Annotated in this window: 53 protein-coding genes, 1 tRNA gene, 1 other RNA gene and 1 pseudogene (2 of these 56 only partly in view); 32 read left to right on the forward strand and 24 right to left on the reverse strand. The window is 40.0% G+C overall.

The window, feature by feature from the left end; translation table 11 throughout:
• The 3 genes from HCN54_RS09420 to HCN54_RS09430 form a co-directional block, all read left to right on the forward strand.
• Window positions 1-62, forward strand: the 3' portion of a protein-coding gene (locus HCN54_RS09420) for a M28 family metallopeptidase (RefSeq protein WP_167597574.1). Its footprint begins 985 nt before the window's first position; only the last 62 of its 1,047 coding nucleotides appear in the window; its start codon lies off the left edge, out of view; it ends in the stop codon at window positions 60-62.
• Window positions 63-155: 93 nt separating this feature from the next.
• Window positions 156-764, forward strand: coding sequence for a GNAT family N-acetyltransferase (locus HCN54_RS09425; protein ID WP_167597575.1), 609 nt, complete (start codon window positions 156-158; stop codon window positions 762-764).
• Entirely contained in the window at window positions 761-1,300 is a 540-nt protein-coding gene (locus HCN54_RS09430) for a DUF1697 domain-containing protein (protein ID WP_167597576.1), read from the forward strand. The genes HCN54_RS09425 and HCN54_RS09430 overlap by 4 nt, the downstream gene beginning before the upstream one ends.
• A 59-nt stretch (window positions 1,301-1,359) precedes the next feature.
• On the opposite strand, the gene HCN54_RS09435 is transcribed toward HCN54_RS09430, so the two are convergent.
• The 3 genes from HCN54_RS09435 to HCN54_RS09445 form a co-directional block, all read right to left on the reverse strand.
• Window positions 1,360-1,435, reverse strand: a tRNA-His gene (locus HCN54_RS09435).
• Window positions 1,436-1,522: 87 nt separating this feature from the next.
• Entirely contained in the window at window positions 1,523-2,239 is a 717-nt protein-coding gene (gene bshB1 / locus HCN54_RS09440) for a bacillithiol biosynthesis deacetylase BshB1 (RefSeq protein ID WP_167597577.1), read from the reverse strand.
• A 56-nt stretch (window positions 2,240-2,295) separates the two neighbouring features.
• A complete protein-coding gene (locus HCN54_RS09445) occupies window positions 2,296-3,471 on the reverse strand; it encodes a trans-sulfuration enzyme family protein (protein ID WP_167597578.1) in 1,176 nt (391 codons plus the stop codon).
• 130 nt (window positions 3,472-3,601) lie between these two features.
• Here HCN54_RS09445 and HCN54_RS09450 point away from each other — a divergent pair, with 130 nt between their 5' ends.
• Together HCN54_RS09450 and HCN54_RS09455 are read left to right on the forward strand one after the other, a co-directional pair.
• The gene (locus HCN54_RS09450; RefSeq protein ID WP_167597579.1) at window positions 3,602-4,063 is read left to right on the forward strand and encodes a GNAT family N-acetyltransferase; all 462 of its coding nucleotides are present in this window, start codon (window positions 3,602-3,604) and stop codon (window positions 4,061-4,063) included.
• 72 nt (window positions 4,064-4,135) lie between these two features.
• Window positions 4,136-4,936 (forward strand): MBL fold metallo-hydrolase, encoded by an 801-nt coding sequence (locus tag HCN54_RS09455; protein ID WP_167597580.1) that lies wholly within the window; start codon window positions 4,136-4,138, stop codon window positions 4,934-4,936.
• An 88-nt stretch (window positions 4,937-5,024) separates the two neighbouring features.
• Here the strand turns inward: HCN54_RS09455 and HCN54_RS09460 are convergent, their stop codons facing one another.
• A complete protein-coding gene (locus HCN54_RS09460) occupies window positions 5,025-5,543 on the reverse strand; it encodes a peroxiredoxin-like family protein (protein WP_167597581.1) in 519 nt (172 codons plus the stop codon).
• A 10-nt stretch (window positions 5,544-5,553) separates the two neighbouring features.
• Entirely contained in the window at window positions 5,554-6,135 is a 582-nt protein-coding gene (locus tag HCN54_RS09465; RefSeq protein ID WP_167597582.1) for an NAD(P)H-dependent oxidoreductase, read from the reverse strand.
• 105 nt (window positions 6,136-6,240) lie between these two features.
• Between HCN54_RS09465 and HCN54_RS09470 the strand changes: the two genes are divergently transcribed.
• The 5 genes from HCN54_RS09470 to HCN54_RS09490 all read left to right on the forward strand — a co-directional run bounded on the left by HCN54_RS09470 (window position 6,241) and on the right by HCN54_RS09490 (window position 10,902).
• Window positions 6,241-6,627 (forward strand): winged helix-turn-helix transcriptional regulator, encoded by a 387-nt coding sequence (locus HCN54_RS09470; protein WP_167597583.1) that lies wholly within the window; start codon window positions 6,241-6,243, stop codon window positions 6,625-6,627.
• Window positions 6,628-6,815: 188 nt separating this feature from the next.
• The gene (locus HCN54_RS09475) at window positions 6,816-7,940 is read left to right on the forward strand and encodes a lactonase family protein (protein ID WP_167597584.1); all 1,125 of its coding nucleotides are present in this window, start codon (window positions 6,816-6,818) and stop codon (window positions 7,938-7,940) included.
• Window positions 7,941-8,228: 288 nt separating this feature from the next.
• Window positions 8,229-9,113 (forward strand): LysR family transcriptional regulator, encoded by an 885-nt coding sequence (locus HCN54_RS09480; RefSeq protein ID WP_167597585.1) that lies wholly within the window; start codon window positions 8,229-8,231, stop codon window positions 9,111-9,113.
• A 70-nt stretch (window positions 9,114-9,183) separates the two neighbouring features.
• Window positions 9,184-10,104 carry a YeiH family protein gene (locus tag HCN54_RS09485; protein ID WP_167597586.1) on the forward strand — a complete coding sequence of 307 codons (921 nt, stop codon included), beginning with the start codon at window positions 9,184-9,186 and terminating at the stop codon, window positions 10,102-10,104.
• Between the two features lie 156 nt (window positions 10,105-10,260).
• On the forward strand, window positions 10,261-10,902 hold the full coding sequence (locus HCN54_RS09490) for a hypothetical protein (protein WP_167597587.1): 642 nt from the start codon (window positions 10,261-10,263) through the stop codon (window positions 10,900-10,902).
• 3 nt (window positions 10,903-10,905) lie between these two features.
• Here the strand turns inward: HCN54_RS09490 and HCN54_RS09495 are convergent, their stop codons facing one another.
• From HCN54_RS09495 to HCN54_RS09505, 3 genes are all read right to left on the reverse strand, one after another.
• On the reverse strand, window positions 10,906-12,540 hold the full coding sequence (locus HCN54_RS09495) for an amidohydrolase (RefSeq protein WP_167597588.1): 1,635 nt from the start codon (window positions 12,538-12,540) through the stop codon (window positions 10,906-10,908).
• 100 nt (window positions 12,541-12,640) lie between these two features.
• A complete protein-coding gene (locus tag HCN54_RS09500) occupies window positions 12,641-14,389 on the reverse strand; it encodes a TonB-dependent receptor (RefSeq protein ID WP_240924844.1) in 1,749 nt (582 codons plus the stop codon).
• A gap of 43 nt (window positions 14,390-14,432) precedes the next feature.
• Complete coding sequence (locus HCN54_RS09505) at window positions 14,433-17,453, reverse strand: tetratricopeptide repeat protein (protein ID WP_167597589.1); 3,021 nt, start codon at window positions 17,451-17,453, stop codon at window positions 14,433-14,435.
• 233 nt (window positions 17,454-17,686) lie between these two features.
• Here HCN54_RS09505 and HCN54_RS09510 point away from each other — a divergent pair, with 233 nt between their 5' ends.
• From HCN54_RS09510 to HCN54_RS09525, 4 genes are read left to right on the forward strand one after another with little or no spacing between them, the layout of a single operon-like run.
• Window positions 17,687-18,370, forward strand: a complete 684-nt coding sequence (locus tag HCN54_RS09510) for a cell division ATP-binding protein FtsE (protein WP_072979934.1) — start codon at window positions 17,687-17,689, stop codon at window positions 18,368-18,370.
• Window positions 18,371-18,375: 5 nt separating this feature from the next.
• A complete protein-coding gene (locus HCN54_RS09515; RefSeq protein WP_167597590.1) occupies window positions 18,376-18,987 on the forward strand; it encodes a hypothetical protein in 612 nt (203 codons plus the stop codon).
• Window positions 18,988-19,009: 22 nt separating this feature from the next.
• Window positions 19,010-19,891: a glycosyltransferase gene (locus HCN54_RS09520; RefSeq protein WP_410503584.1), complete on the forward strand. Its 882-nt coding sequence runs from the start codon at window positions 19,010-19,012 to the stop codon at window positions 19,889-19,891.
• Entirely contained in the window at window positions 19,878-20,807 is a 930-nt protein-coding gene (locus tag HCN54_RS09525) for a glycosyltransferase family 2 protein (RefSeq protein WP_167597592.1), read from the forward strand. Before HCN54_RS09520 ends, HCN54_RS09525 begins: the two co-directional genes overlap by 14 nt.
• On the opposite strand, the gene HCN54_RS09530 is transcribed toward HCN54_RS09525, so the two are convergent.
• A complete protein-coding gene (locus HCN54_RS09530; RefSeq protein WP_167597593.1) occupies window positions 20,797-21,189 on the reverse strand; it encodes a sugar 3,4-ketoisomerase in 393 nt (130 codons plus the stop codon). The genes HCN54_RS09525 and HCN54_RS09530 overlap by 11 nt on opposite strands.
• Entirely contained in the window at window positions 21,179-22,279 is a 1,101-nt protein-coding gene (locus HCN54_RS09535; protein WP_410503585.1) for a glycosyltransferase, read from the reverse strand. Before HCN54_RS09535 ends, HCN54_RS09530 begins: the two co-directional genes overlap by 11 nt.
• 37 nt (window positions 22,280-22,316) lie before the next feature.
• Between HCN54_RS09535 and HCN54_RS09540 the strand changes: the two genes are divergently transcribed.
• Window positions 22,317-23,513, forward strand: coding sequence for a glycosyltransferase (locus tag HCN54_RS09540; RefSeq protein ID WP_167597595.1), 1,197 nt, complete (start codon window positions 22,317-22,319; stop codon window positions 23,511-23,513).
• Here the strand turns inward: HCN54_RS09540 and HCN54_RS09545 are convergent.
• The 6 genes from HCN54_RS09545 to typA form a co-directional block, all read right to left on the reverse strand.
• Complete coding sequence (locus HCN54_RS09545; RefSeq protein ID WP_167597596.1) at window positions 23,437-24,393, reverse strand: acyltransferase family protein; 957 nt, start codon at window positions 24,391-24,393, stop codon at window positions 23,437-23,439. The two genes, HCN54_RS09540 and HCN54_RS09545, sit on opposite strands and share 77 nt — an antisense overlap.
• A 44-nt stretch (window positions 24,394-24,437) precedes the next feature.
• Window positions 24,438-25,730: an O-antigen translocase gene (locus tag HCN54_RS09550; protein ID WP_167597597.1), complete on the reverse strand. Its 1,293-nt coding sequence runs from the start codon at window positions 25,728-25,730 to the stop codon at window positions 24,438-24,440.
• Window positions 25,723-26,823 carry a DegT/DnrJ/EryC1/StrS family aminotransferase gene (locus HCN54_RS09555; protein ID WP_167597598.1) on the reverse strand — a complete coding sequence of 367 codons (1,101 nt, stop codon included), beginning with the start codon at window positions 26,821-26,823 and terminating at the stop codon, window positions 25,723-25,725. Before HCN54_RS09555 ends, HCN54_RS09550 begins: the two co-directional genes overlap by 8 nt.
• Window positions 26,820-27,821 (reverse strand): GNAT family N-acetyltransferase, encoded by a 1,002-nt coding sequence (locus HCN54_RS09560; RefSeq protein WP_167597599.1) that lies wholly within the window; start codon window positions 27,819-27,821, stop codon window positions 26,820-26,822. The genes HCN54_RS09555 and HCN54_RS09560 overlap by 4 nt, the downstream gene beginning before the upstream one ends.
• A 97-nt stretch (window positions 27,822-27,918) precedes the next feature.
• Window positions 27,919-28,260, reverse strand: coding sequence for a hypothetical protein (locus HCN54_RS09565; protein ID WP_167597600.1), 342 nt, complete (start codon window positions 28,258-28,260; stop codon window positions 27,919-27,921).
• Between the two features lie 132 nt (window positions 28,261-28,392).
• Window positions 28,393-30,189 (reverse strand): translational GTPase TypA, encoded by a 1,797-nt coding sequence (gene typA / locus HCN54_RS09570; RefSeq protein WP_167597601.1) that lies wholly within the window; start codon window positions 30,187-30,189, stop codon window positions 28,393-28,395.
• A gap of 279 nt (window positions 30,190-30,468) precedes the next feature.
• Here typA and kdsA point away from each other — a divergent pair, with 279 nt between their 5' ends.
• Window positions 30,469-31,284 (forward strand): 3-deoxy-8-phosphooctulonate synthase, encoded by an 816-nt coding sequence (gene kdsA, locus HCN54_RS09575; RefSeq protein WP_167597602.1) that lies wholly within the window; start codon window positions 30,469-30,471, stop codon window positions 31,282-31,284.
• A 208-nt stretch (window positions 31,285-31,492) separates the two neighbouring features.
• Window positions 31,493-33,397 (forward strand): TlpA family protein disulfide reductase, encoded by a 1,905-nt coding sequence (locus tag HCN54_RS09580; RefSeq protein ID WP_167597603.1) that lies wholly within the window; start codon window positions 31,493-31,495, stop codon window positions 33,395-33,397.
• A 106-nt stretch (window positions 33,398-33,503) separates the two neighbouring features.
• On the opposite strand, the gene HCN54_RS09585 is transcribed toward HCN54_RS09580, so the two are convergent.
• Complete coding sequence (locus HCN54_RS09585; RefSeq protein ID WP_167597604.1) at window positions 33,504-34,661, reverse strand: DUF1624 domain-containing protein; 1,158 nt, start codon at window positions 34,659-34,661, stop codon at window positions 33,504-33,506.
• Window positions 34,662-34,773: 112 nt separating this feature from the next.
• Window positions 34,774-35,118, reverse strand: coding sequence for a DUF1801 domain-containing protein (locus HCN54_RS09590; protein WP_167597605.1), 345 nt, complete (start codon window positions 35,116-35,118; stop codon window positions 34,774-34,776).
• Window positions 35,119-35,263: 145 nt separating this feature from the next.
• Here HCN54_RS09590 and HCN54_RS09595 point away from each other — a divergent pair, with 145 nt between their 5' ends.
• From HCN54_RS09595 to HCN54_RS09635, 9 genes are all read left to right on the forward strand, one after another.
• Complete coding sequence (locus tag HCN54_RS09595) at window positions 35,264-36,400, forward strand: hypothetical protein (protein ID WP_240924847.1); 1,137 nt, start codon at window positions 35,264-35,266, stop codon at window positions 36,398-36,400.
• 12 nt (window positions 36,401-36,412) lie between these two features.
• Window positions 36,413-38,023 (forward strand): BCCT family transporter, encoded by a 1,611-nt coding sequence (locus HCN54_RS09600; protein ID WP_072979966.1) that lies wholly within the window; start codon window positions 36,413-36,415, stop codon window positions 38,021-38,023.
• 2 nt (window positions 38,024-38,025) lie between these two features.
• Window positions 38,026-38,883 carry a universal stress protein gene (locus tag HCN54_RS09605; protein WP_167597606.1) on the forward strand — a complete coding sequence of 286 codons (858 nt, stop codon included), beginning with the start codon at window positions 38,026-38,028 and terminating at the stop codon, window positions 38,881-38,883.
• Between the two features lie 127 nt (window positions 38,884-39,010).
• Window positions 39,011-39,649 carry a hypothetical protein gene (locus HCN54_RS09610; protein ID WP_167597607.1) on the forward strand — a complete coding sequence of 213 codons (639 nt, stop codon included), beginning with the start codon at window positions 39,011-39,013 and terminating at the stop codon, window positions 39,647-39,649.
• 57 nt (window positions 39,650-39,706) lie between these two features.
• A complete protein-coding gene (locus tag HCN54_RS09615) occupies window positions 39,707-40,000 on the forward strand; it encodes a winged helix-turn-helix domain-containing protein (RefSeq protein WP_167597608.1) in 294 nt (97 codons plus the stop codon).
• 53 nt (window positions 40,001-40,053) lie between these two features.
• Entirely contained in the window at window positions 40,054-41,430 is a 1,377-nt protein-coding gene (gene creD / locus HCN54_RS09620) for a cell envelope integrity protein CreD (protein ID WP_167597609.1), read from the forward strand.
• A gap of 66 nt (window positions 41,431-41,496) precedes the next feature.
• The gene (locus HCN54_RS09625; RefSeq protein ID WP_167597610.1) at window positions 41,497-42,318 is read left to right on the forward strand and encodes a DoxX family protein; all 822 of its coding nucleotides are present in this window, start codon (window positions 41,497-41,499) and stop codon (window positions 42,316-42,318) included.
• Between the two features lie 9 nt (window positions 42,319-42,327).
• Window positions 42,328-43,005 (forward strand): DUF1361 domain-containing protein, encoded by a 678-nt coding sequence (locus HCN54_RS09630; protein ID WP_167597611.1) that lies wholly within the window; start codon window positions 42,328-42,330, stop codon window positions 43,003-43,005.
• A gap of 3 nt (window positions 43,006-43,008) precedes the next feature.
• Complete coding sequence (locus tag HCN54_RS09635; RefSeq protein ID WP_167597612.1) at window positions 43,009-43,395, forward strand: DUF2809 domain-containing protein; 387 nt, start codon at window positions 43,009-43,011, stop codon at window positions 43,393-43,395.
• Here the strand turns inward: HCN54_RS09635 and HCN54_RS09640 are convergent.
• The gene (locus HCN54_RS09640) at window positions 43,374-44,588 is read right to left on the reverse strand and encodes an NAD(P)-dependent oxidoreductase (RefSeq protein ID WP_167597613.1); all 1,215 of its coding nucleotides are present in this window, start codon (window positions 44,586-44,588) and stop codon (window positions 43,374-43,376) included. The two genes, HCN54_RS09635 and HCN54_RS09640, sit on opposite strands and share 22 nt — an antisense overlap.
• 148 nt (window positions 44,589-44,736) lie before the next feature.
• On the opposite strand from HCN54_RS09640, the gene HCN54_RS09645 reads away from it, so the two are divergent.
• The 3 genes and pseudogenes from HCN54_RS09645 to HCN54_RS17620 form a co-directional block, all read left to right on the forward strand.
• Window positions 44,737-45,564: a GIN domain-containing protein gene (locus HCN54_RS09645; RefSeq protein WP_167597614.1), complete on the forward strand. Its 828-nt coding sequence runs from the start codon at window positions 44,737-44,739 to the stop codon at window positions 45,562-45,564.
• A 39-nt stretch (window positions 45,565-45,603) separates the two neighbouring features.
• Window positions 45,604-46,004: a transfer-messenger RNA gene (ssrA, locus tag HCN54_RS09650) on the forward strand.
• Window positions 46,005-46,421: 417 nt separating this feature from the next.
• Window positions 46,422-46,529: pseudogene (locus HCN54_RS17620) on the forward strand (fructose-bisphosphatase class I); the annotation flags it as partial.
• 88 nt (window positions 46,530-46,617) lie between these two features.
• Here HCN54_RS17620 and HCN54_RS09655 read toward each other — a convergent pair.
• The 3 genes from HCN54_RS09655 to HCN54_RS09665 all read right to left on the reverse strand — a co-directional run bounded on the left by HCN54_RS09655 (window position 46,618) and on the right by HCN54_RS09665 (window position 49,355).
• Window positions 46,618-47,184, reverse strand: a complete 567-nt coding sequence (locus HCN54_RS09655; RefSeq protein ID WP_167597615.1) for a carboxymuconolactone decarboxylase family protein — start codon at window positions 47,182-47,184, stop codon at window positions 46,618-46,620.
• Window positions 47,185-47,242: 58 nt separating this feature from the next.
• On the reverse strand, window positions 47,243-47,806 hold the full coding sequence (locus HCN54_RS09660) for a TetR/AcrR family transcriptional regulator (RefSeq protein ID WP_167597616.1): 564 nt from the start codon (window positions 47,804-47,806) through the stop codon (window positions 47,243-47,245).
• A 184-nt stretch (window positions 47,807-47,990) separates the two neighbouring features.
• Entirely contained in the window at window positions 47,991-49,355 is a 1,365-nt protein-coding gene (locus HCN54_RS09665; protein WP_167597617.1) for a Gfo/Idh/MocA family oxidoreductase, read from the reverse strand.
• Between the two features lie 100 nt (window positions 49,356-49,455).
• Between HCN54_RS09665 and HCN54_RS09670 the strand changes: the two genes are divergently transcribed.
• Window positions 49,456-50,460 carry an amidohydrolase family protein gene (locus tag HCN54_RS09670; RefSeq protein ID WP_167597618.1) on the forward strand — a complete coding sequence of 335 codons (1,005 nt, stop codon included), beginning with the start codon at window positions 49,456-49,458 and terminating at the stop codon, window positions 50,458-50,460.
• Window positions 50,461-51,757: 1,297 nt separating this feature from the next.
• On the opposite strand, the gene HCN54_RS17625 is transcribed toward HCN54_RS09670, so the two are convergent.
• Entirely contained in the window at window positions 51,758-51,886 is a 129-nt protein-coding gene (locus tag HCN54_RS17625; protein ID WP_167597619.1) for a LacI family DNA-binding transcriptional regulator, read from the reverse strand.
• Between the two features lie 458 nt (window positions 51,887-52,344).
• Between HCN54_RS17625 and HCN54_RS09680 the strand changes: the two genes are divergently transcribed.
• Window positions 52,345-54,126, forward strand: a complete 1,782-nt coding sequence (locus HCN54_RS09680) for an alpha-L-fucosidase (protein WP_167597620.1) — start codon at window positions 52,345-52,347, stop codon at window positions 54,124-54,126.
• Between the two features lie 6 nt (window positions 54,127-54,132).
• Window positions 54,133-55,464, forward strand: coding sequence for a BNR repeat-containing protein (locus HCN54_RS09685; protein WP_167597621.1), 1,332 nt, complete (start codon window positions 54,133-54,135; stop codon window positions 55,462-55,464).
• A gap of 746 nt (window positions 55,465-56,210) precedes the next feature.
• Here the strand turns inward: HCN54_RS09685 and HCN54_RS09690 are convergent.
• Window positions 56,211-57,671 carry the 3' portion of a RagB/SusD family nutrient uptake outer membrane protein gene (locus tag HCN54_RS09690; RefSeq protein WP_205881680.1) on the reverse strand. The gene runs 246 nt beyond the window's last position, so the window shows 1,461 of its 1,707 coding nt (coding positions 247-1,707); the start codon falls outside the window, past its right edge; its stop codon occupies window positions 56,211-56,213.

Consider the following 57,671-nt stretch of genomic DNA (forward strand, 5'->3'; position numbering starts at 1 on the left):
TCTTAACCGCTTGGGAACTGGCCAATCGCGAAGATCGCATCATCGTTGATAAAGCACCATAATTACAAAGCACTCCTAGATACAAAAGCCTCTTTTTAGAGGCTTTTTTTATGCTTATGAAGTAGTTTTATAACACAAATCAAAACCCACAGGTTATGCAAAAATGGATTGCCCATCCGTTAGAATTAGAAGATGCCACAGTTAAACTTGTACCATTGAAACGTGAGCATCGCGATGGCTTGCTCGCCGCAGCATCTGACGGAAGTTTATGGGAGTTGTGGTACACTTCGGTGCCTTCTGCTGAAACCATAGATGCGTATATCGCCACTGCGCTTGAACAACAAAAAAAAGGGGAAGAATATCCTTTTAGCGTTATTGATGCGCAAAGCGGAAAAATCATAGGATGTACACGGTTCTACGGGATGCAACCGCAGCATAAACGACTGGAAATTGGTTACACCTGGTATGCAAAAAGTCTTCAGCGCACCGGTGTGAATACCGCCTGCAAACGCTTATTACTTGCTTATGCCTTTGAACAACTTAACTGTATCGCTGTTCAAATAGTAACTGACTGGTTTAATCTTAGATCGCGCACAGCCATCGCCAGACTGGGCGCAAAACAGGATGGTGTGTTGCGCAATCACCGCATTAATGCAGATGGAAGCTACAGAGACACAGTTGTGTTTTCTATAACTAATTCAGAATGGCACGGCGTCAAGAAAAATTTAGACTACAAAATGCTTACCTATAATTCAGGCTTATGAGCTCAACAAAAATTGCATTATTACGCGGAATAAACGTAGGCGGTAACCGAAAAGTCCCAATGGCCAAGCTACGCCAATTGATGACAGATCTGGGTTTTGAGCAGGTTAAAACCTATATTCAAAGCGGAAATATCATTTTTGAAGCTGATTTAGAAGATACTGCGAAACTTGCCCTAAGAATACAAAATGGAATTTTAGAACGTTTTGGTTTTGAAGTTCCTGTGATTTGCTTGACAGCAGAAACGCTTCAACACGCTGTAAAGAATAATCCGTTTGTTACCGAAGCTACTCCCCTATCACAGTTACATCTTAGCTTTTTAAATAAAGAACCTGAGAAATCGCTTGCCGAAGCCTTACAAGAAATTGATCTTTCTCCAGATCAATACCATCTCCAAAATACATTTATTTATTTAAACATTCCCGGGAAATACCATAAGACCAAACTCTCAAACGCTCTGTTTGAGAAAAAACTTAAAGTCAGCGCCACCACTCGGAACTGGAAAACGGTAATGAAGTTGATTACGCTTTCAGAATAGCAGTGTAAGGAGAGTATAAACGAAAAGATCCCCACATTGCTGTGAGGATCTTTACTTTCGGGTGGAAGATCGGTCTCGAACCGACGACCTCCTGAACCACAATCAGGCGCTCTAACCAACTGAGCTACAACCACCATTTAAATGCATATTTCGCTAGCGATTTATGCGGGTGCAAATGTAATGCAAATCCGCATTATGAGCAATACATTTATTTAAAAAATTTTAGATCAAATCAAAAATTGAATCTACAGCAGGATAGCGTTCCACAGTAAAACCTTCGGCATAGTCAGTCCCAATAAGTCTGCCCAAGTCTTGCGCTCTGTACTTTACACTATCTTGAAAGTTCTTGCTTGATATAGGCGTATTATTATCTGGATTATTAGGATCATAAAATTGGGATGCATACGCAAGAACAGATTTCATCTTAACATCCATAAAGCCGCTGATGTCTACCACAACATCAGGTTGCAAGTTTTTCCATTGAATATAATGATACACGTGTTTAGGCCTCCAAGCTTCCTGAGCTTTACCATCTAGACGGGTTTCAATCTTTTTCAAACCACTTAAAAAGCAGGCGTCGCTCGCTAATTTGCTCCCTTTACCGTGATCAATATGCCGATCATCAATGGCATTACACAGCACAATCTCCGGACGGTATTTACGTATGATCTCAATAATGCGCAGCTGCGATTCTTTATCATTTATAAAGAAACCATCAGCTAAAGCAATGTTTTCGCGTACGCTTAAACCTAAGATCTTAGCTGCCGCTGCAGCTTCCTGATCTCGTATTTCTGCCGAACCTCGTGTGCCCAATTCGCCTCGTGTAAGATCTAGAATTCCTGTTTTCTTTCCGCGACTGGCCTCTTTTGCAAGAACACCACTGCACGACAGTTCTACATCGTCAGGATGCGCGCCAATGGCAAGTATATCTAATTTCAATTGTGTTGCTTTTAATAATGATCCCTAATCTGTCGATGCGCTGCAGCGAACCTAACTTATATGCTAAAATCCAAACTATCTTTCACCACTTTCTCCAAAGCCTGCTTAAGGTCTGCGATAAGATCTTCTTTTTCTTCAATCCCCACCGAAAAACGTAATAAACCATCTGCGATACCTTGATTTTCGCGCTCTTCAGCACTTAACAAGGCGTGCGAAGTTTGCGTAGGCGAGAGAATGGTCGACTCTACTCCCGCTAAACTCATGGAAGGTTTGATCAGTTTTAATTCTTTCATAAACGCAGGAGCATCCAACTCATCTGAAAGTTCAAAAGAAAGCATTCCGCCATAGCCTCGCATTTGTTTTTTTGCCAACTCGTGATCAGGATGTGTTTTTAATCCGGGATAATAAACCGCTTTCACGTGTCCGTTTTGATCAAGCCATTTGGCCAGTTTCTTCGCATTCTTATTCTGCTGCTTTACGCGGAGTACTAAGGTTTTTAAGCTACGCTCTAACATCCATACCGAAAAATCGCTTAAGCTTCCACCCAGGTTTTTAGCTTTATTCCAGATCTTATCCATATGCACTTCTGAACAAGCGACCGCACCGGCAAGAATATCGCTATGTCCGCCCATATACTTTGTTGCGCTATGAATCATGATATCGATCCCAAAATCTGCCGGATTCTGATTTACCGGCGAGGCAAACGTATTATCTATCATCGTAACGATTCCCTTAGCCTTGGCCATGTCTGCAACCATTTGCATGTCTGTGATAGTCATCAAGGGGTTTGATGGCGTTTCAATATAAATCACCTTAGTGTTATCTTGAATAGCGGCCTCAAAATCGGCCTGCTCGAGACCCGAAGTGAAAGTGTACTCGATTCCCATTTTAGAGAATTCTTCTTCCACGAGGTTAAACGTTCCGCCGTAAAGCGTTTTTTGCAACACAATATGATCACCAGCATTTAAAAAAGCAAGCAATGTGGTACTTACTGCCGCCATCCCGCTGCCAAAGATCATTCCTGCTTCTGTGCTTTCTAATGCAGCAATTTTTTTGCCTAACATCTCTTGGTTAGGGGTATTGAAATAACGCGGATAACGTTTAACTGCAACATCTTCATATGCATACGATGTAGACATATAAATTGGAGAGATCGCTCCTTTAAACTGAGTATCTTCAACCTCACCCACGTGAGTGCAAATGGTATTTAAACCTAATTTTCGATCGGCCATAATAGGATTATTTTGTCTGATTCGAATTTACAAAAAGCCTATTGAACAATTGGAGGTGTGGGCTTGAATTCGTTCTAAAAATGCAGTCAGCATGTGCTTCTGTAGTACCTTTGCGCTCCTAAATTATCCTATGAAACTAATTTTTGATACTTACCAGCTTAACTATGCCCAAGCTTTTAAACAGCTTAATTTACATTGGTTGGAGCAGTTTTTTGTGGTAGAACCACACGACGACGAGGTTTTGAGTGATCCCGATCGCTTTATAATTCAACCCGGTGGAGAAATTCTTGTTGCGCTTCAAAATCAAAAAGTGGTTGGGGTGGTTGCCCTTATGCCCGATGAACACGGCATTTTTGAGATGACTAAAATGGCGGTAGATGCCAACCTGCGCGGGCAAAAAATAGGACAGCAATTGTTGCGCTATACGCTTGACTTTGCACAACAAAAAGGCTTAGATCGACTTCTGTTATATTCTAACCGAAAACTAGAAAATGCGATCTATCTCTATCGTAAATTTGGTTTTGAAGAAATTCCGCTAGAGCATCCCAATCCCTACGCCCGTGCCGACATTAAAATGGAGATCCGGTTTTAAAGTTTATAAATTCTTTAATACAAATTCAGCTTGATTCTTTTTTCCTTTAGGTAGAAACCTATAATACCTATTATGAAAAATCTAGTTTTAGTTGCATTAGCAATAACCACACTATACAGTTGTAAGAATCAAAATAAAGCAGAAGATGAGTCTTCTTTAGCTTCAGAAGAAGCCGCGATGACCACTGAAGCAACCACCGAAGCTGAGTTTAATATAACACCTATTGAACATGCCACTGCTATTTTTGATTTTGGCGAAGACGTGTTTTACATTGATCCTGTGGGTGGTGCCAAAGCTTTTGAAAACAAGCCAAAACCTCAAGTGATCCTGATCACTGATATTCACGGCGATCACCTTAACGAAGAAACCTTAACCGCTGTTGCTGATAGTAGCACGACTATTTTTGCACCACAAGCAGTAGTTGATCAATTAAAAGGTGCGATCAAAGAGCAAGTGACTGTGATCGCTAATGACGAAACACAAACTTGGGATGGCTACACGCTTACCGCGATCCCAATGTATAATCTTAGAGAGGAAGCCAAGCAATTTCATACCAAAGGCCGCGGAAATGGTTATCTTATTGAAAAAGATGGAATGCGCGTCTATTTTTCAGGGGATACTGAAGACATCCCAGAAATGCGCAATTTGAAAAATATTGACAAAGCTTTTATTTGTATGAATCTTCCGTACACGATGCCGGTCACTAGCGCCGCTGATGCGGTCATAGATTTTAAACCCAAAGAAGCTTACCCGTATCATTTTAGAGGTCAAAATGGTTTGAGCGATGTAGATCAATTTAAAGGTATTGTAGATTCTGCTGATGTGGGCACAGAAGTGATCATTTTAGATTGGTATCCCAACGGGGCCGAGTAAATCCTAAAAAAATAAAAATCCCAATGCAACACGTTGGGATTTTTTTCTGCCATTTTTATCGATTTTCCTTTATCAACACACTTGAGAATTAAAGCATTTCACCTCTTGCAGGATAGCCTGACTGAACGATATAATCTACCGCTTTTACAAAAGACGGCAAATATGGTCTTCCCCAAGGATTACTGTTTATAGCTGAATAATAAACTTGATTATTATTGTCAATTAAAAACAATCCCGGTTCACTAAATTCACTTGGCTCACCAGCTTTTACACCAGCACTTAAATACAAAGCCCAATCTCTTGCTGATTTTTCAGATAAACCATAGCCCAAAGTAAGATTAGACAATTCCCACTTTTGACGAGAAAGTCTAGCTCTCTTTTCGGTATCCATACTTACTGCTACTACATTCACGCCTCTTTGTTCAAATTCGGGTAACAACTCTTGTAGTTGTTGTAAGTAATTTTTACACAATGGACAATGTAAGCCTCGGTAAAAAACAACTAAAGTAAAATTATCCGGACTTTGGTCTGCTAAATGCCATTGATTTCCATCTAATAATGGAAGTTTTAAATCTGGTGCTGTATGCTTTGGTGTTGGTCTGTTCATTGTCAAAGTTTTAAAAGTTTGCTTTTAAATGATTTTCAAATCGAATGAAATCATTCTCTATTTCTGGATTTTTCATTACATCATATGCCATAAATGTTGGTAATGGTTCAAAACCAAACCACTTAAAATTGAGATGCATTGGCTTTAAAAGTTCATCTTCGCTTATTCCATTAAAAAATGTTTCCTCTGGATTGTTAAAAGCTTCTTTTGGTGCATTAGCGGTTACTGACATCATGTACTTTCCGTTTAACTTTCCACCCAATCCATAATTCTTCTTGGGGGCTTCTTTACTTCTGCCATCACCAGCAGACATTTCGCCCATCATACCCATCGAAAATACTTCATCAATGTATTTTTTAAACGACCAACTTACACCCATCCAGTTTAATGGTGTTTGAAAAAAGACCACATCTGCCCATTTGAACTTTTCAATTTCTTCATTGACATCATAATTGTCTTCCATCGTAGTTTTCTTGATATTGTAACCATTGCTCTTAAAGTAGCTTTCCGCTTTTTCAGTTAAAGTTGCGTTTAATTTCCCTTCAGAAAATGGATATTTCTGATGACCATTGATGATAAAAATATTTTTCATTTTGAAATTTTAATTACATTTGTTTCACAAAGAAACTATTATTGGTTCATATTTGAAACTAACGTGTTTGAATTTGGATAAATAGTGGTAACTAAAAAGTAACTAATGGCAAGAAAATATATAGATAACCCAAATGCTTGTTCCCTTGTGCATACGATGAACGTAATTGGCAACAAATGGAAACCGATTATTTTATACTTATTATCAAATGGTTCTATGCGATTTGGAATGCTGAATACGCTAATACCTACAATCTCAAAAAAGGTGCTGACTAATCAGCTGAAAGAATTAGAAACCGATGGATTACTTTTGAGACAATCTTTTGCAGAAACTCCACCAAGAGTTGAATATTCATTAACCGAAAAAGCACTTGGACTTTTACCTGTTTTAAGAATGTTAAGTGATTGGGCAAATGAAGCTTATCCCGAAATGGATTTTGAACAATGTAGAATCATAGAGAATGGAAGAAAGCCCGCTTATAAAAATATATAGACGGAAAAGTTTTTAGTTCCAACTATCGAGTAAACGACCTCATTTAACGCCATGCGCTTAATATCTTTTTGACAAAGCCAAAAAAATTGTAATACCAAACACGTGTTATTTGCAGGTTAATATGAATTTGCCCTGTAAAAACAGTACTTTTAAATGCAATTACGCACGTACTAAAAGCACTATTTTTTATGAAAGCAGCACTGTTGGGACTGAGTTTGTGTACCCTTCTTTCTTGTAAAAACACCGAAAAGAAATCTGAAACTGATATGACTGATACCGCCGCTTCCCCGCGCACAACCTTTTATCTAGGCACTTATACTGATGGTGAAAGTCAAGGGATTTACAAAGCCGGTATAGAAGACGACGGCACCTTCACAAAACCTGTACTGGTCACAGCGACTTCTAATCCATCTTTTTTGGCTTTAAGTGCTACGAAGCATACGCTGCTTGCTGTAAATGAAGACGACCCCGGAATGATCACTTCGTTCGAGGTTAAAAATGACAGCTTAGTTCAATTATCGCAAACCGAAACAGGCGGTGCGCACCCTTGTTTTGTAACGCTTAATGAGAATAATGATGTTCTGGTAGCCAATTATAGTGGCGGGAACTTGGGCTTATTAAAACTGAATGAAAAAGACGGCAGCCTTTCTGCGCTTTTAGATGTAGAACAACATGAAGGTCAAGGAACCACCGATCGTCAAGAAGGTCCACATGCACATTCTGTATGGTTTTTACCTGAAGAAAGCGGAATTGTTTCGGCTGATTTAGGAACCAATCAATTATGGTTTTCTAAGATCAATACTGAAACTCAAAAACTAGAACCCGCAGAAAATCAGAAGCTAGACTTCCCGGAAGGTGCGGGCCCAAGACATTTGGTTTTTCATCCTTCCAACGGATTTATCTATGTCTTGAACGAACTAGACAACACCATTGCACAGGTTGGTAAGGATAACGGTCAATACAGCGTTTTAGCAGTTACTTCAATATTACCCGAGGGATTTTCCGAATACAGCAAAGCAGCAGATATTCACATCAGCGATGATGGTAGGTTTATTTATGCTTCAAATCGCGGACACGACAGTATCGCTATTTTGGAAGTTGATGATCAAGGGGCGCTCTCATTAATCGCTAACGAGCCTACCAAAGGAAAAGATCCTAGAAACTTTCAGATTACACCAGATCAAAATTTTGTGATCGTGGCGAATCAAAACAGCAATAACTTGGTATCCTATACCAGAGATCCTGAAACTGGATTATTAACGTATGCTTCTGAAATTGCTGCTCCTAAACCTGTGTGTATTTTGTTTGATTAGATCTATTTTTTATCTTATCTGAAACAAAATTTTACAACCATGAATCGTTTTACGGTTATATTTCTAAGCTTACTTGCATCTTTTATCTGCTACATAGGAATTTGGTATACGCTACAATGGTTATTTCCAAGTTTTGAGGGCGCAGTTAAAGCTGCAACGTGCGCGGTAATCACTGTATTCTTAACGCCGCGAATTCATAAAATAGATTCCCAAACAGGTAAAAAACAAACGTTGATCTCTTGGATGCTTGTTGGAAAAAGTTGGGTCGTTTAGCAATCTGAAAAAAATATGCGTACAAAACTTCAGATTTTTAAAGTGGTGGCAAAGCATTTGAGTTTTACAAAGGCCGCCGAACAGCTTTATCTCTCGCAACCGGCAGTTTCTAAAGCGATCAAAAGTCTTGAAGAAGAATTTAAGACCACACTTTTTGTCCGCAAACGTAATGCCATTGAGCTTACCGCAGAAGGCAAAGCATTTCTCATTCATACGCAAAAGATCCTGAGCATTTATGCGGAAATGGACGAGCAATTCACGCATAAAAACGAAGCCTTTCCTGAGACCATTGATATGGGGGTGAGCACCACCTTGTCTGACTATGTGATTCCGCAAGTGATCGCTCAATACAACTTAAGATTTCCCAAAACAAAGTTTAGTATTCGAGCTGCTAATACTGAATATATTGAGAAGCTTATTTTAGAAGAAGAAATTCATTTTGGCATAACCGAAGGCAATACCAACAACAACAAATTATCGTACACCAAATTTTTAAAAGACGAGATCGTGTTGGTGACCAATGCCACAAATACCAGCATTAAAGAAAATGCGATCGCATTGAAAAAATTAAAAGATTTACCGTTGGTCTCACGCGAATCAGGCTCAGGAACACGGGAGGTTATTGATTCGTTCTTACAGCAACACCAGATCAAGTCTATTGATCGAAATATTTTGTTTAACAGCACAGAAGCCATCAAGAACTTTTTATATCATTCTGAACACTTTGCGCTACTCTCTATTCATTCAGTCGCAGACGATTTAAAGAATAACCGTCTCAAAATCATAGATATTAAAAACTTCAGTATCGAGCGCTGGTTCTACTTTGTACGCCGCACGGGTTATCTTTCTAAAAATATAGATTATCTGGAGCGCTTCATTCAAAAAAGAAATAACTTTTAGTTATCTATAAGAACAAATAAGATTCCTCAAAGGCATTTCAGTCAACGTATTTTTGTATCAAATTATTGATATGAAAAGTCGTTATTCTAAGCTTATATTCTTCGCACTGATCCTACTAGCACTAAGCGGGGCCTTTACAAGTCCATTAGCTTTAATTGCTGGTTTTCTATTCAATTTATTTTTCACAACACCCTACCGGCAACAGCAGCATCAGGCTATAAATTACTTGCTCAAATTTGCAGTGATCGGGCTGGGCTTTGGTATGTTTATTTCTGAAACCATCGCCACCGGAAGCAAAGGTTTCAGTCTAACGTTGAGTACCATCGTTCTTACGGTCTTTCTGGGATTTATATTGACCAAGTACCTAAAAATAGATTTGCGTCTGGGCCATTTGATCACCTCAGGAACGGCTATCTGCGGCGGAAGCGCAATCGCCGCGATCAGTCCCGCGATCAAAGCCAATGCAAAAACCATAAGCGTTTCACTGGCGATAGTTTTTATGCTGAATGCTATTGCGTTATTTATCTTCCCGGTGTTAGGGCACGCATTTCATTTAAGTCAAGAGCAATTTGGTATCTGGTGCGCAGTGGCGATACACGACACGAGTTCTGTAGTTGGCGCAGCATTGCAATATGGCGAAGAGGCGCTCAAAATTGCAACCACCGTAAAACTTACCCGTACGTTGTGGATCATCCCAATGGCGGTGTTCTCTATGTTTTATTTTAAGACGAAAAACGAACGCGTACGCGTACCGTATTTTATCATTTTTTTCGTACTAGCCATTTTAGCGCACAGCTATCACCTCCTACCTGAACTTTGGGCCGAAGGATTAGTATTGCTGTCCAAACGATTATTGCTTGTATCGCTTCTCTTAATAGGTATCAACATATCGTTGAAAGATTTTAAAACCATCGGACTCAAACCTGTGGCGTTAGCTTTAGTGCTATGGATCTTTATTGCTACGTTTTCACTGTTGTTTATTCTGTACTGAAGTAGTATTTTTTTTCAGTATAATAAAATTCCGCAGGAAGCTTTTTTAGTTTTTAATCCGGATTATTGAGTAAATCACATTAGGAACGCAACCATTTAAGCAACTGAACATCATATAAATAAGCGCAAATTTTGATATGATTGAAAATATCTACTTATGAATAAAATCTACAATTATCTATTCCTGTTTATTCTTTTGATAAGCTTAGGATGCAGTAAAGACGAAGCTATAAGCGTTGATCTGTCTCAGTTTGAATCGATCACTGAGCGTTTTCCCTATGCCGATCTTACTACAAATATTGCTTACGATTACTATGAGCTGTTGTACTCTTTTGATGTCCCCGGAAATGAAGAGCTCATCGTTTCTGAGGGAAGTCTTTGTGTGAATGCGTCAAATACTGATGCGTGTATTGAATCCTTCAACACGCTCGAAACTCCGTTTGGTTTCGCCGGAAGCTGTCTGCCCTCCTATTGCTTTTTATACATTAAACTTCAGCAAGGCGATAACAACACTATCCTAAATACGCCGGAACAATTATTGACATTTCTAGGCACGATAGACACCCGTTCTGAGGCAATACTTTGGGCTAACGCTAACGGTTATTTTCACAGTTTAGACATTAAAGAAATAGGAGCTATAAAGGCAACTGATGATCACTTTGAACTTTTAGTTTCTGAACTTGTAAGTGGCTGTCTTCCCTACCAAAGTGACCAAGTTCATTTGCGTATTGATGCAGATGGTAAAATTACTGAGTTAGACAGAGTTGTTTACTCCTACTCTAAAAATAGCTGCATCTAATACTTATTTTACTTGCTTACCTCCTAACCAAGTCTGATTCACTTCCAAATCAGGAATAGCGTCTTCTTCGATGGTCATGATATCTTGATCCATCACGATGAAATCTGCAAATTTACCGGCTTCAATGCTACCTTTTTCGTTTTCTTCAAAATTAGAATAAGCAGCCCAAATTGTCATACCGCGCAGGGTTTCTTCACGCGAAAGCGCATCTTTTTTCTGAAATCCGTCTTGCGGATAATGCTCTAGATCCTTTCGGGCTACAGCGGCATAAAACGTGTAAAATGGATTTACCTGCTCTACGGGAAAGTCGGTACCTAAGGCGATCATTCCGGCTTCGTCAAGCAGTTTTTTATAGGCGTATGCTCCTTTCATTCTGCGCTCTCCTAAACGGTCTTTTGCCCAATACATATCACTGGTTGCGTGGGTAGGTTGTACAGACGGCAGAATATTATCATCAAAATAATTAAAATCATCAGGTGAAATAACTTGCGCGTGTTCTACCTTCCAGCGGCGATCAGATTGACCTTCTAAAGCTTCGGTATAAGCGTTTAAGATTACTGTATTTGCAGAATCTCCAATCGCGTGTGTATTCATCTGGAAATCTGTTGCGGCAAGCTTTTTTGCTAAGGCTTTGATATCTTCTACCGGAGTAACCATCGCTCCATAGTGATCGTGGCGGTCAGAATACGGCGCGCGTAACGCGGCACCACGCGAACCTAAAGCACCATCACCATACACCTTTACCGAGCGGACATTGAGCTTTTCGGTTTTTAAAATTCCGTTTTCTATAAAGTAATCCACATCTTCCGGACTGTTACTGATCATCACATACATACGCATACTCAAGGCATCGGCTTGCTGAAGACTATCGATCAACATAATTGTGGCACGATCAAGTCCTGCATCATTCACCGTGGTCAAACCATAATCAAAGCAATAACGTTGCGCATCTTTTAAAGCCTGAATGCTTTGCTCCCGACTTAATTTTGGCATTACTGCGTAAACTAAATCCATTGCATTATCAATGAGTACGCCGCTTACTTTACTATTTTCTTTGATGATCTCACCACCTTCAATTTGCGTATTCTTATCTATTTTAGCCAGTTCCAAAGCCTTTTGATTCACCAAAAGCGCGTGGCCATCTATACGCTGTAAAGCAACAGGTGTATTAGGAAAAACAGAATCTAGCTTTGATTTATTCGGAAAATCCTTAACCGCCCAATCGTTTTGATCCCAACCACGACCAAAAATAAAAGAGGAAGGTTTTTTCTCGTGAAAAGCTACTAGGCGTTCTAGGATCTCTTGGTAACTTGTAGTTCCCACCAAATCTGCATTCTGAAGACTTTCGCCAAAGCGGTAAAAATGACAATGCGCATCAATCAATCCCGGAAGCACGGTTTTACCCTTAAGGTCAACCGTTTCTTTTGCATAATACTTTGCCTGAATAGAATCTGTTAGCCCTACTGCGACAAACTTCCCGTCTTTAACCGCAAAAGCTTCCGCCTTAGAAAAATCAGTATTTACGGTGTAAACCGTTCCGTTGTAAAAAATAGAATCTACTTCCATTTTATCAGTCGGTTTTTGATCACAACTCAGCAATAAAGTAAAAATGGTAAAACCTAAAAGTATAGCGCGCATAGTCAAATTTTTGGCGAATGTACAAATTAAGATATCATCTTGTAAAACAAAAAAACTCCCTAAAAAGGGAGTTTTTTAAAATTTATAAGTCCTAAAGGTATTACCAGTCAAAACGGTACGTAGCTCCCGCCATACCTTGCAGCCCTTGTACCGGATAGTTTACCCAGCGCTGGTAGTTGTTGCCCAAAGCGTTATTAACCCGCGCAAAAAAGGAAAGTTGATCGTTCACACGATAACCGGCGTGTGCATTGGCATCAAAGTAACTTTCTAATTCAACCAGCTGTGGATTAGAACTTATTGAGCTTGTTTGGACATCGACCTGGTCTTTACGAGCACCAACATAGAATAAAGTTACACCGGCAAACCAGTGTTCATCAATCTGATAATCTGCAAAGAATGAGGCTTGAAAGTCAGGTAAATTCCAGGCTTCTTCCTCTAAATCTGTAGAATAACTAAAGGCCTCCCCATTGATGCGCATTTTTAAATTGCTATTGACATCAAAATTGAGTTCTCCAAAAATCGAAAGCGTTTTGAGGTTTTCATTTACGATGCCAAATGAATTGCCATACTGGTAATTTTCAGCGCCGGCCAGGGTTGCTTCACTTACTGATCTGTAATTGTTTTTATAGAGCAAGCGGTTATCTTCCGCTAAATAACTCGCGCGCAAGTTATAGCTCATTGCGCTGCTTAATTTCCCTTTAATTCCGGCAAAAAGATCATATTTCTGATCTGTTGGAGAAAGGGAATCTAAAGTGGGTGAAACAAACGGATTTGCAGTAGCGAGCTCTTGATAACTATTTTGGATCAAGCCACCTTCAAGACCACCGTAAGCGATAAAATACTCGTCAACTACATTGTAAGAAGCCTGCACACTAGGATAAATATTAATATCAGTCTCATCTGCATCCGGATTAAGATCTGCAGCTACATTGACCCCAAGATCAAGCATAAGATCATCTAGAAAGATCTGCAAACTGGGATTTGCACTTGCGATAAGATGTGTATACTCGATAGCTTCAGAATTCTGGTAATTGCGGTCAAAACTTCCATTTAAATAATCAAGATTAAGATCAATACTAATTTTCTGATCGGTAATCGGGATCATAAACTCCGGAGCAATAACAGCTCGTATTTCGCTTGACTCGTAAGAATCTCCAAAGTATCCTACACGAGCGGTTGCGCCCTCAAAAAATCCTTCATTAAACTCAATACCTCCACTTAATCCTGCCTGAAAATAGCTATGCACGGGATCTATATTTTGAACCAAAGTTGGTGACGCCGCAACAAACTCGTCAAGCCCATACCAGTTGTATAATTTATGCCCTAAGTCAAGATCAGTGTACCAATTAAAATCACGGTTTCGCGAGGTATAGTTTAGGTTCAGATCAGTGTCATAAAACTGGTTATCCAGCACCACGCCATCAATATCGCCTTGAGACGAGTTATGGTTTAAATAGATTCCGAAATTAGAATCGCGATCAATCTCAAAATTGCTGTAGAATTCGGCCAAAGCGGTGGTATAGGTACCAAAACCTAAACGCACATAATTATCATAAAGTTTGACCGGCTTTGCCTTTTCTACTTGAGCAGCCTTACCTTTTGCTGGGGTAAATGTCGAAGCAACCGGCACCGAAAAAATACCATAGGTCACTTTTTTCTTTGCCGTATTTACCGAATCATTAAGTGCCGGCGTTGCTTTAACTTTAAACGCATCACCAATTTCTGGCGTGTAGGGTTTTACAACATTTACTACTTCGGTGCCCAGATTGTCTTTTTCCTGAGCGTGTACAAACCCGATTCCGGCAAGCACAAAACTGAATGTAAAAATTGATTTTATCTTTTGAATCATAACTGATTTTCTAATTATAGGTTGATTACGCATAGCTACAGAATTAATTACCTTCCTCTAAAGAAGAGTTGGTTTTAGACTCTGCTGCTTTAATGCGCTTAAGTTCCTGTTGCGCTTCAGCCACAACTTGTGGATAATCGGTAAAATTGGTGATCACATTATCTAAGATGTAAGTTGCTTGGTAGGCGTCATTCAACTCATAAAAGTTTTTAGCCATCAGGACTAAACCTTTAGCGCCATACTCTTTATAACCGCTATAATCTTTAGCTAATTTTTGTACCGAAGTATTAGAACCGGCATAATCGCCATTCTTATTTTTAAAATAAGCATCGTAGTATAAAGCTTCTGCTGCTAGTGCTCCGGTTGCAATTTTTGAAACCTCAGCATAAGCGGTTGCTGCTTTGCTTTCATCACCGGTTTGCATCGCGCTTCGGGCAATGATCACTTGTGCATCACTTTTTACTTTGTTATCGATTTTTGAATTAGCTAATACCTTATCTGCATAACTTACGGCATTTGAATATTGCTGCAATTCGTAATAGGATTTCATCAAGTTGCTTTGCGCAAAAATCACATTCTGTGCACTATCAGCTTCAGTCTCTAAACGTTTTAAAACAGGAACGGCATCAGCATAATTACTTTCACTTAAATACACCTGACCTAAACGTGCCAAGGCTTGCTCAGTAAATTCGCTGCGTTCTTTGTCGATCACATATTTATAATGCGATTTTGTTTTTGCATATTCATTCTGACCAAAATAAAGCTGACCAAGATAAAAATGTGCTTCCATCGCACGTTGTCCGTTTGGATATTCTCTCAGGTATTTTTCAAAATTCTGAATTGCCTGCGCGTTGTTGCTTCCTACCAATTGCTGCTCTGCTGAAGAGAAAGCTGCATCGTCTAATTCTGAATCTTCAACCGAAATATAATCTAAGGTATTGGCCCATCTTCCGTATTCATCAACCTGACCTTTGTCTATATAAATAAGTTTTGCTGAAGCTACCGCCTGCACACCCTCTGGCGTTCCCGGATAGTCCTGAGCCACACGCTTGAATAAATTCAACGCCTGATCACTTCTACCGGTATTGTCATAAATAAGGGCTTTTTTAAGCTGGGCTTTTGCAGCGAACTTACTTTTGGGAATCTCGCGTACTAAGCGATCATAGGCTTGAATACCGCGCTCGTTATCGCCCGTAGCAACATAGGTGTTTCCTAATTCGTACAACGCATCATCTCTGTAGCTAGACTGCGGAAACATATTAGCAAAGTTGCTTAAGCCTTCGATCTTTTGTGCGTTGCGATCTACAAAACCGTAGCTTATAGACTTCTGAAAAGTCGCATAGTCTTTATTTCCGCCGGGCATTGCGATAGCGGCATTGTAAGCTTCCATCGCCGGCCAGTATTCACTTTCAATAAAATGACTATCACCCAAACGCATAAAAGCATCCATCTTTCTCACATTATCATCGGTTCCCGAAGTGGTAAACTGACTAAAATATTTTGTCGCTTGATTATAGTTTTTCTTCTTGAAATAGGCATAGCCCAAATTATAGGCGAGGTTGTCATATTCTGGCAACGATCGCGCTGCGCTGTTTTGTTCAAACTGCTTAAACGTCAATAACGCATCATCAATACGATTGATGGTATATTCACTTTCGGCTTTCCAATATAACGCGCGTGCGGTGAACTCCGGAGTGCGTGGTTCACTTAAAGATTTTTCAAAATTGATGATCGCCTCTTGGTAGTCGCCGTCATTATAAAGTTCGATTCCGCGATAAAAAGCGACTTTTTGATAGGCTACTTTATCTTCAAAATTGCGATTGTTCTCAATAAGTTCCATCGCTCCTTCATAATTCTTAGAAGTGATGTAAGAGTCGATCAATAAGGTCTGTAATTGCTGACGCTCAGGAGTGTCAGGATATTGCTCTAAATAGTTACCTATGGCCTGTGGAGCAGGCTCATACGCATTCCCGATCTCATAACTCAACTTGGCATAATTGAGTCCGCTATCCTCTTTGATCTTCGGCTCAAAATCCATTTGATAAGCATTTCTAAACGCGTTTAAAGCTTCCTGCTTTTTTCCGGTTTGTAAATACGCATCGGCAAGGTGGTAATAGGCATTTTGCGCAACACTATTTTTTCCATCAATAATTTTATTGAACTCTCCTATTGCGCTGTCGTAATCACCTTGTTTGTAATAGGCATAACCTAGTTGATAATAATCGGTATTCGTCCATTTTCCGCGTTTTCCACGGTATTCCTTTAAATACGGAAGCGCTTCATCAAATTGCCCTAGATTGAAATAACTCTCTCCAATGATCTTATTCAATTCAGATTGATCGAGACGGTTTGCAGTAGGCAGTTGTTCTTTAGCCAGCTTGATCGCTTCTTCAAAATTACCTTGCTTAAAATTCAAGTCAGCTTTAAAATAACTCAGGTCTTCGCGAGTTCCTTCTTCGGCTTCAACTTCTTCAAAAAGCTGACTTGCCTCTTCATAATCGTCATTCTCATACGCCATAAAACCTTCATAATACTTCGCCTGCGCTCCGTATTTTTCAGAATTACGCACACGGCTGAAATATACCTTAGCCTCTTCCGGCCTGTTGGTTTTAAGATGAATGTAGCCCATATTAAAATTGAAACGCTCCAGTTCGCTCCAATTCAATCTTGACAGATCTACTTGCTCATACCAGCGCTTAGCTACCGAATATTTCCCATTCTCGTAGTAGTAATCGGCAACATCTTTATAAGCAGAATTACGTTTGGTACTCGTAGGGTATTCTTCAACAAATTTTTGCATCGCGGCATCTGCTCCACTTTGGTTGAGACGCACCGCAGCATTTGCGATATAATAGGCACAATCTCCCTTGATCGTGGGATCTTTAGCTTCCTGTTTTATTTCGTTGAAAAGTGTTTGCGCAGCGAGGTATTGTTTGCTGTTATACAGCGAGAGCGCCTTGTTGTATTTTGCCAGATCGTTTGTAAATGCGGCAGACTGCTGTGCCGTGAGAGCCGGCAAGGTCAGCAGCGTGAGAAGCCCTATACAGGCATATTTCTTGATCATATTTTCTAAGTTAAGTTGCAAAAGCAGCACGGTCAAAAGTAGGTTTTTTAACAAGTGACTACTGTTAATAACGTTACAAAACTAGGATAATTATATCTACAGTAGCCTTCTTAAAAAGAACTTCCTTTTAGGAAATTAATCCGCCAATTCAATAGACTCTAAAGCTACTATACAAATGAAATAGTTATTGTACTTTTGACGTTAGCTAATTGTCAAATATTAGAAGCTTTTTTATGTCTACACCGGTATTGCAACTTCAAAACGCCTCGATTTTTCAACGTGAAAGCCTTATTCTTTCTGAAGTGAGCCTCACGATCAATAAAGGCGAGTTTGTGTACCTCATAGGTAAGACCGGAAGCGGTAAAAGTAGTTTTATGAAAACCCTGTATGGTGATCTTCCACTACAGCAAGGTCAAGGAACCATTGTAGACTTTGACCTGACTACTTTAAAAGAAAAGCAAATCCCGTATCTACGCAGAAAGCTTGGCGTTGTTTTTCAAGATTTTAAACTACTGAATGATCGCACTGTAAAAGAGAACCTCAAATTTGTTTTAAAAGCTACCGGCTGGAAAAACCAAAGCGAGATGGACGACAAAATCGATAAGGTGCTGGATAAAGTAGGAATGAAAACCAAAGGTTTTAAATATCCTTACCAGCTTTCCGGTGGTGAGCAACAACGTGTAGCTATCGCGCGCGCACTCTTGAACGACCCGGAGTTGATCCTTGCCGATGAGCCAACCGGAAATCTCGATCCGCAGACTTCTGTTGAAGTAATGGGCGTTTTGCAAGAGATCAACAAAAACGGAAATACGATTTTAATGGCGACGCACGATTATGCATTGCTTTTAAAATACCCTTCCAAAACCCTCAAATGCGACGGCAATAAAATCTTTGAAGTCGTGCAAAAGACGATTTAGCGCCTATGCCCAAGATTGTGTTCTCCATACTTATCTTGTTTTGCCTGACTGCAACAGCACAGCAAAAGTATATGGATTATAACAATCAACTCATTTCAGAGCGTGATCTTGAACAGCATTATAAAGGCAGAAACTATTTTGCTATTGAAACCACCATTCCTAACGTTACCAAACTCATTTTAAGAACGCAGGAAGACACGCTGCAACAAGTTGAAAATCTCTACGCGCATCTTGAAGAAATTACAGGGCAGACTTTAGAGCGTGATAAAATGATTGCTATTATTTATTATCCGGGGCTTGACACTTGCAATGATAGAGGATCGATAAATTTTGGTACAAGAAAATTATGGTACAAAGAAATGGAGCGTAAACTCAATCGTATAGCTGATATTAATACTGTTTACATTTATAAAAACGATGAGGGTTTAAAGAAATGGAGAAAAGCCAATTGGACTGAAGATAAAAATCAAATCATCGAGCGACTGTTTTTTAAATACCATTATCCCTGCGGAAGTTTTACCGTTGTACATCCTTCGGGGCATTATAAGAGCGGCTTGGGTGAATATTCTAAAAGCTGGGTCTGGAAGTTAACCGAAGACCTCGTTCAAGCACATTAAGACTATCGCACTTTCCATTCTCATACCTGTCTATAATGTTGCGCTAAACGATTTGATCAAGCGCTTGATCCCCCAGACCGAAAAATTACAGATCGCTTTTGAGATCTGTATAGCAGATGATGCTTCGACAGCTAGTAAAATTGAAAAAGCAAATCAGCTACTTGTAGCACGGCATAATTGCCGGTATACCCGATTTAATGAAAACCGTGGTAGAACGGCAACGCGGCATTTTCTTGCGGAAAATGCGTTGTACGATAATTTGCTTTTTTTAGACGCAGATGTACTTCCCACAAAACCTGATTTTCTTCAAATCTTTGAACAAAACCTAGACCGTGCGCAAGTGATTTTTGGCGGAATCGCGTATCCCAAAATTTTACCCGATACCGAACGCGCACTCCACTACACTTACGGAAAATCCCGCGAAGGCCGGTCGGTTGCCAAGCGTAAAAAAAAGCCCTACTTATCGCTGGTTAGTCAGCATTTATTGATTGACAAATCGGTTTTTTTGAAATGCAATCCCGCCGAAGAAAACGCCTATGGCTTAGACCCTTATTTCGCTCACCGCCTGGAGCAGCAACAGGTTTCGGTTTTACATATAAACAACCCTACAACGCACTTTGGTTTAGAAACTTCGGCCTCTTATATAATAAAAACGCATCAAGCTTTACAAACCTTGGTGCGTTTAGAAATCGAAGAAAAAATGCCTAGAGACTATCGGCCTTTACAACGTGTAGCCCGGCAGATAGTAAAACGAAATCTTCAGCATAAAATACTGCGTCTCTTTAAAAGGTATGAGCATCATATTCTCAAGAACCTCTGCGGAAACAATCCCAATCTGCGACTTTTTGACCTGTACCGACTTTGCTATTATTTAAAGTTAACTTTGGAAGATGACAGCAATTAGCATCATTATTCCGGTTTTTAACAAGGAAGCTTATCTGGCGGAAACCATTACTTCTGTACTGAAGCAATCCTACACGCATTTTGAACTTATTCTAATTAATGATGGTTCTACCGATGACAGTCTGAAAGTTATGCAGTGCTTTAAAGATGCACGCATTCGCATCATTGATCAAGAAAACCACGGACTATCAAAAACCCGAAATCGCGGAGTAGTGGAAGCCAAAAATAAACTCATCGCGCTTCTTGATGCTGACGACCTTTGGTTGCCCGATCATCTGGAGCACCTTGTAAAACTCTCCGAAAAGTTTCCGGATGCGCAGCTTTTTGCGACAGGTTATCAAGAGCTCTTCAACTCCGGGAAGACTGTAAAACCCAAATTAAATACGACACACAAGCAACCCTATATACTCACTGACTTTTTTACCGAAAGTCTCTATCAACCTTTGGTGATTCCCAGTACACTGGCATTTACTAAAATGAGTTTCACACATCTTGGCGGTTTTAATGAAGCAACGACCTATTCTGAAGATGTAGATTTTTTGATCAGGGCCAATCTTCAGTTTAAAATGGCTTATGATCCTAAAATAACCTGTTATTACCGCACGGGAATCGCCGGTCAAATCAGTAGTTTAAATAAAAGTGATCTGCAAGTCCCAAAGTTTGGCCAACTCTTAAGGGCATATCCCAATCATCATACCTTGCACGTTTATATTCATACTAAACGCTACTTTCTGTGTATTTTCTATAAAACTGAAGGTCGTCTGGATCTGTTTAAAAAACTCAAAGCAAAACTAGACCCATCTATATTGAATAGTAAGCAACGTTTTTTGCTAAATGCGCCGCGCTTCCTGTTGATCAGTATAAGAAAAGTAAAAGCGTTTTTACTTAAAAAAGGAATCAGACTTACTACTTTTTAAAATGAAGAAATTCAGCAAAATCTCGTATATAATCTGCCTCAATAAAAATTTCGCTTGCGAGCACGAGACAAATACCTCCGCTCGAGAAGTTGTCCAATTCGCGCCAATACCCATTTGGAATCAACAAACCTTCATCGGGTTTATTGAGCGTGTAAGTTTGTTTTTTAGTTCCATTGTGAATAAGCACATCAAAACTTCCCGAAAGTGCGATCAAAAACTCGCTCTGCTCCCGGTGTGCGTGACCGCCACGAGAAGCACCACTAGGCACATCATATAAATAGTACACCCGCTTGAACTCAAAAGGCAATATGTCTTTTTCCAGCACCGAAAGATTACCTCTTCGATCTTCTATTTTAGGGAGTTTTATGCGTTCAATCATCATACAGCGCGTTGAGATAGCTTTGCCATTGCGGGGTCACTTGTGTGATGTCAAACTTACGAATACTCTTTTGGCTAGCAGCTTTAAATCGGTTTCTTGTGGGTTCATCAAGCGCCAGCTTGTTCATCGCCTGCCGCAATGCGTCAAAATCCTGATGCGGAACTAGAATCCCATTGGTACCATCAAGAAGTTCACGCGGACCGGTAAGACAATCAGTTGCAATTATGGGAGTTCCGCATGCGAGACTTTCTAAGATCACCCTGGGAAAACCTTCAAAAGCACTGCATAAAACCGTAAAAAGCGCATGGGCAACATACCGTTCGGTATGTTTTACAAAGCCTTTAAAAATAACTTTATCCCTTATATTTAAATCTTCTACAAGTTGCTGGAGCTCTTCAAGCATTTCGCCTTGTCCCAAAATATACAGGTCAATGCCTAGTTTTGGTAGTTCACTTTTTGCATAGGTTGCGATGAGTTTATCAAATTGCTTCACCCCTTTTTGTAACCTTCCACTCGCTAGAATATACGGACGAGTTACATCATTGGGTTCAGGATAATTTCGCTCGTAAGCAGACAACTCAATTGCATTGGGAAGCACCTTAACTTTTTTAAAACCGAAACGTCGCTCAATGGACTGCTTCATAGCTTCGGTAAGCACGCAAAGTTCCGCATTTTTGAAAAGTCGCTTGGCAACGAAGTCGGGCTTCGGAAAATAATATCCCAAATTAGCGCTGCGCACCATAAACACAACTTTAAATCCCGGATACAAATACCGCTGAATGCAATATTCCTTTAACGCATTACGCCGCATTCTAAAGTCGAGAACAATATCAACATTCTGCTCGTGCAGGTATTTTTTAAAACGACGGAACCGTTTTAATTTATTGAAGATGCCGTTGGTTGCATTCTTGTATTTCCCCAGATTATAAAGCTTAGCTGAAAACTCATACCCTATTTTGTCGGTGATCGTGACCAAGTGAATCTCAAAACCAAGATCTGAAAGCATTTGCGTTAACAAAGCAGCCGAACGCTCTGCCCCACCGCCGGCGAGTGATTCAACGAGAACACAAATATTTTGAGGTTTTGATTTCAGAGTTTACGTATCTTTTCGCTTTAAATGTAGCGCATTTATGAGAATTCTTTTAGTAGGAGAATACAGCAATTTACATAACAGTCTGAAGGCCGGATTACTCGCAAATGGGCACGAAGTCACCCTCATAAGTACCGGTGACGCATTTAAAAAATTACCTTCAGATGTCCTGATTAAAGCAAAACGCATAGAAGGCAGTCGTCTTTTGCAAACACTTAGAAAAGGTATTTTTGAATTGACCAAATTTGATCTTGCTACACTAGAAATAGGTTATCGCGTCCTCGATTGGTTGGTTGATCAAACCCGATTTGACGTCATTCAGCTTATTAATGAATATCCTTTTAAAACGCCGTATTTTATTGAAAAACGCATCGTAAAACGCTTGCGACAGCTTACACCAAAGCTCGTTATTTTAGCCTGTGGTGATGATTACATTTACTTGAATAATATCGAGAAACTAGCGCATCACCCTATTTTACAACACCCGGATATCGACTTTCCGTACAGCGAAAAATACTTGACTGCGGCGCATAAGAAGTATCACGAATTTGTATTTAAACTAAAAGATTTGGTCATCAGCACAGACCTGGATTACCACCCTATTTATAAAGGTCGAACAGATTATTATGGTTTGATTCCAAATCCCGTAAATCTGAATAACTTCAGCCGTAACCAGCCAGAAAAGCAAGACCGTATCGTTATTTTTCATGGGGTTAATCGAAGTAATTACTATAAAAAGGGTAATTACTATTTTGACTCGGCTTTGTGCATCATTCGGAAAAAATTCAGCGATCGCATTAAGCTCATTTGTGTTACGAGTCTCCCCTATGCAGAATATATTGGCTCCTACCGTGAGGCCGATATCATCCTTGATCAAACCTATGCCGAAGATCAAGGTTATAATGCGTTGGAGGCGATGGCACAAGGCAAAGTAGTGTTCACCGGCGCCGGAGCTTCGTTTTGTGAGCGTTACCAAGTAGCACCCAACAGTGTTGCGATTCACACCATTCCGGATGCTAAAAAAATCGCTCAAGACTTGGAAGAACTTATTCTAAATCCCCAACGAATTGCTGAAATAGGAACTCGTGCTAAGCGTTTTGTTCAAGAACATCACGACTATTTAAAAGTCGCTGAAAAGTATGTTAGCGCGTGGAATAGTATTAAAAGTGACGACGCAGTTTCTGCTTCATCGGAAGCTCAAAAAAGCGATACGAAAAATAGCAAACCAACAGAATGAGCATAAAACTCAAACTGTAGAATTGCCAATCTGCAAGTGTGATTTCAAAATGGATCACAGCGCGTCGTGCGTATCTCAAAATGAGTTGATGCCAGAGGTAAAATCCAAAACTCAAATTTCCCAAAAAAAGAAACACCGGTTTTGAAAGCAGTTTTGACAACGCACCTTTCTGTTGCGCAAAAACTCCAATCACAGCCAACATCGGCAACCAGTAATACACAGAATATCTTAGTACTTTCGGAAAAAGAGCTGCGGAAGTATAAAAGATCACGAGTAGTACAAGTGACCCAATTTCATACCAGGTAAATCTAGAATCAAATTTTCCGAAGGAGGTTTTCTTTAAAAGCTGATACAGCAACATTCCTAAAGCAAAATCAAAAAGCCGCAGCAACGGATTGATGTAGAAAAACCAGTGTTGCAGTTCCTGTGGAATGATATACATCAAACTTAAAATGAGTATAAAAAATAAGCTAAAAACGCCACAAATGCTTCGATGCGTATATTTTCTGAATCCCCATAACAACACAGGAAACAGCGTATAAAAAAAGAATAAATCTGAAATACTCCATCCCAAACTGTTGAATGCAAAATAATATTCGGCGTTGGGGATAAAGCTTTGCAACATAAACAAATTTGCCACAAACTGAAGCGCCCACTGCACAGCATTACTCGCTAAAAATCCCAAACTTAAAGGAATCGCTGTAAGCAAAGTCAATACATAAAGTGGATATAGTCTGCTCAAGCGCAATTTTAAAAACCGGCTTAAACTGATTTTCTGTTCCGCGAAGCGTTCGGCATACACATAAGACAATATAAAACCACTTAAAGCGTAAAAGAACGCGTGACCTAAAGCATCCTGCAGCACGTTTATATGATGCATAAACACCAAAAAAGCGAAAACAAATCGTAATGAGGCCAGAGATTTTAACAAAACTTACCGAATAAAGCGTTTCGAAAAATAAGCAACAATACCAACAAATACAGCACATAACTTAGCAAATGCCCCATTGCCGCACCCACAAAACCATAATCTTGAATGAAGAAAACACTACTAAAATAAATAATACTCAGCGAGAGCACTTGTGTACCAATAAAAAGCCAGAATTTATTTTTTGCCAGCATTTGGTACGCGATCACCAAACTTGCGACTCTAAAGAAATCACCCGCCAACTGCCAGATAAAAATAGGCTGCATATCTAAGAAAGAAGCGTTGTAAACCAACCGGATAACCCAGGTCTTTATAAAGAAAAGAACGATCAATCCCGCTCCAAATAGTGGCAAAAACGTCTTGTAATACCGAAACACTTCAGCTCTGAATTCCTTTTTTGATGTCGCAGCAGACAGTTTCGGTAAAATGTAAAGCGTAAGTAAGGTAGTGGCAAACATTAAATAATAATCAGACAACCGGAGCATCGCATCCCAATAACCAGCATTGGCTAGTCCGTCAACTGCAATAATCTCTTGGCGAATTGCGATGTACACCCAAGGAGAAACGATTGCAGAAAACAGAGTCATTCCGCCGTAAGAAGCTAATCTTATAAGCATAGAGGCATCAATCTGTTCTTGAAGCAATTCCCTAAAAAGACTTCGGTTTTTAAAAACAGTGCTCAGGGTAATAAGCAAACCAATACCCGCGCTTAGCACCACCGCAAGCATCGCCCCAGAAAGCTGATAGTTGATAATTAATATCGCGGTAAGTGCTACACCGGCCAAATTGGTGATACTGTTGATCAGAATTACTTTTTTGTAATTCCCGATGCCGTTAATGATGTTCAGCATTAAGGCATTGAGTGTAAAAAAAGGCAGCACCAAAGCAAACACCTTGATGATCGTGGTGTAATTTGCTTCAGTATTAAAAACTTGGGTATTGATGACTGAAGCCGTAAAAAAGAGCAAAACACCCAAAAATACCGAAGCTATAAAACCGACTTTCAAAACCGTACTTATCAGTTTTTGTAAACGGGTTTTATCTGTTTTGAATTCGGCGCTGTATTTGATCACACCGTTGCTGATGCCCAATTGTCCAATGCTTTGCACAGAACTCATAAAATTGCGTAAATCGCCCAGCACCGCCATCCCGGAGGCCCCCAAATAAAAAGCGATTAGTTTTGAAGTTATTAGTCCGCAAACCAAGCGCACACCAACACCCACAGCATTGAACGAACTGACTTTAAGCAGTACGTTTTGTGTGATAAGTTGGCGTAAAAATTTAAGCATTATACTGATTTAAAACGCTGATGATTTGAGTCACTTCTTCTGCATCCAAAGTTGGATTTAACGGTATACTCACACAGGTCTGAGCTACCTTTTCGGTTTGTGGAAATTTCAAATGATTATAGGCTTTCAATACTTTTTGCTGATACGGCGGAATGGCATAATGCACTCCAAAACCGACTTCAGATTTTTTTAAATAACTGAGGAAATGATCTCGGTTTTCTACCAGAATGACAAAGAGATGAAAAACGTGCTGCGCTGAAGTATCCCAAAACGGCAAAGTGATTTTCGGATTGGTGATCTCTGCTAGGTAACGTGTTGCGATCGCTCTGCGTTGCAGATTTTCTGCATTCAAGTTTTTCAGTTTTTCACTTAAAAAAGCCGCTTGTAAAGTATCAAGACGCGAATTAAAACCGGCATAACTATTTTCAGCAAAAGAGGTTCTTCCATAATTGCGCAAGCTTTTAATAAGCGTTATCAAAGTTTCGTCATTAGAAGTTACTGCTCCGCCGTCTCCCAATGCACCCAGGTTTTTAGTAGGGTAAAAACTGAACGCTGCCGCATCGCCAAAACTTCCTGCTTTCTTGGTATCCAAAGTAGCTCCGTGCGCTTGAGCCGCATCTTCGATAAACAATAAATTGTGCTTTTGAGCATAAGCCGCAACAACTGTTACCGGGCCTAGTTGTCCATATAAATGCGTGATCAAGATTGCTTTTACAGAAGAATTAGGCTCGGGTAGCTGCTCTAGATCCATATTGAAGGTGGAGGTTTCAATCTCGACAAAAACCGGTCTTAAACCCGCATGCATTACAGCCAGAACAGTTGCGATATACGAATTGGCCGCCAGCAAAACTTCGTCTCCTTCATTCAGTTTCCCTAAGTACTTATAGCCTTCAAAAATCAATTGAAGCGCATCAAGACCATTGCCCGTTCCTATACAATATTCTGTACCACAATAGTTTGCGAACTCATTTTCGAAGCGGGTTACTGCATCGCCAAGAATATAGTCTCCTTTGTGCAGCGTATTTTTAAAAGCAGCAGTGAGCACTTCTTTATAAGGCGCATTGAGTTTCTTTAAATCTAAAAATGGAATCATAGCACAACACGTTCAAGTTTAAAGCTATTCTTCGTCTGCAACCTATAGGTGCGCTGAATTCTGGTGCGTGCGCCAAAGGTTTCTTTCCAAAACTGTAAGCCAGCATTGAGTTTGGTTCCCGCTTGCTCATTTGAAGTACCAAAATCGAAATACCATTTATGGGAAAACCGCTCCTCTATCAACTGCTGAAATAAGAAGTCTAAAGCGCCTTGTTTTTTACCATCAGGAGTTGCTGAAATATATTGCACGTGCGCCACCACTTGCGTTTCAAAAATAGTCGCACCTGCTAAAAGTTGCTGCTGCGCATCTCGCACTTCAAATTGATGAATATTGTATTTGAAACGCTTTGCAAGAGTTGTAATTTCTTCTAAAGAATGTGTGGGTTCGGCGTCGTGCTGTGCTTCGAGATTTGGGATCAGCACTTGATCCCAGAAAGGTTCAAAGTCATTGGTTTTTTGAATGGTGAATCCGGCTTTTACAGCTTGATTCACCGCATTTTTTCGCGAACTATTCAACGGAATACGATTGCGGTAATCGATCACCGCTGCGGTTTCTGCCTTAACGAGTTTAGCTTCCGTGAGAAAAAGAAGGTAGTCCAGTTCGTCTCCCGGCAACTCCTGATAAAATTGCGGTAACATTTTAAGCTCAAACTCTTCGATTCCGCTTTGCGAAAGATAACTGAGGAGTTCTTTAAACAACTCCAAGACTTCTTTCAGTCTAATTTCAGCATCTAAAACGAGTCCGCCATACGTCAAACCTTGATGCGAATAAAGCGTAGCTCCCTCCCGATTTGCAGGTAATACTGCACGCAGTTTTTCCTCCTTAAAAATCAATAAACTGAAATCTTCAAAGCGGTCTTGATGGTATTCTATAAAATCCCGATGAAACAAAAAAGAAGTATTTTTTGATCCTTTATACGTCCCGTTTAAAGAAGCGACAAAACGATCCCAACGTGATTTATATTCCCGGGAATATGGTATGATCTGATACTTTGACAAGGTGAAATTTTAAGGGAAAATACAAAAATAACCTCCGTTTGAAGCAAACAAAAAAGCACCTTATAAAAGGTGCTTTACGTGTATAAAATAGTTTTTACTACTCAGTAACTGTGATGGTATATTTATTTATGGAAGTGATGTAAAAATTAGCATCTCCGTTAGATGCTTTATTGGTCACTTCAAGATAATCTTCTCCTGTAAAATCAACACCGGGAACATATTTAATAGTAAAAGCATCAAGCAAAACCTCGCCGTGTTCCGGTTGAACGCTTACTTCGCGACCACCTTCTATAGGTGCTGAATCACGCTGCGCGACAATCAGTGTATCATTTATCGCAACTTGAAGTGCTGCAGTTGTTGTAGTAACTTCCGTATCATCAGCATTACACGCACTTAGTATTAAAAGACTAGCAAGTACTGCAAAAAAATTAAATTTCATCTGTTTTGGTTTGTTGTTCATAAACTAGATGATAAACTACGTAAAAGGTTGCGTTCTGACACACAATATGCTGTAAAAACAAAAAGCACCTCCAATTACGGAAGTGCTTTTCTATTATCTATTTGTTTACGCTTAGATCGCTTTATTACGCTTGCGCTCGTTTTCAGTAAGCAAAATTTTACGTAAACGTAAGTGATTTGGCGTTACTTCAACGTATTCATCTTTTTGAATATATTCTAATGCTTCTTCTAAACTGAATTTAATAGCAGGAACAATTTTTGCCTTGTCATCTGCACCCGAAGAACGTACGTTAGAAAGTTTTTTGGTTTTTGTGATGTTTACGGTCATATCATCCTGACGTGAGTTTTCACCAATTACCTGACCTTCATAAATATCTTCACCCGGATCAACGAAGAAACGACCACGATCTTGAAGTTTGTCGATAGAATAAGGGATTGCGGTACCTTTTTCCATAGAAACTAGTGAACCATTTAAACGCTCTGGAATACCTCCTTTTAATGGCTGATATTCTTTATAACGGTGTGCCATAATTGCCTCACCAGCGGTTGCTGTCAATAATTGATTACGTAAACCAATGATACCACGCGATGGAATGATAAACTCACAAACCATACGGTCACCTTTAGCTTCCATACTCAACATCTCCCCTTTTCTCAAGGTCACGAATTCAACTGCTTTACCAGAAACATTCTCCGGTAAGTCAATCGTTAATTCTTCAACCGGCTCACATTTAACGCCATCAATCTCTTTAATGATTACCTGTGGCTGACCGATTTGCAATTCGTATCCTTCACGACGCATCGTCTCGATCAAAACAGATAAGTGCAATACCCCACGACCGTAAACCATAAATTTATCGGCGCTGTCTGTCTCCTCAACACGTAATGCAAGGTTTTTCTCTAATTCTTTAGTCAAACGATCTTTGATATGACGTGAAGTCACAAACTTTCCGTCTTTACCGAAGAAAGGCGAATCGTTGATCGTAAACAACATACTCATCGTAGGCTCATCGATCGCGATGGTTTTAAGCGCTTCAGGATTTTCAAAATCTGCAACAGTATCACCAATTTCAAAACCTTCAAGACCTACTAGCGCACAAATATCTCCTGCCTGAACCTCAGCCACTTTAATTCGACCGAGACCTTCAAAAGTGTGTAATTCTTTAATACGTGATTTTTTAATGCTTCCGTCACGCTTTACAAGCGATACTTGCATTCCTTCTTTTAACGTACCACGCTGCAAACGACCAATCGCGATACGACCGGTGAATGAAGAGTAATCTAAAGAAGTGATCAACATTTGCACCGTACCTTCTTCTATTTTTGGCGAAGGAATATGCTCCATTACCATATCAAGAAGCGGCTCAATATTTTCAGTTTGCTTTTGCCAATCTTCGCTCATCCAGTTGTTCTTTGCTGAACCATAAACTGCAGGGAAATCCAGCTGCCACTCTTCTGCACCCAACTCAAACATCAAGTCAAAAACTTTCTCGTGCACTTCGTCTGGTGTACAGTTTTCTTTATCAACTTTGTTGATCACCACACAAGGCTTCAAGCCTAAGTCAATCGCTTTTTGAAGTACAAAACGCGTTTGCGGCATAGGACCTTCAAAGGCATCTACAAGTAGTAAAACCCCGTCTGCCATATTTAAAACACGCTCTACCTCACCACCAAAGTCGGCGTGACCAGGAGTATCAATGATATTGATCTTAGTATCCTTATAGGTTACAGAAACGTTTTTTGAAGTAATGGTAATACCACGTTCACGCTCAAGATCATTGTTATCAAGAATGAGGTCACCGGTGTTTTCGTTTTCACGAAACAACTGGCAATGGTACATAATTTTGTCTACCAAAGTAGTCTTACCGTGGTCAACGTGCGCGATAATCGCAATGTTTTTAATATCCATAGAGGCCTTATTTTAAGGGCGCAAATATAGTGGTAATTAATGGATTATAAGCGACTTATTCCTATAATGTTTTGAGGTCCTAAAAAAGCTTCAAAAAAGTGCTAATATTTTGATTCTCAAGGTTAAAATACAACCATTTTTTAATGCTGACTTAACTTGTTTTATCCCTTTAATCTTCAAGCACTACTTCTCACTTGTAAAAGAGACCTGCCGAAATGCATTTTCAACAAAAACATAATCTTCTACAAAGCCGTATCTTTGCCGCTTAAATTTATACTGATGAAACTTTCAAATATTCCCAAAATAAAACACACTGACGGTAATAACTTTTTTCTGCTTGCAGGGCCTTGCGCAATAGAAGGTGAAGAGATGGCACTTCGCATCGCTGAAGAGATCGTGAGCATTACCGATAAACTGAAAATTCCTTACGTATTTAAAGGAAGTTTTAAAAAAGCTAATCGTAGCCGAATTGACAGCTTTACCGGAATTGGCGATGAAAAAGCACTGAAGATCTTACGCAAAGTTTCAGAGACTTTTGATGTTCCTACCGTAACGGATATTCATGTAAATGAGGACGCCGCAATGGCCGCAGAATATGTAGATGTGCTTCAAATCCCGGCATTCTTAGTACGTCAAACTGATTTGGTAGTCGCAGCTGCAGAAACCGGAAAAGTAGTCAACTTAAAGAAAGGACAATTTATGAGTCCGGAGGCGATGAAACACGCTGTAACCAAAGTGACCGATACCGGCAATGAAAATGTGTGGATCACAGACCGCGGAACGATGTTTGGCTATCAAGATCTCATTGTTGATTTTAGAGGAATTCCTACTATGAAAAGTTATGCTCCCACCGTGCTTGACGTTACGCACAGTTTGCAACAACCTAACCAAAGCAGCGGCGTAACCGGCGGTCGCCCGGAGTTAATCGGTACAATGGCCAAAGCGGGTATCGCTACCGGAGTTGACGGTTTGTTTATCGAGACGCATTTTGATCCTAAAAACGCAAAAAGTGATGGTGCTAATATGCTTGACCTAAGTTTATTGGAAGGCCTGTTGACCAAGCTCGTTGCGATACGCCAAGTAGTGATCGACTAAAAAGTTTCGGTTTTAACATAATTCATATTTAATAATTAAAAGGTTCTCAAAAGCGCTGCTTTTGTAGAACCTTTATTTTTTCGGTCCTATTTTGCTAAATTCTAAAGATCCAAGGCCTTTCGGCATTAGGTATCGAAAATTAAAAATTCAGAGCATCAGCAGTAAACTAAATTCTTAGTACATTTAAGTACAATCAAAAGACATTATTATGAAACACTTACGCCTTTCGGCAATTTTGGCCTTTACTGCTTTAAGCCTTTTTTCTTGTTCAGACGAACCTAAAGAAACTCCGCTTAGCATTGGTAATCTTGAACTTTCTGAAACTAAACCTTCACCGGGTGATAGTTTAAAAGTTTCCTATACTTTAAAAGATTCTTTAGCCCCTGAAGCTTTTTACGTGTATACCGTAAAATCTTATGCATATCCTGTAGATCTGAATTTGATTAAGGATGGTGAGCGTTTTACCGATGCTATCAAAATTCCGGATTCTGCCGATGGTTTGATCTTTCACTTTAAGAATGGGGAAGAATATGAAGCCAATGACGAAAAGGGATATACGGTTAATCTTTATGATGCTGAGGGTGAAATGCTTCCCTCCTCAAAAGTGGCTATAGCTCATTACATCTCCGGCAGAGGAAGTTATTACGGAATCAAAACGGAATCTGATTCAACCTTAGCAGCTTACACTCAAGCTTTGGAAAATGACGCTGCTAGCAGTGAAGACTGGCTGCTGCCACAAATCTATTTAATGAGCCGTTCTGATGCTGAACAAGCAAATACGCTAGCTCAAAAAACTATTGATTCGTATTCTGGAAAAACACTTACCGAAAAGGATTATACAACCCTTTTTAGACTGGCTCAATTTAAAAAAGATCAACCGGCTCAGGATTCGTTATTAGCTATTTTAAAAACAGAATATCCTAAAAACACTTGGGTGCTCAACAATTATGTTACTCAAATGCGTCAGGCAAAAAGTGTAGATGAACAGTTAGAAATTCTAGATGATTTTAATGAAAACTCCGGAGCCGATGGGACTCAGAAAGACTTTTTATATCGTACGATTGCGACCACATTTTTAGAAAATGGGAATATTGAAGCGTATAAAGAGTATATGGATAAGGCTTCTGATGATATGTCTAAGGCTTCCATCTTGAATAATCTAGCTTGGGAACGTGCCGAAAATGGTGAGGAATTAGAAGTTGCGGAAACTATGTCAAAACAATCTCTAGACATCATCGATGCCCAAAAATCAGATAAACCTGATTATTATACTGCAAAGCAGTTTGAAAAGAGCTTAGCTTCTACTAAAGCGATGTATTCTGACACCTACGGCCTGATTTTATTCAAACAAGGAAAGATTAAAGAAGCGATCGCTGCGCAGGAAGTAGCCGTTGCTGACCGCGCAACCGCAGACGTGACTGAGCGCTACTTACAATTCTTGACTGCTGATGAGCAATATGATAAAGTGGTGGAAAAAGCTACAGATTACATTAAAGATGGCAATGGAACTACTGCTACAAAAGAATATTTGAAGACCGCGTATACAGCCACAGAGCAAGAAGAAGATTTTGAAAGCTATTTGAGCGGACTCGAAAAAATTGCGCACGATAATGCTTTAGCCGAATTGAAAAAAGAAATGATTGATGAAGAAGCACCAACCTTTAACCTGAAGAATTTAAATGGTGAAGAAATCGCACTGGCTGATCTTAAAGGTAAAACCGTGGTACTTGACTTCTGGGCAACCTGGTGTGGACCGTGTAAGATCTCATTCCCGGGAATGCAAAAAGCAGTGACTAAATATGCTGATAACGATCAGGTTGAATTCTTATTTATCGATACTTGGGAAAGTACCAGTGGCGAGGCTCGTGAAAAAGGAGTTTCTGATTTTATCGCTTCTAATGCATACACCTTTAACGTGCTTATGGATACGCCTAAAGAAGAAGGAAGCCGGGAATATGATGTGGTTTCTGCTTATGAAGTTGATGGAATTCCTACGAAATTTGTGCTAGGCCCAGATGGAAAAATCAAGTTTAAAGCCGTAGGATTTGACGGCAATACAGACGGTCTCGTTGAAGAACTTGATATGATGATCGCACTAGCTAGTGGGCAGTAAGCGACAACTTATATAATTACTTCCTCAGCTATAATTACCTCTGAGTCCAAATCCTAAACTACCAATAAACCCCGGTACAAAAGCTATTTGCACCGGGGTTTCCATTTTAAAAATATTTGATCCACGTAGCGCTACTCGCTTTTTTGTATGCTGAAAACCACTTGGTAGGCCAGTAAAGTAAAAAGGCTAATACAGCAGCGATCGCCCAAACCATCCAGACGTGATCAACGCCTAGATAATCGCCTTTATTTGTACCAAAAAATTGTACTCCTACAGCATAAATAAGTAACAACACATACAAATGCACTATGTAAAAAAACATAGGTACCGAACCAAAGGTTTTTAGCACAAGCATCCAGCGATGCTCAAAACGCTCAAATACATAAAGCAGTAAAGCCCCTACTCCTAACGTAAGAAGAATAAAATCTAACGAAGGTGGGTATTTAGTATAGTTGAGAAAAGAACTTACAGTTTCTAATACAGTTTGCTGCTGCTCCCAAGGGAGTGTTTCACCATAAATATTAAAACCTCTTAGAAAAAGCAGCAAGATCAAGCTCAAAACTCCCACACCTAAAAGCCACTTATAGCGTTGCTGTACCTGTAGTGCGGCATCATAAACGGGTCCGGCGAAATAACCCAAAGCGATCACACCGATCCACGGTAATAAAGGATATGAAATTTTTACCGGTATCAACGCATCTTGAATCAAATAGCCACGGTCATGTAAAATTGTCCAAATAGGATACATCCATTCTTCTGGCGTGAAGCTAATGGGTGTCAATGCGTTGTGACCAAAAACAATTAGTAAACCTAAAACTGCTAGGAGATAACGCGGCATTTTAACAAGGAGTGCTAAAGCAATCATACTTAAGCCTATCGCCCACATCACCTGTAAATACAAAGCTTGGTAGCTGCCAAACCAAGAAAAATTGATGAGCGTAACTTCTAGTAGAATTAAAAACAGACCGCGTTTAAAAAGAAACCCACTTGCAGAGCGTTGTGATTTTTGACGCGGATGCGCATACAACCACGCGGATAATCCGGTTAGAAATACAAAAATGGGAGCGCAAAAATGCGCAGTCAATCTCGTAAAGAATAACGAAGTACTTGTCGCATCAATTTGCATAGGATCGGTCACTTGCTCGTGCAGAAAAAAACGTTCTCTGGTATGATCTACCAGCATCAGGAGAATTACCAAACCTCGTAGTATGTCTATTGCGTGTATACGTTTGCTTTTGGCGTTTAAAGCCTTTTCAGGGGTCATAACTCAATTTTAGGTAGCGCAAAACTACCGTAAAAATCAGGCTTAGCCTTTGACAAATGTCACGAAGTCTTTGTTAAAAATGTTTCGGTAGTATGTGTGGCGCTGGCTGTATTTAGCGTAGCTTTTTAGCTTGTTCTAAGAAGGAAATCACCACTTCAGCATCAATTGCTTCGGTGGTATCAAAACGCAGCGAGCGTAATCTTTTTCTCCCCTCACCGGCGATCAAATGCTTTTCAGGGTCGATCAATTCGTTTCCATAGATAAAACTCAGGTCCACAAAACGCTTTCTAAAATTCAGAAAACAGAACATTTTTCCATTCAAATAATAAAATGGCAAATGCCATTTATACAGCAGTTCTGCCTCGGGCACCGTATGTTCTACAAGTAACTGCAATTGCAGTAAAATACTTTTAAAAGGTTCTGGTTTAGAAAGAATATAATGCGCTGCCGGATTCATACCATCTGGATTTTAAAACTTGTGAAAACCTTAAAAAAATCTTTCAAAAACATTAAAAAACTATTAATTAGGTGATTTTGGACGGTCTTTTCTAAAATTTCCGTCTATTTTTCCAATTCTACAAAAATCCCTAATCCAATTGTGAATGATTAAAAACTACATCTATTCAAGTCTGCTGTGCACTTTTATGTTTCCGTTTTTGAGTTTTGGTCAAAATAAAGATAAACCAAAACTAGAACTGGGAGGTGCATTACGCTTTAATTATATCTACTCTTCTTGGAAGGAAGAACAAAAAACAAAAGGTGGCGAACTGGGTTACGATATGTTCCGCATAAACGCTAAAGCTTCTTATAAAAAGGTTTTTCTCAATGCCGAATACCGCTTGTATTCTGATGCTTTTGGTGGCGGCTTCCTGAAACAAGGTTGGGTGGGCTATAAATTCTCTGAAAAAGATGAAGTACACGCCGGTCTGGTTTATGTGCCTTTTGGGATCAAGCAGTACAATTCACACAACTGGTTTTTCAACATTACCTATTACGCAGGTCTCGAGGATGATCACGATATGGGTTTAAAATATGTGCATACCGGAGCAAACTGGGACTACGCCGTTGCGTTTCTTAAAAATGCCGAAGAGCTCAATTTTGGTGGTGATGTAGAAAACAGTTCTAGCAGGTACTCGTATGATATCGTAGGCAGAAATAAAGAGACCAATCAGTTTAACCTGAAACTTGTGCGCAAACTAGGTAATGCCGCTAAACATCGCATTGGATTTTCTGGTCAATACGGAAGTTTGTATAATTTAGATACTGACACTAACGGAAATCACTATGCGCTGGCGCTGCACTATGAGGTAGATTACAATTCGTGGAATCTTAAAACCGAAGCGATTACCGTAGCGCATAATCCTGAGAACGAAACAGGGCAATCTAATGCCATTGTACAAATGGGAGCCTACGGAACACCTTATGAGGTAGCAGCCGATTTTAATATGTACACCGCGGCGCTTTCAAAAACCTTTAAGGTCAATTGGGGACCTATCTCACAGCTTGAAGTTTATAACGACTTTGGGTATATGCAGAAAAAAGAACAAGAGTTTACAGACTCTTTTCAAAATGTGACCGGCGTTTTAGTTACCGCAGGTCAGGTGTACACCTACATTGATTATGCTGCCGGCTACAATCACTCTTGGTTGGGCGGAAACTTTATCGATGATTTTTCTACCGGAAATCCCGATGCGAAATGGGAAGCCCGTTTTAATATAAATATTGGATACTACTTTTAACCGAATCATTTTATGGCAAAAAAAATTACGCGAAGCGACGAAAAGAAATCAATTTTTGGACTCGAAGTCAACGGACCAGTGTTTTTTACTTCGGCTATTTTTATCATCATAAGTATTGCATTGACGCTTATTTATGAGAAGAAAGCCGAAAAAATATTTGCAGACATCCAGCACGCAGTTGCTGAAAAAGCCGACTGGTTTTTTATTCTAACCATTAATTTGTTCCTCATTTTTCTGGTCTATCTGGCTTTAGGAAAATACGGTAAACTCAGAATTGGTGGGCAAAAGGCAAAACCAGAATTTAAGACGATGTCATGGTTTGCGATGCTCTTTAGCGCAGGGATGGGGATTGGCCTGTTATTCTTTGGCGTTGCAGAACCTGTAAAACATTTAATGAGTCCGCCTACGGCTGAACCCAACACAGTCGCAGCAGCTCAAGAAGCGATGAATTTCACCTTTTTACATTGGGGTTTTCACGCTTGGGCTGTGTATGCGCTGGTAGGTCTTGCCCTCTCCTACTTCACGTATTCCCGCGGCTTGCCATTAACCATCCGGTCTATCTTTTACCCATTTTTAGGCGATAAAATCCACGGAAAAATAGGCGATGCTATTGATGTTTTTGCGGTACTCGCTACGCTTTTTGGCTTAGCCACAAGTTTAGGTTTTGGAGTGCAGCAGATCGCGAGCGGACTCAACCACGTTTTTGGTCTCCCTGACGGAATACTTACGCAAGTGCTTTTAATTGCCGGTATCACATTGGTTGCCACCACATCTGTAGTTCTTGGTGTTGATAAAGGGGTACGTATTCTGAGTGAATGGAATATGCGCGTAGCAGTAGTTTTATTACTTCTCGCGCTAATCTTAGGGCCCACGCTCTTTATTTTTAGATCTTTTGTGGAAAACACCGGAAGCTATCTCTTTAATTTCTTGAAGATCTCTACCTGGAGTGAAACCTTTAGCGGAACCTCTTGGCAAAACGACTGGACCGTTTTTTATTGGGGCTGGTGGATTGGCTGGTCACCTTTTGTGGGGATGTTTATCGCACGTATTTCTAAAGGAAGAACTATACGTGAATTCATTCTCGGCGTTTTGCTAGTTCCTTCGTTAGTGACCTTCTTCTGGATGTCGTCTTTTGGTAGTGTTGCGATTCAGCAAGCTTTAGGCGGTGATATGACAATTGTTTCGGCGGTGAAAGATGATATCGCAACCGCGCTTTTTGTATTCTTTGAAGATTACCCGCTGTCGATGATCATAAACATTGTAGCTGTTATTCTTATCGCAGGATTCTTCATCACCTCATCAGACTCCGGATCGCTGGTAGTTGACAGTTTAACTTCAGGCGGAAAAATTGAAGCTCCGGTAGGGCAACGCATTTTTTGGGCCGTAACCGAAGGTACCGTAGCCGCCGTGCTTCTAATTGGCGGCGGACTCGAAGCCTTACAAACAGCTACTATTGTGACCGGCTTGCCTTTCGCCATTATTCTTCTCATAATGTGCTACTCCTTATACAAAGGCTTGCGAGAAGATCTTCAGAAACTGGAAAAGAAAAAATCTGAAAAACAAATGGATGATTATGAAGAAGTCGTTAAAGAGATTGTTGCACGCAGAAATAAAACCGAATAATTATGGATCGTATTAAGAACATTCTGGTCGCTCTAGACCTTTCAGCACTAGACAATCACCTTATTGAATACAGTGCGTTTTTAGCCGAAAAACTTAACGCAGAGCACGTCTATTTCGTTCATAATATCAAGAAATATGAAATCTCAGCCCTTTTTGAAGAAGAGTTGAGCAAACTTAATCTTGACCAACTCATCGGTGATGAGCTGAATGATAAAATTGAAGAACGCTTTACCGGCAGTATGAGCTGGGAAGTGTTGATCTCTGAAGATTCTAACACAGAATCGCTTATTCATTATATCGTTAATAAATACCAGATAGACCTGACTATTGTGGGCAATAAACCGGCAAAAGAAGGAACGGGCGTCGTCACCTCAAAACTGCTTCGCTTGTTAAAATGCAGCATTCTGAGTGTTCCTGAAGCGGCGCCACTGACTTTAGATAAATTGTGGGTAGGTACTGATTTCTCCAATCCTTCTAAAAAGTCGTTTACATTTGCTGAAAATTTACGTCACCAACCGTCTACACAACTAAGTGCTGTGCACATCTACCACGTACCGATGCAGTTTTCGCCTTACGTGAGCAGTGAGGATGCGGTAAAAAAGATTGAAAAGCACCTTGAGCAGAAGTCTACTAAATTCTTTAAAAAGTCTACCTCCCCTGCTCCAGACCATAGTCAGTTGCTTTTTGCAAAAGATAAAAGTGTTGGAGATAAATTTCAAATAGAGCTTCAAAAGCAAAAACCAGATTTGCTGATTCTATCTGATAAAGGCAGTAATAATATCTCGTCACTACTCATTGGCAGTCTAACCGAAGAACTGTTTGACGAACACCTCAGCTGTCCGCTTCTGGTGGTAAAATAGACTTTGATTTTAGAGAAACCCCGCTCAATAAATGGTTTTGCAACTCCAAAAAACCTCTTGAATCCAAGAGGTTTTTTATTGCGTAATCTGAAAAAATACATTTACTTTGCATTTCAAAGTACTTTATATGAAAGATCGTGACTATTTAAATGATATCTCTGAGATCAAAACGATGATGAGCCGTTCTTCTCGTTTTATGTCGCTAAGCGGTCTCTCAGGAATCCTCGCCGGAATCTATGCTCTGGTGGCAGCAATCTATGCCCATTTTAGAATTGCTGAAGTAAGTGCGTATACCGCGAACTCCAATGCGGGCAAAGCCATCGGTCGGTTTTTACTGAGTTATGATGCGATTGGTGACCTTATGCTGGCAGCACTGCTTACGCTGGCCTTAGCCCTTTTGACAGGAGCTTTTCTCACAATTAAAAAAGCAAAAAAACGCAACGAGCAGTTATGGAATCCGGTTTCTAAGCGATTGTTGTTTAATTTTGCTGTTCCACTAGTGGCAGGTGGTTTATTCTCCTTAGTATTGTTGCAATATGAATTTATAGGTTTGGTTGCTCCTACTACACTCATTTTTTACGGTCTCGCGCTACTAAATGCCAGTAAATTTACCGTAGGAGACATTAAATATCTGGGATTAGCCAATCTATTGATCGGTCTAGTGGCCACGCAGTTTATAGGTTTCGGTATTTACTTTTGGGCGCTTGGCTTCGGAATTTTTCATATCATTTACGGAATCATACTTTACAACAAATACGATAAGTAAACGAAACAGACGCCTTTTGATTTAAATCAATTCAATTTTTAAAGAAGCGCTTCAGCCTTGAAAAATATCATTCAACATATTAATAAAGCTTTTGATCATCGGGTGCGATTAGGCATCATGAGCATTCTAATGGTGAATGAATATGCCGATTTTAATATGTTGAAAGAATTGCTGGGTGCTACTGACGGTAACATCGCCAGCCATACTAAGGCGCTAGAAAAAGAAGCATATATCAAAGTCGAAAAATCATTCATTAACCGAAAACCCAATACACGCTACAGTACGACAGCTGCAGGCCGCGAGGCATTTTCAAAACATATAGAAGCTTTAGAAAAATTAATCAATCCCTAACCTTTTTTATTTATCAATCAACTTTGAATTTCAAAGTACTTTAATCAAAAGTTATGCAACATCAGGAAACACCTTCAAACAAAATTGTTCAGTGGATCAAAACTTCGATCACAGCCCGTATGGCGATGGTTGGATTTCTAACTTTAGTCCTTATCATTCCGCTTGTATTTGTACAAGAATTGATACAAGAGCGCGCCCGACGTCAACAAGAGGTCATCGCTGAGATCAATGACAAATGGGGCGAAGAACTCCTGGTGTATGGGCCTATTCTTAAAATTCCGTATAAATCCTATACCGAAAAAGCGATTAAAAACACCGAGACACAAACCCTCACTACCGAAACCGTTACCCAAACCAATTACGCCTATTTCTTTCCAGAAACCTTAGACATTAAGAGTGCTGTGAATCCTGAAGTACGTAACCGCAGTATTTATAAAACTACTGTGTTTAGTGCCACTGCCGCTCTTAAAGGTACTTTTAGTATGCCTGATTTTACAGAAGCCGGTGTGCAACCGGAAGATATTGAGTGGGAGAACGCCCGAATCATTCTTAAAACTTCGAACCTAAAAGGTGTTTTAGAAGCCGTAAAAATTAAGATGGGAACTAGTGCCTATGATTTTGTTTCGCAATATGATAGTGCTGCTGCGCATACAACGCTTGATGAAGTTCCGCTGCATTTGGTGCAAAGTGCTTTTCTCAAAACAAAAGATGTTCCGCAAGAAGGAAAAATTCCGTTTCAAATGGACTTAAAAATTAACGGAAGCGAGCAAATTCGCTTTGTTCCCATAGGAAAAAGTACCTCAGCAACAATAACTTCTACTTGGAAAACAGCCAGTTTCATAGGCGATTTTTTACCCCATAACACTGATAAATTTACGGCAGAAGGTTTTAATGCTAAATGGAATGTTCTAGACATCAATAGACCTTTTTCGCAACAGTTTTTCAATACGCTGCCCAATCTTACCGCTTATGCTTTTGGTGTGAATTTTATGATCCCTGTTGATCATTATCAAAAAAGTGAGCGTACGGCCAAGTATGGTTTTCTGGTCATTGGCTTGACCTTTCTGATCTTCTTTATGATTCAAACCTTGAGTAAAATAGGTATTCACCCATTTCAGTATTTAATGATCGGGATCGCGCTGGTTCTCTTTTATACCTTACTTATTGCCCTGACCGAACACAGTAATTTCCTCACCGCCTACCTTATTTCGGGAAGTATGGTGATCGTGCTCATTTCGCTTTACACCTATAGTATTCTAAAACATTTAAAATTTGCACTGTTTATCGCGTCAGCGCTGACGCTACTTTATGGTTTTATCTATGTGATCATTCAACTTGAACAATATGCACTGTTAGTAGGCAGTCTAGGACTGTTTACCATTCTTGCTCTGGTGATGTTTACCTCCAGAAAAATTGATTGGAATTCCTAATTTAGAGCAAACCTGGGCGCAGCGGCTCCTACCGGAAGTTGCTGCGCTTACTAATTACGCGGAAGTATGAAAAGCTATTTTACCCGTTTTTACATTCACGTGCGCCGAAACTTTTGGCACGCGCTGTTCTATTTGTTTTGCAGATGTACTTTGGCATTAGGCTTTATTCTCGCCGGTTACGTTAAGATCATTGACGAGCGTTTTGCAAGCGGACTTTCAATAAAACATCCTATGGGCGCGTACTTGGAAGCCTTGCACCATACCGGCTTTTACTATCCGTTTATTGGAGTTATTCAGATTATAGCGGGAATACTGTTAATCATTCCACGTACCGTACTTTTAGGCGGGTTGCTCTACTTCCCCATCATCCTCAATATTTGGGTGTTGTCGTGGGCGGTACGTTTTGAAGGGTCGTTGTTTACTTCAACTTTAATGGTCTTGGCGAACTTGTACATTCTGCTATACAATTACGAGCGCTTAAAATTTATTTTGCCTTTTCAGTCCAAAACACTGCGCTATACCCCGCCACTTGATGTACGTGAAATTTCTGAACATAGCAGGCTTGCTTCAGAACAACCGCTACAATTCACTCCCGGAATTGCTGCTTTTAAAAATCCGGTGATCAGTAAAAAATTCCCGTTCCTTTTTGCGGGAATAGTACTGTTGATCGCCATTTTGACACTGCTAAGCACTAACCGAATCTATGAAATTATGCCGCGCAATTCGTACAATGATTGCATAACACGCCTCCCGGAAGCGCTCGAAAAAAATGCAGCAAGCTTTGACTTTTGCAACTGCATTCACAATCAAGGTAAACCGCTAAAAGCCTGTATTACCGAATTTGATCAAAACAAAAACAACGGAAACCCTCCTGTTTCTTCTCCTTAAATAACTCTTATGAAAGACTTTATTATTACTAAATACGATACGCTCAAATACCTTTTTGGTGCCTTACTGCTTTGTCTTTGCCTGCTGGTTTTTCGTATTAAAGCAACACATGATTTCTTTGGCCTCTTTTTGATATGGAATCTATTCCTTGCTTTTGTTCCGTTAGGGATCACGTGGTATATGCAGCATAAGAGATCACACATCAACTCAGTTATAAAATATGCTTTACTTGTGCTTTGGCTGCTTTTTCTTCCGAACGCACCGTATGTGATTACCGACGTAATTCATTTGTCTTACAGTCCGTTAAATTGGTTTATTTATGACGGAATCACCATTGCTGCATTTGCGCTTTTAAGTCTGTATTTTGGCTTTCAATCTTTGATAGAAGTGCGTAAACTTTTTAAACCCGAAATAGCTGAAGCTAGACTGAACATTTTCACCATAGGCGTTTTGATCTTATGCGGTTTCGGGATTTATCTGGGGCGGGTGGTTCGTTTCAACTCTTGGGATCTGATCACCAATCCGCTGGATCTTTTCAGCACCATGGGTCACTATCTTATCAATCCTATTGAAAACAAATCTGTATGGCTATTCACTCTAGGGTTTGGAATATTTTTAAACTTCAGTTTTTTCCTATTTAAAATGTGGCAACAAAATGGGCTACTAACCAAATCGTATACCTCTTGAACTATGCCTAAACGCGGAATCTATTTCTTGATTTTTCTTTTTCTCTTAGGGGTGGAAATCGCCATCGCGACCTACTTAAAAACCGGCTTTATCCGGGCGTATCTCGGCGATCTGCTGGTTGTGATCCTGTTGTATTGCTTATTGATGAGCACCCTGAAACCTTCCGTAAAAACGGGATTAGTACTCACGCTTGCCATCGCTTTTGTGATAGAACTATTGCAACTCATAGACCTGACAAGATTTTTTCCGCAGGAATATAAACAGCTTGCAATCTTAGTTTTAGGCAGTCAGTTCTCGTGGTTAGATTTACTGATGTACCTACTCGGAATCACATGCGCCGGGATCACAGAAGTAGTGCTGCATAAGCGCTATTCTTTCCCGTCTACATAATCCTGCAAATAACTAAAGCGTTTGGTGAGTTTACCATCTTTGGTCATTCGTGCACGGTAGAGAATCCCGTCTTTATCGTCATTAAAAAATGCAGGTAATACCCGTTCTATAAAGAGTTCGCCAAAACCTTCACTGGCATCTTTAGGCAACTCACACGGCAGATTATCAACCGCCATCACGGTAATTGCTCCCGGAGCATCAAAAGCGACTTCTTTCTCCGTTTGCGGATCGTAGCCATAAAAAGGATCTGCAATCGTAGAAGCGCGTAAAGTAGAAGCCACGGGACCATCGATGTCGCACGAAATATCAGCGATAACCTCGATGTTAAAATCTTCGGACTTGGCTTCTTCTCGGGTGAATAAGTACGGCGCACCATCACCATAAAAATGCCCGGCGATAAACATCTGACTCACTTTAGCAAAACGCAAAAAGTTGGTCTCGTAACCTGTAGGATCTTTGATGAATTGTGCAAGGCTGCCTTTTACGCCATCCTTCCGCTTTGCGTAATCCATCACCCCGATTTTACAATACACCGGTTTTTTAAATTCTTTAGTAAGATACTCCTCAATGGTCACTTTTTTAATGCCCATAGCTTCCAGAATTTCCTGTGCGCCACCAGCAACTTTACCACTTCCGGAAAGGCAGATTTTAATCGCAGGAAGCTCAATTTTCTTTAGCTGTGCAATCAACGCGCTAACATCGGTAAGCGTGTTGGCGGGTGGTAAATCAAATGTTTTGTGCCTTTTACCATATGCTCTAAACGCATTATAAGCACCAACGAGCCCGGCATATCGACCAAAACCTATCAGGCGCAGTCCACTTTTTCGGGTAATCACCTCGTGATCGTAGAGTTCGATATTTTTCTCTAAAACCGCTTTGAGTAAGTCGCGGTTGTAGGGTTGTTTTTTAATCGTATGACTGAAGAAAAAATACTTCTTATTGGGGATCAACGCTTCAATAGGCACCTCTTTAACGCCCAACATCACATCGGCTTCAGAAATATCTTCTTTAACCTCAAATTCTGCTTTCTCATAAGCCACATCAGGAAAAACCCGTATTGGTGAAGCTTCGACGATGAAGGACGCTTTGGGGAAAGCTTCTTGCGCCTTAGACATGGCTATCGGCGAAAGTACCGCACGACGATCTGGCGGGGTTTTACGTTCTCGTAATAAAGCAAATTTTAGAGGAGCCATAAAAGTAATATTTGGTGTAAAATACAATTTTACAAAGAGAATCATCAACCTATTTTAATTGAACTTTAATAGGTCCTTAGCAAAGCTTTAATAAGACATTGGCTAATCTTGCGCGCAATTTGAGGTATATTCTCACAAAAGAATTTTTATGAAAAAACTAGTTGGTTTGGGTGTTGTATGCGCCCTGATCTTAAGCTCTTGTGGAGCAAACAAATCTAAAATTAAAGGAGATCGCGATGTGATTTCTGTAAACGGAACACTGCAAACGGGAATCAATACCATTGAAATAGATGATGAAATTCAGGTGGAATTGGTCCAGGCACAAAGCAACGATTATATTCTAACCACAGACCGCAATCTGGTAAGTGTGGTTGATTTTAAAGTGACTGATAGTGTGTTGCGTATTAGCACCAATATGGAAGTGACCAGTGCCAAAGCGCTTTCGGTATATTTAAAACTGCAAAACCCGAAGCATGTCATCCTAAAAAATGATAGCGATCTTGAAACTCCGGGGCAGATCGAAGTTCCTGAGTTTACAGTCACTGCGGCATCTTCATCAGAAATTGATGTAAACCTAACTACGACGAAATCTCAAATCAATTTAAGAGAAAACGCTAAAGGACAATTGAATATCCGTACCGAGCAACTCGAGGTTAAAATGAGTGATCGCACTGATCTTAGAGGGAAATTCACTGCGCAATCTGCTCAAGTAACTATGGGTGGTTCGGCAGAATTTAATCCACGTGGTAAAACGTCTAGTTTAAATCTTGCCCTAACCGGAAAAGCAGATTATAAGGGAGATGACTTTGATAGTAAGAATGCTTCAGCGACGTTAAGCGATCGTTCTACTGCTGCTGTTAGTGCCGAAGAAAGTCTTTCTGTTTTTGCTCAAGATAAAGCAGTTATCAATGTCTATGGCAAACCAGACATTAGTGTAAAGGCACTTAATGATGATGCGCAAATCAATAAAAAATAGTAACTTTGCAGCCCTCAAATTTTGAGGATTACTAGCAATGGGGTCGATTTGGTTTTGACAGCGGGTCTAATTGAGTAGTAAGCACGTCGAGCGCTGGGACATAGCTCGTAAATCTCAGGTTTCACACTTTTTAAACGGCGAGAATAACTACGCCATGGCTGCATAACCCGAATTATAGTACGGTTATCTTAATCTCACACAAGGTGTGAGACCATGATGCCTCTGAAAAGCCTTGGTTTACGGCGTTTCATCAAGAGGTACCGAAAAAGTAAACATAGCCTGCTCAGGGGCTTGATGAGTAGGTGAAACTTAATCGAGAATAAGGTAGCAGTTGGTAGTTGCCGACCGGCTGTTGCACGAAAACCAATTGGCAAATAAACGTGTAGAAAGCTATTGAGTTGCCTGTTTGGACGGCGGTTCGAACCCGCCCGACTCCACGATCAACCATAACTGTGTTATGGATTAAAACAAGAGAAGCCCATTCAAATTAATTTGAATGGGCTTTTTGTTTTAAGTCATTTGGACTGCAAGGACAGGCAGTTATACTTGCTAGACTGGAGTTCCTGCGATGAAGTAAGGCTAGCCCGCCCGACTCCACAGAAAACGTTAAAAATCCTGCCAGGTTTATCTGAGCAGGATTTTTTATGTCTCTTGGGGCGTATAAAGCAAGTCTAATTGTGCTATAAACTAAACTTCAAAGTAACCAAGACCTGACTGGGGCATAACCGATAACTACACTGAACATAGTAAAAATCAATACTAAAGGCATTGATAAACGATTTGATATTCAGTATGTTATTACAAAAATCAAGATTGTTTTGCGTTGCTACCTTTTGAAAATAAAACGTCCCCAGTCCGGATCTAAAAGAATAATGGATATAATACCTAAAGAATTACACCAGCGTGTTCCGTTTTACTGTGGTAGTAAAAACCTGATGGACAAAGCGCACGAATTCTTAAATTGAAAAATCCCTGATTTTTCAATCAAGGATTTTCAAAGTAAATACCACAATGGTATTATACTATTTGGCTGTGCTTTTATGATCTGTACTATTATTTAGACCAGCTAAATTTTTGAAAAGCATCATCTAAGGGCGTTTCAGCGATATGATTAGTATAGTTACTAATAACCTTTTGAGACAAACCTAAAATGATATCTAAAAGATTGCGTTGCGTATAACCTTCTTCATAAAACGCATACAATTCTTCTTCAGAAATATAGCCGCGATTACGCGTAAGGGCTAACGTGGTGTTGTGCAATACCTGCAACTTCTTTGTTGGTAATTCTGATTGGTCTCTTAGCGCATTGATAATAGCATCGTCTACCTTCATAGTCTTAGCTATTCCTGTATGCGCCGGTACACAATAATGACACTCGTGCTCCACATTTATCGTTTGCCATACTACCGTGAGTTCTTCTTTATTAAACGAGGAATTGGCAAACAATTCGTGCAGATTTTGATAGGCTTCTAAAAGATTAGGTGACCCGGCTAAAACACCGTGTAAATTAGGAATGTACCCGTAAGCATCTTTAGATTTTTGAAGCAATGTTTTACTTTTTTCACTAGCAGTGTTGATATCAAAGATTTCTAAGCTAGCTGTGTTTTCTTTCTTATTCATAGTTATAAAATTAAATTTTATTTCTAAACGACCGTTTAGAAATAGGTTAAAAAAATAGTTATATAGTTTTAAATGTATATTCGATAAAATTTTCCAATTGGCTTCTATTAAACATTTTACTCGCAGAAGAAAGCCCGAACATCGCTAATAATAAATAATCTGCCTTTTCAGGAATATGCTCTGTCTTTATCTGCTCATCTCGGTTCAATACCTCGATAAAAACTTGTTTAACATCCATTGTAAACGAGTTGATATAGTTCTTAATATCTAAGGCTGTATCCGCATTCATTTCATTCGCGGTATTCGTAATTAAGCAACCTTTTCCAAATTCTTTCTCCTTTGAAAACTCGATAAAATCATAAAAGTAGTTTTTAATGGCTGAAGCTCCTACCCCATCAGTTGCTAGGGGCTTTAACAGCTTAAACAGTTCTTTTTTATAACACTTTAAACTACTTAAAAAAAGTCCATTTTTACTTCCGAAACTAGAATAGATCGAAAATTTATTGATACCGAGCTCAGATTCAAGCATCTTAACTGAAGTTGCCTCAAACCCATTCTTCCAAAACAGATTCATTGCTTTAAAAAGCACATCTTCTTCGTTATATTGTTTTAGTCTAGCCATTTCCCTTTACTACTGCACAAAACTAACCAATCGTTTAGAAATAAGAAAAGATTTAACCCTGTATTAAGATTTGTGCCTTCTTACTAAATATCTAGACATAAAGGCAGGCCGCTATATATGCACGACTGAGGCTAATTCGGTAAGGTGAAATTAGCTTGCCAACTTCATAAACAGCTTTTTCCTATCACTCCCTATACTCCGCTTTCATCCAGTTGTACGGACTTCTTGCAACCCACTGCCCTCGTGTAAAATCGGGGAATTCTTGCGGTTCGCCATTATTGGCAATCGAGGCTTCAGAAAGTGGCGTGATCGCACTCCAAGCTGCTGCGTCGTAAGCATCAATAGGTGGAGCTACATTAGCGAGTGCTGACTCTACAAAGGCTTTCATCACAAAATAATCCATCCCGCCGTGACCGGCTCCGGTGGCTTCTGCTTCATACTTTTTCCAGACCGGATGATCGTATTGGGTCAACCACTCTTGTGCATCATCCCAGCGGTGCGGCTCAGATTTGCCTTCGATGTAGATTCGGTCGCCATCCTTTTCCCATAATCCATTTGCCCCTTGCACCCTAAACCCTAACGAATAAGGTCTGGGCAAATTGGTGTCGTGGGTCACAATGATGGTTTCCCCGTTAGCACAAGCTATGGTAGACGTGATCACATCGCCTTGCTTGAATTTGACCTTGGCATTAGGATGCGCTGCACCAGCTTGGGCTACAATATGATTGTGCAGGCCTACAGCTTTGGTAGCACTGGCGGTCATACTCACAAAACGATTACCCCGATTAATGTCTGCCATTGCCGCGATAGGTCCCACTCCGTGTGTAGGATAGGTATCCCCGTTGCGATACACCGAATGTTTGGTGCGCCATTTTGCTTCAGAGATTCCTTTTTCACCAAATTCTACACCACCGCCATAGGGTTGTTTCCCATCATTAAACTTCACTTCTCTAAGGTCGTGTTGATAGCCACAACGGTAGTGAATCATTTCACCAAAAACCTGTTGTTTTACCATATTGAGCACGGCCATCACATCTCTGCGAAAATTCACATTCTCCAAAAACATCATATGCGTGCCGGTCGCCTCGTGGGTATTTACCAGATCCCAGCACTCCTCGATGGTTTGTGATGCCGAAACTTCCAAGCCGGCATATACCCCGGCCTTCATCGCCGCCACGGCCATCTTGGTATGCCACAACCACGGCGTAGCAATGATTACTGCATCTACTTCTTTTGAATCCAAAAGGTTTAAATAATCTTCTTCGTGCTTGCCAAAAACCAAGGGCTTCTTTCTCCCCTGTTTATCGATTAGATCTAACGCGATCTCAATCCGCTGCGGATCAATGTCGCAAATCGCAGTGATCTCCGTATCGGTACGTCGCATTGCGTTGTTTAAGTGATTGGTTCCTCTTAAACCAACCCCGATGAAACCAAGTTTTAATTTTTCGGCCAAAGGCTTTGCATTTAGTGGAAAAACCAAATGCGGTGCAAGGCTTATTCCGGCTCCAACCACCGCAGTTCCTTTGATAAACGTTCTTCTGGAATTCATAGATTTTAGTTTGACATTGGAGCATGCTTCATTGCTACTCGTATCTTTGTTAAATTAAAACATTCCTTCGGTCCTACAAAACCCTGCTAAACCTCAACCTATGTTACGCCCTTTTATCGATGCTCACGTTCATCTTAATACCAATACGCAGGCTAAGCTTCAACTGGCAGCGCAGTACGATGCGTATTTCGTTTCCATCAATACTGATATTCCTTTCTTTATTGACCTCCAAGCGCAACAAGAGATGATCACTACCCTAAACAAAAGTGCGCAGCGTTCGTTTTTTATCACCTCCTTTGATACTCAATATTGGAATACCCCCCGCTGGCTTCCTCACGCAATGAGTCAAATTAAAGCGGGAATTGCCGCCGGTGCCAAGGGCGTTAAGATCTGGAAGAATATTGGGATGGATGAAAACCTGAAAGATGCGCAAGGAAATTTTGTTTTGCTTGATGACACGCGTTTTGATCCCATTTTCCAATACTTAAGCGATGCCGGGATTTTATTGATCAACCATCAAGGCGAACCGCGTAATTGCTGGTTACCGCTGGAAGAAATGACTGTCGCTTCTGACCGGAACTATTTTGCTGCGCATCCCGAATACCATATGTTTAAAAACAAGCACTACCCATCTTACGAAACGCATATGGCCGCACGGGACCGGGTGTTAGAACGCTATCCAAAGTTGAACTATGTAGGCTTGCATTTGTTTAGTATGGAATATGATCTCGACGAGGTCGCTAAGCGGCTCGACCGGTTTCCCAACACAAAAACAGATCTTGCCGAACGCATTTGCCACGTACAGCTGCAAGCAATGCAGGATTGGGAAAAAGTCCGGCAGTTTTTTATAGACTATCAGGATCGCATCATTTATGGAACCGATGTTATTGATGACGGAAGTACCTCTGCGGAAGCTATTGCCGCCAAACTAGAACAACTTTGGCAGTATCACTGGGAGTTCTTTGCCACAGACCATATTATGGAAGCTCCTGAATTCACCGGAAGCTTTAAAGGTTTGAACCTGCCGCAACCCGTCTTGAAAAAAATCTTTTACAGCAACGCCGCAGCCACCTACAAGCTAGACCTTCCCCAAACGGATTTTTAATAGAAGAAATACGAGATTCAGTCAGCAGTATCAGTAGGCAGTCTCAGTGGGCGGTTTGCCATTGTTTTGGATTTCTGATTTATTATTCCGCATTAAAGTACAAAGTCAGAAGTACGAAATACAGAGATCAGTCTGCAGTTTGCAGTGGGCAGTTTGCAGTTTGCAGTTTGATAGACTTGAGATGTTAGGTTCTAGATAAAAGAATAAAGAGCAAAGACTATTGAAAGTACAAAGTCAGAAGTACGAGATATAAATAAGCTACGAGCTGTCACTTCGAGCGCATCCCGAAAGCTTTCGGGAGAGAAGCTTTTTGCAGTCAGCAGCGGCAGTTCGCAATGGGCAATTGCGCTATTCATAATTCGTGATTTATTATTCTAAGGCGTTCTCACGCTGCCTGTTCCAATGAATATTAGGAATGGTATCGCGTGTTTATGAGCAGTACAGTCATTTAGACCATCGGGAGAAATCACATCTGGTGTGCGCCTCGTTAAAAGCCCTCATCCCCAACCCTTCTCCCGCAAAAGAAGGGAGTGAGCAACCTGTGTGATCTTCCTGATAGCTATCGGAAGTCGTCGAAATGACTGATTGTTTTTAAAAACAATTTTTACTCATACTAGAAGGGTTTGATAAAATGTAAAATACAAAAGTAGAAATACGAAATGCAGAGTTCAGTAGTCAGTGCCAGTGGGCAGTTTTCTGTTTAGGGTTTATTGTTTTGAGTTTGCTTTTTATAATACAAAACACAACGCTAATGTCACTTCGAGCGCAGTCGAGAAGCCTAGCTGATGAGATGCTGAAACGAGTTCAGCTTGACAGCTCTTATTCATAAGCGTTACACACATTCATACCCGAAGGGTTAAACGAAACTAAACCTCCCTCGGTTCAGTATAGATGAAGGAAGCTCCGAAGGACAGGAGCGGTAGCGACGCGGAGCTGACAAGACGGTTTTTGCCTGACAAGGCAAAAAATTCCTAAGCGAGGGCGTCGTTTCTTTTCTGCATACGACGACCGCAGGGAGAGGAATGCACCTGTTGTGCTATGTGAAAATGCTAGTCGAATTAGTACTAGTAAAGAAAATGAACAGAACGTGATTTGAAAGAAAACATATCAAAATGACGTAATAAGTTCGTACAAAAACCTCACGCCGCCTGTCCTAATGAATTTTAGAAATGGTATCGCGTGTATGTAATCTTTTACTATAACTTCAACCTTACGAAATTCGATCCTTGAATAGCACCTATAAAAAATCCCTGTAACCAAAAGCTTACAGGGATTAGCACATTTTAAAATGTTGTACTTACAATTCGATTTTCTCTGCAGTTTTTTTCCCGATAGAATGATGATCGCGCAATGCCCTAGAAATAGTAGACGTAGAATAATTTAATTTTTTCGCTATATCGTAAATGGTAATTGATTTCTTTGACATATATACCTTCTTAGTTTGGCGAAAATAGAACTTCTCTGATAAAAATAATATTTATTAAAAATTGCATTACCCTTAATTCATGATGCGCTTACAAATTAATTTGAAAAAACGCATGATCTCCGTTACCTAAAAATGCTGATACCGTGCTTATAAAAAGTAAGAAAATCATAACTTACACAACCGATTATTTAATACGTCTATCGTAAAATGCAAATACAAAGTGCGCTTAATTTTTTTCACTATTTTACTTACAAACACTAATAAAGAGCTTTTTCGATTTACCCCTGTGCCGTGGTAACAACCTCAGTGCAAGCCCAAAACGCAGTTATAAAAAGTAACGATCAAGCAAGCCTTACAAGTTCTAAACTCTTTTGGCGGCTATGATAGAATAATAGCTGACTGTGTGTAAATTAAAATCTACTAATCTACAGATACCTTTACCAACCAAATAAATACCTATGAATTTACTGTATCTAGAGCCCTTACAAAAAATCAAATTAGGCTTAATTTTGTCTTTAATCCTCATAACTGCTTGTAACAAAACCCAACATCAAGATGACGGGCTAAACTACAAACTTCCGCCTATTCCAGATATTGAACACTTGGCTGAAGAAAATTCGATATCTCTTGAGGGTGCAGATACCTTCAAAGAGGTTAATATTGATATTCCTATAACAAAAGGACCTTATAAGCCCACTTGGCAATCCATTGAAGATAATTATCCCGGTACACCTCAATGGCTTAGAGATGCTAAACTGGGGATTTGGGTTCATTTTGGACCTCAATCTGCGGGGCAGAGTGGAGATTGGTATGCACGACGTTTATACACCGAGGGAACAGAGGCGTACAAAAATCATCTCACCCACTATGGGCATCCTTCTAAAATTGGCTATAAAGACGTTCTAAATAGCTGGAATCCAAAAAAGCTTGATCCCAAAAGCCTAGTTGAAACATATAAAGAAGCCGGAATAAAATTTTTAATTATTCAAGGGGTACATCACGATCAATTCGATATGTGGGATTCTAAATATCAACCATGGAATGCAACCAATATAGGGCCTAAACGCGATCTTTTGGGCGAATGGGAAAAAGCTGCACGAGAAGCAGACATGAGATTTGGTATTACCTTTCATCACGAATACTCTTGGTGGTGGTGGCAAACTGCGTTTCAAAGTGATACTAAAGGGCCTAAAAAAGGAGTTCCCTATGACGGTAATCTTACACTAAAGGATGGTAAGGGCACCTGGTGGGAGGGCTACGATCCCAGATTGCTTTATGGGGTTAATTTAAGAGAATATAAGGGAGTGGCAGATGCTGCCAACTCACGATGGTCGCCTCCACCGGCAGGCATTTTTAAAAATCACCTAGCATATAGTACATGGTATAGTCAGTGGTGGGCTGCTCGTATGATGGACGCAGTAGATAAATATCAACCGGATTTTATTTATACGGATGGGACAGATCAACAGCCATTTAGTGGCTTTGGTACAGGAACTGGTTTTAAATCAAATGCCATGCAGCACGTAATTGCCGATTTTTACAATAAAACCTTGCAAAGACGGGGCGAAGTTGATGTGTTTAGTATTGTCAAATTTAGAGATAAAACCAATGGCACGGTGAATACGCAAGAAGGAGGCATTCCTGAGGACATTAAAACAGATCAAGATTGGATTGCGGAGACACCTGTAGGAGATTGGTTTTACGGCCCAGATTTTACTTACAGTGCAGACGCCGTTATACGCTATTTATTAGAAGAAGTTGCACGTGATGGTAATGTAGGTATTTGCGTATCGCTGCTTCCTGACGGTTCTCTTGATCAAGGCAGTACGCAAATGCTAAAAGATATCGGCACCTGGATGCGTATCAATGGTCAAGGCATTTATGGAAGTGCTGCCTGGAAGGTTTTGGGTGAAGGAGCTAATGAGAGACTCAATGTGCTTCCCGGAGGAAAAATAGGTAAGCGGCAAGCCGAGCATCAATTCTCAACACAGGATATACGTTTTACCAAAGGCAAAGATGGTCACGTGTATGCTTGGGTTATGACGGTCCCACAACCCGGCGAAACGCTTAAGTTTAAGTCTCTAGGTCTGAACAAAAACAATGCTAAGATAAAGACCATTACCCTTTTAGGACATCAAGGCCAGTTACAATGGAATCAAAGTGCAGATTTTTTAACCATTACCTGCCCACAAAAAATGCCCTTCAATACTGCAGTCGGTTTTAAAATTGAATTAAAGTAGTTTCCTATGTATAGTACCCTAATCAAGATAAATATTTTCCTTGTATTGGCTTGCCAAACTGCAGTGCTTCTAGGTCAAGAGGCTGCTTTAAAAATCAAGCAGCGTATAGAGGTTGATAAAATTGAAGCCAGCTTTCCGGTTGGATTCTCACAGGTGATAACAGCACATAAGCACTATATTGCCTATTACGATGCTGATAAAAACTTTTCTATAGCTTACAGATCGCTTACAGATAGTCTATTTAAAAAAACCATACTACATTCAAAAATTGGGTGGGATAGTCACAATTACACAACTCTGATCGTGGATAATGAGGGTTATATTCATGTAAGTGGCAACATGCATAATGATCAACTACGCTATTGGCGCTCTGAATATCCAGAAGATGCCACCAGCTTAAAACCCATTCATTTTATGACTGGAAACGATGAGCATAGCGTTACCTACCCTCATTTTCTCAAAACCAATACCGGAGAACTTCTATTTCATTACAGAAACGGAGGCAGCGGCAATGGCTATGAGCTATATAACAAGTGGAATCCTAATAAAAAGGAATGGGAGCGCTTTTTAGAAAAACCGCTTATTGATGGCAAAGGCAAAAAGAATGCCTATATGTCTGGACCTTTTTATGAAGATGACGGTTATTACCATCTATATTGGGTATGGCGCCAAAGTCCGGATTGCTCTACTAATCACGATTTTTCATACGCTCGTAGCAAAGATTTAAAACATTGGGAAAATGTTGCAGGAACAACAGTCGACAGCCCAATGACCTTTGAAAATCAATTACTAAAAGTAGACTCCTCACCCATTAAAGGATCAGGAATGCTTAACGGAGTGCAAGCGCACGCTTTAGATGAAAAAAATCAAATTGTGCTGTGTAATATGAAATATGATGCGGAAGGAAACACTCAACTTTATCTTTATAGGTCTGATGGCAGCAAACATTGGAAGGAACAACAAATCACAAATTGGGAACATCGATTTAAATTCTCAGGATGGGGGTCTATAGATTTTGATGTGCAACTAATAAACATGCAACGTCTTAAAAATGGTAATTTGAGTGTAGTAGTAAAGCATAAAAAATATGGCCTGCAGCAAATTATAGTTGATGCTAAAACCTTAAAGCCTGTGTCCAAAAAAAAATGGAAAGCTCCTCTTCCTGAAGAACTGACTCAAAGCCAAAGATCTGACTTCGGCAACAAACCAATAAAAGTACATCTAAATACGGTAGGCAAATACCTCCTTCGCTGGGAAACCTCAACAGCAAATAATGACAGCAAACCTTCAGGTAAATTGCCAGATCCCGGTAAACTTGAACTTATAATTCTTGAATAGCCAAAAAAATTAGTAGACCAAAGAATACTTCAAACCAAAAACCGGTTAGATATAACTTTGACTATTAGTTGACAAGACTCTTATTAAAGAAAAAACGAATTGAATGAAATGAGTTTGCGTTGCATAGCTTCCTTCAACGCACTACAATAAGCAAAAAAAAATTAAATAATTAGTTAACTCACATAGTTCATCTAAATAAAGTGCAAACTAACGCACTTAGACAGCTATACCTACTATGATGTGTACACGGTCAAAAAAGTTATTATTTTGATACACGCCAAATCTAGGGGCTTCAAGAAAGATGTAATTCATGAAAAGAACAAACAATTCAGCATTAGGAAAAATAGATAAACTGGTGTATCAAAGCGCTTGGTCTAATTAAAAAAAAGGATGGGTTAATTGCGGTAGCTCATGCTCAATACTAATATAAGTTAGTGAATCACGATCATCACAAAGGATTGTCCTATCCTGTACGACGCGAAAAAAATATAGTAATCAATCACAACTATGCCATTTAGTTCATCGATGAATACCCTACCAAAATTAACGATTAACCACATCTAAAAACAAGTACCTCTTAAAGCACAGACTTATGTTAAGCTTTTAGATAGAAACAATGAAATGTTATCTATAGGTTTGAAGCTGCTATAAATCGATAAATACCTTCATGGTATTAGGATTGGTATACAAAAAAACTGCCGATGAGTATATTTCATCGGCAGTTTTTATCAAAGTGTATACAAAGATTAATTGTACCCAGGGTTTTGTTCTAGGTTATTATCTGAGGCTAAGATCTCAGATCTTGGTATGGGTAACCAGTAATGTTGTTCACTAAAACTTTTACCATCCAAAGCTGTTTTGATCTCATAAGATAGTGTGCCGTCCTGATTTTTTGTAATTGTAATCCCTTGTGCCGGTTCATTTTCCACCTCATCTGCAATAAGCCATCTTCGTACATCATAATAACGATGTTCTTCAAAAGCTAATTCAATCCTTCTTTCGTGACGAATTGCTTCTCTCATAGCATCTTGTGACAATCCGGTCTGTAACGGAGGCATTTGTGCACGTTGGCGTATGGTGTTAACCGCTTCATAAACGCTTTGGTCAGGCCCCACTGCTTCATTTTGTGCTTCAGCATAGTTCAATAGGATTTCACCGTATCTCAAGTAGATCCAATTTTGTAAGCCTGCTGCTCCCCAAGGATTTTGTATAGGCAATTGCTCGTCAATAAACTTTTTGAGATAGTAGCCTGATTTACTGGTATTCCAGTTAGAAGGGCCATCAGGACTATCAAGACCACCCGTAACTCCCTCTGCGCCTACAAATGTTTCCACTGCTCTTCCTCTATATTGCGCTCCGTCATATAATATGGTTTCGTAAAAACGTGGATCTCGATTTTCATAAGGTTGAGCAGCGTGCTCAGCGTTATCCCAATCAAATTCGTCACCATCTACCATCTCATAATCATCAACTAGATTTTGAAGCGGTACATTACCTCCCCAACCCCCATAACCATTAGGTCCATTGGCGATTTCTAGATGTGTGTGTAATTGATTAAGGTTATAATATCGTGCAAAAATTATTTCACTGTTACTACCTGTTGATAGAAAAAGGTCTCCATAATCTTCATATAATTGATACATATCTAAATCCATAACTTCCTGAGCCGCCGCAGCAGCAGCCTGCCACTTCTGTGTGTCAGAACTACCTCCTGTATATAAGGGGCTAGCTCCATAAAGCAATAATCTAGACTTAAGCGCCATTGCCGCTCCTTTAGTCGCTCTACCCAATAACCAATTAGCACTGTTCTGTTCAGGCAAACCTGTTATAGCACGATCTAATTCGCTTACTGCATAAGCAATCCCTTCCTGAATAGCGCTTTTTTCAAACAAAGCTGGATCTGTAAAATCTTCACCTAACTGAGACACATTATCGCCCACGAGTACGACTCTACCATAATTTCTAATCAAATCATGATAGCGATAGGCCCGTATAAAATGTAGTTCTGCTTCTATGCGCGCTTTATGGCTTTCGCTCATTTCTACTTGGTCAAGATTAGCCAGTGCGTAATTGACTTCTCTTATGCTTCTATAGCTCCTACCCCAAAAAGTACCTGCTATACCCAGGTTTTCTGGTGATAATTGACCTTGTTGAATAACCCATGTATTATCATCGTTATTGTATACAGATTCATCCGTTAAAGAGCT

This window comes from Leeuwenhoekiella sp. ZYFB001, assembly GCF_011784865.1.
In the GTDB taxonomy this organism is placed as follows: domain Bacteria; phylum Bacteroidota; class Bacteroidia; order Flavobacteriales; family Flavobacteriaceae; genus Leeuwenhoekiella; species Leeuwenhoekiella palythoae.

Bases quoted from the DNA above. Each gene is read 5' to 3' on its own strand.
- HCN54_RS09425 (WP_167597575.1), top strand. From the start codon at position 156: ATGCAAAAATGGATTGCCCATCCGTTAGAATTAGAAGATGCCACAGTT.
- HCN54_RS09430 (WP_167597576.1), top strand. From the start codon at position 761: ATGAGCTCAACAAAAATTGCATTATTACGCGGAATAAACGTAGGCGGT.
- HCN54_RS09445 (WP_167597578.1), bottom strand. From the start codon at position 3,471: ATGGCCGATCGAAAATTAGGTTTAAATACCATTTGCACTCACGTGGGT.
- HCN54_RS09450 (WP_167597579.1), top strand. From the start codon at position 3,602: ATGAAACTAATTTTTGATACTTACCAGCTTAACTATGCCCAAGCTTTT.
- HCN54_RS09455 (WP_167597580.1), top strand. From the start codon at position 4,136: ATGAAAAATCTAGTTTTAGTTGCATTAGCAATAACCACACTATACAGT.
- HCN54_RS09460 (WP_167597581.1), bottom strand. From the start codon at position 5,543: ATGAACAGACCAACACCAAAGCATACAGCACCAGATTTAAAACTTCCA.
- HCN54_RS09465 (WP_167597582.1), bottom strand. From the start codon at position 6,135: ATGAAAAATATTTTTATCATCAATGGTCATCAGAAATATCCATTTTCT.
- HCN54_RS09470 (WP_167597583.1), top strand. From the start codon at position 6,241: ATGGCAAGAAAATATATAGATAACCCAAATGCTTGTTCCCTTGTGCAT.
- HCN54_RS09475 (WP_167597584.1), top strand. From the start codon at position 6,816: ATGAAAGCAGCACTGTTGGGACTGAGTTTGTGTACCCTTCTTTCTTGT.
- HCN54_RS09480 (WP_167597585.1), top strand. From the start codon at position 8,229: ATGCGTACAAAACTTCAGATTTTTAAAGTGGTGGCAAAGCATTTGAGT.
- HCN54_RS09485 (WP_167597586.1), top strand. From the start codon at position 9,184: ATGAAAAGTCGTTATTCTAAGCTTATATTCTTCGCACTGATCCTACTA.
- HCN54_RS09490 (WP_167597587.1), top strand. From the start codon at position 10,261: ATGAATAAAATCTACAATTATCTATTCCTGTTTATTCTTTTGATAAGC.
- HCN54_RS09495 (WP_167597588.1), bottom strand. From the start codon at position 12,540: ATGCGCGCTATACTTTTAGGTTTTACCATTTTTACTTTATTGCTGAGT.
- HCN54_RS09500 (WP_240924844.1), bottom strand. From the start codon at position 14,389: ATGATTCAAAAGATAAAATCAATTTTTACATTCAGTTTTGTGCTTGCC.
- HCN54_RS09505 (WP_167597589.1), bottom strand. From the start codon at position 17,453: ATGATCAAGAAATATGCCTGTATAGGGCTTCTCACGCTGCTGACCTTG.
- HCN54_RS09510 (WP_072979934.1), top strand. From the start codon at position 17,687: ATGTCTACACCGGTATTGCAACTTCAAAACGCCTCGATTTTTCAACGT.
- HCN54_RS09515 (WP_167597590.1), top strand. From the start codon at position 18,376: ATGCCCAAGATTGTGTTCTCCATACTTATCTTGTTTTGCCTGACTGCA.
- HCN54_RS09525 (WP_167597592.1), top strand. From the start codon at position 19,878: ATGACAGCAATTAGCATCATTATTCCGGTTTTTAACAAGGAAGCTTAT.
- HCN54_RS09530 (WP_167597593.1), bottom strand. From the start codon at position 21,189: ATGATGATTGAACGCATAAAACTCCCTAAAATAGAAGATCGAAGAGGT.
- HCN54_RS09540 (WP_167597595.1), top strand. From the start codon at position 22,317: ATGAGAATTCTTTTAGTAGGAGAATACAGCAATTTACATAACAGTCTG.
- HCN54_RS09545 (WP_167597596.1), bottom strand. From the start codon at position 24,393: ATGCATCATATAAACGTGCTGCAGGATGCTTTAGGTCACGCGTTCTTT.
- HCN54_RS09550 (WP_167597597.1), bottom strand. From the start codon at position 25,730: ATGCTTAAATTTTTACGCCAACTTATCACACAAAACGTACTGCTTAAA.
- HCN54_RS09555 (WP_167597598.1), bottom strand. From the start codon at position 26,823: ATGATTCCATTTTTAGATTTAAAGAAACTCAATGCGCCTTATAAAGAA.
- HCN54_RS09565 (WP_167597600.1), bottom strand. From the start codon at position 28,260: ATGAAATTTAATTTTTTTGCAGTACTTGCTAGTCTTTTAATACTAAGT.
- typA (WP_167597601.1), bottom strand. From the start codon at position 30,189: ATGGATATTAAAAACATTGCGATTATCGCGCACGTTGACCACGGTAAG.
- kdsA (WP_167597602.1), top strand. From the start codon at position 30,469: ATGAAACTTTCAAATATTCCCAAAATAAAACACACTGACGGTAATAAC.
- HCN54_RS09580 (WP_167597603.1), top strand. From the start codon at position 31,493: ATGAAACACTTACGCCTTTCGGCAATTTTGGCCTTTACTGCTTTAAGC.
- HCN54_RS09585 (WP_167597604.1), bottom strand. From the start codon at position 34,661: ATGACCCCTGAAAAGGCTTTAAACGCCAAAAGCAAACGTATACACGCA.
- HCN54_RS09590 (WP_167597605.1), bottom strand. From the start codon at position 35,118: ATGAATCCGGCAGCGCATTATATTCTTTCTAAACCAGAACCTTTTAAA.
- HCN54_RS09595 (WP_240924847.1), top strand. From the start codon at position 35,264: ATGATTAAAAACTACATCTATTCAAGTCTGCTGTGCACTTTTATGTTT.
- HCN54_RS09600 (WP_072979966.1), top strand. From the start codon at position 36,413: ATGGCAAAAAAAATTACGCGAAGCGACGAAAAGAAATCAATTTTTGGA.
- HCN54_RS09605 (WP_167597606.1), top strand. From the start codon at position 38,026: ATGGATCGTATTAAGAACATTCTGGTCGCTCTAGACCTTTCAGCACTA.
- HCN54_RS09610 (WP_167597607.1), top strand. From the start codon at position 39,011: ATGAAAGATCGTGACTATTTAAATGATATCTCTGAGATCAAAACGATG.
- creD (WP_167597609.1), top strand. From the start codon at position 40,054: ATGCAACATCAGGAAACACCTTCAAACAAAATTGTTCAGTGGATCAAA.
- HCN54_RS09625 (WP_167597610.1), top strand. From the start codon at position 41,497: ATGAAAAGCTATTTTACCCGTTTTTACATTCACGTGCGCCGAAACTTT.
- HCN54_RS09630 (WP_167597611.1), top strand. From the start codon at position 42,328: ATGAAAGACTTTATTATTACTAAATACGATACGCTCAAATACCTTTTT.
- HCN54_RS09635 (WP_167597612.1), top strand. From the start codon at position 43,009: ATGCCTAAACGCGGAATCTATTTCTTGATTTTTCTTTTTCTCTTAGGG.
- HCN54_RS09640 (WP_167597613.1), bottom strand. From the start codon at position 44,588: ATGGCTCCTCTAAAATTTGCTTTATTACGAGAACGTAAAACCCCGCCA.
- HCN54_RS09645 (WP_167597614.1), top strand. From the start codon at position 44,737: ATGAAAAAACTAGTTGGTTTGGGTGTTGTATGCGCCCTGATCTTAAGC.
- HCN54_RS09655 (WP_167597615.1), bottom strand. From the start codon at position 47,184: ATGAATAAGAAAGAAAACACAGCTAGCTTAGAAATCTTTGATATCAAC.
- HCN54_RS09660 (WP_167597616.1), bottom strand. From the start codon at position 47,806: ATGGCTAGACTAAAACAATATAACGAAGAAGATGTGCTTTTTAAAGCA.
- HCN54_RS09665 (WP_167597617.1), bottom strand. From the start codon at position 49,355: ATGAATTCCAGAAGAACGTTTATCAAAGGAACTGCGGTGGTTGGAGCC.
- HCN54_RS09670 (WP_167597618.1), top strand. From the start codon at position 49,456: ATGTTACGCCCTTTTATCGATGCTCACGTTCATCTTAATACCAATACG.
- HCN54_RS17625 (WP_167597619.1), bottom strand. From the start codon at position 51,886: ATGTCAAAGAAATCAATTACCATTTACGATATAGCGAAAAAATTAAAT.
- HCN54_RS09680 (WP_167597620.1), top strand. From the start codon at position 52,345: ATGAATTTACTGTATCTAGAGCCCTTACAAAAAATCAAATTAGGCTTA.
- HCN54_RS09685 (WP_167597621.1), top strand. From the start codon at position 54,133: ATGTATAGTACCCTAATCAAGATAAATATTTTCCTTGTATTGGCTTGC.